Annotated in this window: 43 protein-coding genes; 20 read left to right on the top strand and 23 right to left on the bottom strand. The window is 45.5% G+C overall.

What is annotated here, in order from left to right; translation table 11 throughout:
- Positions 1–123: 123 nt before the first annotated feature.
- Positions 124–1410, bottom strand: coding sequence for an aspartate kinase (locus Q0N89_RS05055; protein WP_078253125.1), 1287 nt, complete (start codon positions 1408–1410; stop codon positions 124–126).
- A gap of 217 nt (positions 1411–1627) precedes the next feature.
- Positions 1628–4279, bottom strand: a complete 2652-nt coding sequence (gene alaS / locus Q0N89_RS05050; protein WP_294034045.1) for an alanine--tRNA ligase — start codon at positions 4277–4279, stop codon at positions 1628–1630.
- 268 nt (positions 4280–4547) lie between these two features.
- Between alaS and Q0N89_RS05045 the strand changes: the two genes are divergently transcribed.
- On the top strand, positions 4548–4748 hold the full coding sequence (locus Q0N89_RS05045) for a hypothetical protein (RefSeq protein ID WP_294034043.1): 201 nt from the start codon (positions 4548–4550) through the stop codon (positions 4746–4748).
- Positions 4749–4903: 155 nt separating this feature from the next.
- On the opposite strand, the gene purB is transcribed toward Q0N89_RS05045, so the two are convergent.
- Complete coding sequence (purB, locus tag Q0N89_RS05040) at positions 4904–6292, bottom strand: adenylosuccinate lyase (RefSeq protein ID WP_078253128.1); 1389 nt, start codon at positions 6290–6292, stop codon at positions 4904–4906.
- Between the two features lie 209 nt (positions 6293–6501).
- Here purB and Q0N89_RS05035 point away from each other — a divergent pair, with 209 nt between their 5' ends.
- Complete coding sequence (locus Q0N89_RS05035; protein ID WP_294034040.1) at positions 6502–6942, top strand: hypothetical protein; 441 nt, start codon at positions 6502–6504, stop codon at positions 6940–6942.
- 81 nt (positions 6943–7023) lie between these two features.
- On the opposite strand, the gene mnmA is transcribed toward Q0N89_RS05035, so the two are convergent.
- Genes mnmA through Q0N89_RS05020 form a run of 3 tightly spaced genes read right to left on the bottom strand, consistent with a single transcriptional unit; the run spans position 7024 to position 8793 of the window.
- Positions 7024–8169, bottom strand: coding sequence for a tRNA 2-thiouridine(34) synthase MnmA (gene mnmA / locus Q0N89_RS05030; RefSeq protein ID WP_294034039.1), 1146 nt, complete (start codon positions 8167–8169; stop codon positions 7024–7026).
- Between the two features lie 13 nt (positions 8170–8182).
- On the bottom strand, positions 8183–8584 hold the full coding sequence (locus Q0N89_RS05025) for a PIN domain nuclease (protein ID WP_294034038.1): 402 nt from the start codon (positions 8582–8584) through the stop codon (positions 8183–8185).
- On the bottom strand, positions 8581–8793 hold the full coding sequence (locus Q0N89_RS05020; RefSeq protein ID WP_078253132.1) for a type II toxin-antitoxin system VapB family antitoxin: 213 nt from the start codon (positions 8791–8793) through the stop codon (positions 8581–8583). Before Q0N89_RS05020 ends, Q0N89_RS05025 begins: the two co-directional genes overlap by 4 nt.
- Positions 8794–8882: 89 nt before the next feature.
- Between Q0N89_RS05020 and ispF the strand changes: the two genes are divergently transcribed.
- The 5 genes from ispF (at position 8883) to Q0N89_RS04995 (ending at position 11462) form a co-directional block, all read left to right on the top strand.
- Positions 8883–9365 (top strand): 2-C-methyl-D-erythritol 2,4-cyclodiphosphate synthase, encoded by a 483-nt coding sequence (gene ispF / locus Q0N89_RS05015; RefSeq protein ID WP_294034037.1) that lies wholly within the window; start codon positions 8883–8885, stop codon positions 9363–9365.
- 11 nt (positions 9366–9376) lie between these two features.
- Positions 9377–9943: a cysteine hydrolase family protein gene (locus tag Q0N89_RS05010; protein ID WP_294034036.1), complete on the top strand. Its 567-nt coding sequence runs from the start codon at positions 9377–9379 to the stop codon at positions 9941–9943.
- A gap of 100 nt (positions 9944–10043) precedes the next feature.
- The gene (locus Q0N89_RS05005; protein ID WP_294034035.1) at positions 10044–10616 is read left to right on the top strand and encodes a hypothetical protein; all 573 of its coding nucleotides are present in this window, start codon (positions 10044–10046) and stop codon (positions 10614–10616) included.
- 38 nt (positions 10617–10654) lie between these two features.
- Positions 10655–10990, top strand: coding sequence for a Grx4 family monothiol glutaredoxin (grxD, locus tag Q0N89_RS05000; protein ID WP_078253135.1), 336 nt, complete (start codon positions 10655–10657; stop codon positions 10988–10990).
- A 121-nt stretch (positions 10991–11111) separates the two neighbouring features.
- The gene (locus Q0N89_RS04995) at positions 11112–11462 is read left to right on the top strand and encodes a hypothetical protein (RefSeq protein WP_294034034.1); all 351 of its coding nucleotides are present in this window, start codon (positions 11112–11114) and stop codon (positions 11460–11462) included.
- 119 nt (positions 11463–11581) lie between these two features.
- Here Q0N89_RS04995 and Q0N89_RS04990 read toward each other — a convergent pair whose 3' ends face one another.
- Together Q0N89_RS04990 and Q0N89_RS04985 are read right to left on the bottom strand one after the other, a co-directional pair.
- Positions 11582–13924 carry a YgiQ family radical SAM protein gene (locus Q0N89_RS04990; RefSeq protein ID WP_294034033.1) on the bottom strand — a complete coding sequence of 781 codons (2343 nt, stop codon included), beginning with the start codon at positions 13922–13924 and terminating at the stop codon, positions 11582–11584.
- Between the two features lie 167 nt (positions 13925–14091).
- Entirely contained in the window at positions 14092–14961 is an 870-nt protein-coding gene (locus tag Q0N89_RS04985; protein ID WP_294034031.1) for a pirin family protein, read from the bottom strand.
- Positions 14962–15212: 251 nt separating this feature from the next.
- On the opposite strand from Q0N89_RS04985, the gene Q0N89_RS04980 reads away from it, so the two are divergent.
- The gene (locus tag Q0N89_RS04980) at positions 15213–15584 is read left to right on the top strand and encodes a PH domain-containing protein (protein WP_294034030.1); all 372 of its coding nucleotides are present in this window, start codon (positions 15213–15215) and stop codon (positions 15582–15584) included.
- Between the two features lie 87 nt (positions 15585–15671).
- Here Q0N89_RS04980 and Q0N89_RS04975 read toward each other — a convergent pair whose 3' ends face one another.
- On the bottom strand, positions 15672–16586 hold the full coding sequence (locus Q0N89_RS04975; protein ID WP_294034029.1) for a pirin family protein: 915 nt from the start codon (positions 16584–16586) through the stop codon (positions 15672–15674).
- Positions 16587–16931: 345 nt separating this feature from the next.
- Here Q0N89_RS04975 and Q0N89_RS04970 point away from each other — a divergent pair, with 345 nt between their 5' ends.
- Positions 16932–17819 (top strand): LysR family transcriptional regulator, encoded by an 888-nt coding sequence (locus Q0N89_RS04970; protein WP_294034028.1) that lies wholly within the window; start codon positions 16932–16934, stop codon positions 17817–17819.
- Between the two features lie 3 nt (positions 17820–17822).
- On the opposite strand, the gene efeB is transcribed toward Q0N89_RS04970, so the two are convergent.
- The 3 genes from efeB to Q0N89_RS04955 form a co-directional block, all read right to left on the bottom strand.
- Positions 17823–19061 carry an iron uptake transporter deferrochelatase/peroxidase subunit gene (gene efeB / locus Q0N89_RS04965; RefSeq protein WP_294034026.1) on the bottom strand — a complete coding sequence of 413 codons (1239 nt, stop codon included), beginning with the start codon at positions 19059–19061 and terminating at the stop codon, positions 17823–17825.
- Between the two features lie 113 nt (positions 19062–19174).
- The gene (gene efeO, locus Q0N89_RS04960; protein WP_294034025.1) at positions 19175–20047 is read right to left on the bottom strand and encodes an iron uptake system protein EfeO; all 873 of its coding nucleotides are present in this window, start codon (positions 20045–20047) and stop codon (positions 19175–19177) included.
- A 390-nt stretch (positions 20048–20437) separates the two neighbouring features.
- Complete coding sequence (locus Q0N89_RS04955) at positions 20438–22471, bottom strand: hypothetical protein (protein ID WP_294034024.1); 2034 nt, start codon at positions 22469–22471, stop codon at positions 20438–20440.
- A 316-nt stretch (positions 22472–22787) separates the two neighbouring features.
- Between Q0N89_RS04955 and Q0N89_RS04950 the strand changes: the two genes are divergently transcribed.
- Together Q0N89_RS04950 and Q0N89_RS04945 are read left to right on the top strand one after the other, a co-directional pair.
- On the top strand, positions 22788–23234 hold the full coding sequence (locus tag Q0N89_RS04950; protein WP_294034023.1) for a NirD/YgiW/YdeI family stress tolerance protein: 447 nt from the start codon (positions 22788–22790) through the stop codon (positions 23232–23234).
- Positions 23235–23349: 115 nt separating this feature from the next.
- Positions 23350–24096, top strand: a complete 747-nt coding sequence (locus Q0N89_RS04945; protein ID WP_294034022.1) for a YoaK family protein — start codon at positions 23350–23352, stop codon at positions 24094–24096.
- Positions 24097–24187: 91 nt separating this feature from the next.
- Here Q0N89_RS04945 and folE read toward each other — a convergent pair whose 3' ends face one another.
- Positions 24188–24793: a GTP cyclohydrolase I FolE gene (folE, locus tag Q0N89_RS04940; protein ID WP_294034021.1), complete on the bottom strand. Its 606-nt coding sequence runs from the start codon at positions 24791–24793 to the stop codon at positions 24188–24190.
- 240 nt (positions 24794–25033) lie between these two features.
- Here folE and Q0N89_RS04935 point away from each other — a divergent pair, with 240 nt between their 5' ends.
- On the top strand, positions 25034–25855 hold the full coding sequence (locus Q0N89_RS04935) for an enoyl-ACP reductase (protein ID WP_294034020.1): 822 nt from the start codon (positions 25034–25036) through the stop codon (positions 25853–25855).
- A gap of 110 nt (positions 25856–25965) precedes the next feature.
- Here Q0N89_RS04935 and Q0N89_RS04930 read toward each other — a convergent pair whose 3' ends face one another.
- The 3 genes from Q0N89_RS04930 to hflX all read right to left on the bottom strand — a co-directional run bounded on the left by Q0N89_RS04930 (position 25966) and on the right by hflX (position 28602).
- On the bottom strand, positions 25966–26664 hold the full coding sequence (locus Q0N89_RS04930) for an LrgB family protein (protein ID WP_294034019.1): 699 nt from the start codon (positions 26662–26664) through the stop codon (positions 25966–25968).
- A 3-nt stretch (positions 26665–26667) separates the two neighbouring features.
- Entirely contained in the window at positions 26668–27069 is a 402-nt protein-coding gene (locus Q0N89_RS04925) for a CidA/LrgA family protein (RefSeq protein ID WP_294034018.1), read from the bottom strand.
- A gap of 108 nt (positions 27070–27177) precedes the next feature.
- Positions 27178–28602 (bottom strand): ribosome rescue GTPase HflX, encoded by a 1425-nt coding sequence (hflX, locus tag Q0N89_RS04920; protein WP_294034017.1) that lies wholly within the window; start codon positions 28600–28602, stop codon positions 27178–27180.
- Positions 28603–28773: 171 nt separating this feature from the next.
- Between hflX and folP the strand changes: the two genes are divergently transcribed.
- Entirely contained in the window at positions 28774–29655 is an 882-nt protein-coding gene (gene folP / locus Q0N89_RS04915; protein WP_294034015.1) for a dihydropteroate synthase, read from the top strand.
- Positions 29656–29731: 76 nt separating this feature from the next.
- Here folP and Q0N89_RS04910 read toward each other — a convergent pair whose 3' ends face one another.
- On the bottom strand, positions 29732–30460 hold the full coding sequence (locus Q0N89_RS04910) for a 16S rRNA (uracil(1498)-N(3))-methyltransferase (protein WP_294034014.1): 729 nt from the start codon (positions 30458–30460) through the stop codon (positions 29732–29734).
- 111 nt (positions 30461–30571) lie between these two features.
- On the bottom strand, positions 30572–31588 hold the full coding sequence (metF, locus tag Q0N89_RS04905; protein ID WP_294034012.1) for a methylenetetrahydrofolate reductase [NAD(P)H]: 1017 nt from the start codon (positions 31586–31588) through the stop codon (positions 30572–30574).
- 299 nt (positions 31589–31887) lie between these two features.
- On the opposite strand from metF, the gene Q0N89_RS04900 reads away from it, so the two are divergent.
- On the top strand, positions 31888–32901 hold the full coding sequence (locus tag Q0N89_RS04900; protein WP_294034011.1) for an MBL fold metallo-hydrolase: 1014 nt from the start codon (positions 31888–31890) through the stop codon (positions 32899–32901).
- A gap of 63 nt (positions 32902–32964) precedes the next feature.
- Here the strand turns inward: Q0N89_RS04900 and ahcY are convergent, their stop codons facing one another.
- Entirely contained in the window at positions 32965–34338 is a 1374-nt protein-coding gene (gene ahcY / locus Q0N89_RS04895) for an adenosylhomocysteinase (RefSeq protein ID WP_294034010.1), read from the bottom strand.
- Positions 34339–34600: 262 nt separating this feature from the next.
- Entirely contained in the window at positions 34601–36550 is a 1950-nt protein-coding gene (locus tag Q0N89_RS04890; RefSeq protein WP_294034008.1) for a TonB-dependent receptor, read from the bottom strand.
- Positions 36551–36785: 235 nt separating this feature from the next.
- Here Q0N89_RS04890 and Q0N89_RS04885 point away from each other — a divergent pair, with 235 nt between their 5' ends.
- The 3 genes from Q0N89_RS04885 (at position 36786) to dusA (ending at position 40422) form a co-directional block, all read left to right on the top strand.
- Positions 36786–38459, top strand: a complete 1674-nt coding sequence (locus tag Q0N89_RS04885; protein WP_294034007.1) for a mechanosensitive ion channel domain-containing protein — start codon at positions 36786–36788, stop codon at positions 38457–38459.
- 31 nt (positions 38460–38490) lie between these two features.
- Positions 38491–39297, top strand: a complete 807-nt coding sequence (locus tag Q0N89_RS04880) for a TatD family hydrolase (RefSeq protein ID WP_294034006.1) — start codon at positions 38491–38493, stop codon at positions 39295–39297.
- 162 nt (positions 39298–39459) lie between these two features.
- Entirely contained in the window at positions 39460–40422 is a 963-nt protein-coding gene (gene dusA / locus Q0N89_RS04875; RefSeq protein ID WP_294034004.1) for a tRNA dihydrouridine(20/20a) synthase DusA, read from the top strand.
- Here dusA and Q0N89_RS04870 read toward each other — a convergent pair.
- Both Q0N89_RS04870 and Q0N89_RS04865 read right to left on the bottom strand, forming a co-directional pair.
- Positions 40402–41166 carry a CPBP family intramembrane glutamic endopeptidase gene (locus Q0N89_RS04870; RefSeq protein WP_294034003.1) on the bottom strand — a complete coding sequence of 255 codons (765 nt, stop codon included), beginning with the start codon at positions 41164–41166 and terminating at the stop codon, positions 40402–40404. The two genes, dusA and Q0N89_RS04870, sit on opposite strands and share 21 nt — an antisense overlap.
- A 5-nt stretch (positions 41167–41171) precedes the next feature.
- Entirely contained in the window at positions 41172–42125 is a 954-nt protein-coding gene (locus Q0N89_RS04865) for an alpha/beta hydrolase (RefSeq protein ID WP_294034002.1), read from the bottom strand.
- A gap of 308 nt (positions 42126–42433) precedes the next feature.
- Between Q0N89_RS04865 and glmM the strand changes: the two genes are divergently transcribed.
- The gene (glmM, locus tag Q0N89_RS04860; protein WP_294034000.1) at positions 42434–43789 is read left to right on the top strand and encodes a phosphoglucosamine mutase; all 1356 of its coding nucleotides are present in this window, start codon (positions 42434–42436) and stop codon (positions 43787–43789) included.
- A 56-nt stretch (positions 43790–43845) separates the two neighbouring features.
- Here the strand turns inward: glmM and Q0N89_RS04855 are convergent, their stop codons facing one another.
- Positions 43846–44283: a hypothetical protein gene (locus Q0N89_RS04855; RefSeq protein WP_294033999.1), complete on the bottom strand. Its 438-nt coding sequence runs from the start codon at positions 44281–44283 to the stop codon at positions 43846–43848.
- 155 nt (positions 44284–44438) lie between these two features.
- Between Q0N89_RS04855 and pdxH the strand changes: the two genes are divergently transcribed.
- Both pdxH and Q0N89_RS04845 read left to right on the top strand, forming a co-directional pair.
- Positions 44439–45074, top strand: coding sequence for a pyridoxamine 5'-phosphate oxidase (gene pdxH / locus Q0N89_RS04850; protein ID WP_294033998.1), 636 nt, complete (start codon positions 44439–44441; stop codon positions 45072–45074).
- 809 nt (positions 45075–45883) lie between these two features.
- The coding region (locus tag Q0N89_RS04845) for an ESPR-type extended signal peptide-containing protein (RefSeq protein ID WP_294033997.1) at positions 45884–57671 on the top strand (11788 nt) is incomplete at its 3' end.

Below are 57671 nucleotides of genomic sequence, written 5' to 3'. Positions count from 1 at the left end.
AATGCCTAATGAGATATTATAATCTGCATTAGGCACATTGTCAGTAATTTTTCTGCCGATTTCGTTGTATTTTGTTTAACGAAATCTTTGAAAAACTCAATCAACAGTTACATTGATGGCTACTTATAGACCAGCTACTTTACTTTCGCCGTCTTCACGATCCAGACCAAAGGCGGTGTGTAGCTCTTTGACCGCTTTTTCGAGGTGCTGTTCTTGGATAAGTACAGACACTTTGATTTCACTGGTTGAGATCATTTGTAGGTTGATGTTGTTGCTTGCTAGAGTGTCAAACATTTTGCTTGCCACACCTGCGTGTGAACGCATACCGACACCGACGATTGAGACTTTGACCACATCGTTTGCACCAAAGACTTCGGTTGCGCCGATTTCGTCTTTGACACGCTCGTTTAGGATTTTTAGAGTCTTATCAAAGTCGCCACGCTGTACAGTAAAGCTAAAATCAGTATAGCCTTCTTGTGACGCATTTTGGATAATCATATCGATTTCGATATTGGCAGCACTGACTGGGCTTAGGATGGCTGATGCGATACCCGGACGGTCAGGCACGCCGCGTACCACGATTTTTGCTTCGTCTCGGTTGAATGCAATGCCAGAAATTACTGCACGTTCCATATCGTCTCCTTCATCAATCGTGATAAGTGTGCCTACATTTTGTTTAAAGTTATCATCATATACACCATCTGCATTGTCATCAAAGCTTGATAATACACGCAGTGGCACATGGTATTTGCCTGCAAATTCGACAGAGCGGATTTGTAGGACTTTTGAGCCTAGACTTGCCATCTCAATCATCTCTTCAAAGGTGATTTTTGAGAGTTTTTTGGCTTTTGATGTGACTCGTGGGTCAGTGGTATAGACGCCATCGACATCAGTGTAGATTTGACATTCGTCAGCTTTTAGGGCGGCAGCTAGGGCAACGCCTGTAGTGTCTGAACCACCACGACCTAGTGTGGTGACATCGCCATGCTCGTTGATACCCTGAAAGCCTGCAACGACCACGACACGACCTGCGTTTAGCTCATTCATGATGGCATCAGTATCGATACTTTGAATACGGGCTTTGGTGTGTGTCTCATCGGTGCGAATGGCAACTTGACCGCCAGTCATTGATTTGGCTTGTACACCGATTGACTGTAGCGCCATTGATAGTAGAGAAATCGAAACCTGTTCACCTGTGCAGACCATTTGATCATATTCACGGCCACTTGGTTCGGTGGTAATTTCACGAGCCAAACCAATCAGTCGGTTGGTTTCGCCACTCATTGCCGAGACGACAACGACGACTTGATGACCATTGTCGTGCCAACGCTTGACGCGCTGAGCGACATTTTTAATGCGGCTGATGTTACCCATCGAAGTGCCGCCGTATTTTTGTACGATTAGTGCCATTACATTTGCCTTGTAGTCTAACCCAAATACGGGTCGGGGTGGTGCATTATCATAAAATGCTACGACAATGCCAATAAATACAACAATTTAGGCAGAAATCCCAACTTCTGCCTAAGTTTCATCAATCTTGATGCAACACCTGCAATGTGCCAAATGGATAAAACCGACCTATTTTGGCACATTCGCAACAAATTGCATCGGATGATTTGGGATAAGCTTATGCCAAATCCGCAGTAAGCTTGGCAGTCAGTGCATCAAGCACGCTTGCCAGTTTATCCGATTTTGGTGCGCCGCCTTGAGCATAGTCAGGCTTGCCACCGCCTTTTCCACCAAGCTCACCTGCCAGATGACGGATGATGTCGCCTGCTTTGACCTTGTCTTGAGCGCCTTTGGCGACGCTTGCGGTGATGGCAAGATCATCGGTCTCGCCGACTAGGACGATGATGGCATTATTTAGGCGTGATTTGAGCGTATCGGTCAAGCCACGAATGCTCTTGCCATCAATGCCTGCGACTTTGGCGATGAGTAGCTGATAATCGCCAACGCTGATGGTGTTATCCACTAGGCTTACTGCTTGTACGCTGGCTAGTTTTTGGTTCAGCTGTTCGATTTGTTTTTCAAGTTCACGCTGTTTCTCGCTTTGGCTTGTGATGCGTGGCAAGATTTCGTTGCGTTTGGCTTTTAGGTTGTTTGCCAATGTGGTCAAGGTGCGTTCACCAGCTTGGATATAGCGTAGTGCACCCATACCGGTCAAGGCTTCGACACGGCGGATACCGGCAGCGATACCGCTTTCTGATGCAATCTTAAACATACCGATATCACCTGTGCGTAGAACATGGATACCACCGCACAGCTCGATAGAAAATGGCGTTTTGTCCGCTTTTTCGCCCATCGTCAGTACACGCACAGTCTCGCCGTATTTTTCGCCAAATAGTGCCATTGCGCCTTTTTTCATGGCGCTATCGATGTCCATGTGCTCGATGCTGACTGCGGTGTTCTTTTGGATTTGTTCATTGACCAAGCGTTCGACCTGTGCCAATTCATCCGCTGAGATGCTACCATCGTATGAGAAGTCAAATCGTAGCACTTCGCTTGAGACCAATGAGCCTTTTTGGGCGACGCCATCACCAAGCACAGTGCGTAAGGCAGCGTGCAGTAGGTGGGTGGCTGAATGGTTCTTGGCAGATGCAGCACGCACATCAAAGATCACTTGAGCGCTAGCCGCCTGCTTCGCCGTGATTTGACCCATTTTTACTGTGCCATGATGGATAATGGCTTGACCTGATTTTTTGGTATCTTCGACCGCAAATACCCCTGTCTCGGTGCTGATTTCGCCTGTTTCACCGACTTGGCCACCGCCTTCAGCATAAAATGGCGTCGCAGTCAGGACAATTACACCTGTATCACCTTCACCAAGCATTTCTACTTCTTTGCCGTCTTGGTATAGTCCTACGATATCAGTGTCAGCGGCTAGGCTGTCATAACCCAAGAACTGTGTCGGGGTGTCCACCTTGATAGCAGCTGAATAATCGACATCAAATTTACCCGCATCACGAGCACGCTCACGCTGTGCCTGCATATGCGTCTCAAAGCCTGCTTCGTCAATGCTGATATCACGCTCACGAGCGATGTCAGCGGTCAAATCGACAGGGAAACCATAAGTGTCATATAGCTTGAACACGGTTTCGCCATCAAGTGTATCGCCGTTATTGAGCTTCTCAAGCTCGCCTGAGAGTAGGCGCAGGCCTTGAGCTAGGGTTTTGGCGAATTGCTCTTCTTCTTTTTGGATGACGGCTTGGACTTCATTCAGTTTTTCGTTCAGCTGTGGGTAGGCTGCACCCATCTCGGCTGCCAAAGCAGGCACCATTTGATAAAAGAATGTACCGTCAGCGCCAAGCTTATTGCCATGACGCACAGCACGGCGGATGATACGGCGTAGCACATAGCCACGACCTTCGTTGCTTGGGCGTACGCCATCAGCGATTAGGAATGACACCGCGCGGATATGGTCGGCGATGACCTTAAGTGATGGCTGGTCTTGGTTTTCGATACCAAGTAGCTTGGCGGCGGCGTTCATCAGATTAACAAAGACATCCACTTCGTAGTTGCCATGTACGCCCTGCATGATGGCGCTGATACGCTCAAGCCCCATACCGGTATCGACAGATGGCTTTGGCAGAGCTTCCATCGTACCGTCTTTTTGGCGGTTGAACTGCATAAAGACACAGTTCCACACTTCGATATAGCGGTCGCCATCTTCTTCTGGTGTGCCTGGCAGACCGCCTTCGATGTGGTCGCCGTGGTCATAAAAAATCTCAGTACATGGACCGCATGGGCCAGTATCACCCATCATCCAAAAGTTGTCCGATTGATACGCACCACCTTTGTTATCACCAATGCGGATGATGCGTTCAGGCGCAAGTCCGATGTCTTTGTGCCAAATATCAAAAGCTTCATCATCGGTCTCATAGATGGTGACATATAGGCGGTCTTTTGGCAGGGCAAGCCAATCTTCTGAAGTCAAAAACTCCCACGCATAAGCGATGGCGTTCGCCTTAAAATAATCACCAAAAGAGAAGTTGCCGAGCATCTCAAAGAAAGTGTGATGGCGTGCTGTATAGCCGACATTATCAAGGTCATTGTGCTTACCACCTGCACGCACGCATTTTTGGGAAGTGACGGCACGCACATAATCACGCTTTTCTAGACCTAGAAAAGTATCTTTGAATTGGTTCATCCCTGCGTTGGTAAATAGCAAGGTTGGGTCATTGTGCGGAATTAGGCTGGATGATGGTACATGGGTGTGATTTTTGCTAACAAAAAAATCAATAAAAGCTTGACGAACTTCGTTCAATGTCATGGTTTTCATAAAAAAATCCTTTGCCGAATGTTGGCGAATTTAGATTTTGCAGTTTTTGCATCATAAAAGGGTGGTGGCTTAGCAAATTGCCAACCAAAAACGCTTAATTTTAGCATAAAAATTGGTAAATAACAGGCAATTCATTCAAAATTACTCAAATTTTTAACCATCTGATCATACCCATAAAATATTCATGGAATTTTTTGTAAAAGTACTTAACATTTGTGCAAAAAAGGTGTATAACTATAGTATTCCACACAATCAATGGGGTGTTAAGATGAATTTACCATTATTTAGTGCTATTTTTTCGATTGCGTTCACTGTGATTATTGGGATTTTGATGATTATCGCCTTTGTGACAGGCTTTGATAAAGCGATGCATATTGCCGGTGCAATTGTCGTCGGTGCAGTGATTAGCTTGCCTGTGGCGGTGGTTGTCACCAAAAAGATCAGCGCCTTGACTGGTGGCAAAAACTGATTAAGTTTGACACAAAAAATTAACCGCATTAGCCATTTAATGTTAATGCGGTTTTTTTATGTTAAAGCGATACCTAAGCGGTGTATTGTATATAGCAAAAAATAGCGACCGTTATCAGTCGCTATTTGTGTTATGCAAAGGATTATTTTAAATCATTATTTCAAATAATCTTTTAACGCACGGGCTTGCGCTTCAGCATTACCTGTATAAGTCGCAGGGGTCATGACAGCCAAGCGTTCACGGTCGGCTGCCGGTACGGTTGCCAATTCATCACCATTGACGAAGTTTACCATCATTTCACGAGTCATCGCCTGACCACGAGTTAGGGCTTTGAGTTTTTCGTATGGTTTTTCGACATTATAACGACGCATCACGGTTTGGATTGGCTCGGCAAGTACTTCTTGAGCATTATCAAGGTCTTCTGCCAAGCGGTCGGCATTTAACTCAAGCTTACCAATGCCTTTTAAACACGCATCAAAAGCAATCAAGCTTTGGGCAAAGCCAACACCCATATTACGCAGAACCGTTGAGTCGGTCAAATCACGCTGCCAGCGAGAGATTGGTAGTTTTTCGCCCAAATGAGCCAATACCGCATTGGCAATCCCTAAGTTACCTTCTGAATTTTCAAAATCAATCGGATTGACTTTGTGTGGCATGGTTGAAGAACCTACTTCGCCTTCTTTTAATTTTTGTTTGAAATAACCAAGTGAAATATAACCCCAAACATCACGGTTAAAGTCAATCAAAATGGTGTTAAAACGACGCAAGGCATCAAACATCTCTGCCATGTAGTCGTGCGGCTCAATCTGTGTGGTATATGGGTTAAAGGTCAAACCTAGGCTTTCTACAAATGCTTTTGAGTGCTTTGGCCAATCAATGGTAGGATAAGCAGATAGATGGGCATTGTAGTTACCGACTGCACCGTTAATTTTACCTAATAATTCAACCGCCTTGAACTGCTGAACTTGGCGATGCAGACGATAAGCGACATTCGCCATTTCTTTACCCAAAGTGGTTGGGCTGGCGGTTTGACCATGTGTGCGAGACAGCATCGGTTGACCTGCGTGTTTGTCGGCAAGAGCAGCGATTTCATCGACGATTTTTTGCATACTTGCCACTAGCACATCACGACCAGATTTGAGCATCAAGGCGTGAGATAGGTTGTTGATGTCTTCTGATGTGCAGGCAAAATGGATAAATTCACCGGCATTGGCAAGCTCTGCGATATCGGCGATTTGTTCTTTTAGGAAATATTCAACCGCTTTGACATCGTGGTTGGTGGTGCGTTCGATTTCTTTGATGCGCTCGGCGTCGCTTTCAGAAAAATTCGCTACAATCGCATCAAGGCGAGCATTGGTCTCTGCCGAAAACGGGGCGATTTCACCAATCTCTGGGTGATTGGCTAGGGCTTGTAGCCAGCGAACTTCCACAGTGACGCGAGCGTGAATCAGACCAAATTCAGACAAAAAAGGGCGCAGTGCATCGACTTTTGATGCATAGCGACCGTCAAGTGGTGATAGGGCGGTAAGGGTAGATAGGGTCATGGATAATCCTTAAAATCATCAAGAAAAAGGGCTTGGCGTATTATAACAAAAGTTTACACAGTTTTGGGGATTTGTGGTCAAAAAGTGGCTGTGTTGCACAAATTTTATGAATTGTTAGCAGGTTTGACTTGGCTTGTGGATATTTGATAAGGTGGTGGCTAAGTGCTTTTAAATTAAAATAAGATAAAACAAATCAAAGGAGATGTGCAATGAAGCTACATTATCATTTGACAATCAAAGAGCTGAACCGATATTTTATTTATAAATTTGATTGGCTTGCGATGCTGATTGTCGCTTATGCAGCTGTCTTTGGCGTGCAGTCTATCAATCAAGGTTCGGGTTTTCCTTGGGTTGGGGTGGTGGTATTAATTGCGTCCATCGTATTGGTCTATGCATTGATTATTGGCTTGCTGTCGTTTTGGTGTAAGCCTGCGGTGATTGAAATCACCGATACGGGCATCCGTGAGACGATGAGTGGCAAGACTAAAGAGTGGGCGTGGCACAAGGTGGGTGATTTTGCACTCGATGCACGCTATTTGACCATCAAACTTGGCGCATCCACTGCCATCATTCCGATTGAGCAAGTCGGCGTGACGGCGGCGATGGATTTTTATCAAAGTATTTATCAGCAAAAACGCTTACAATTCTAGTGAAATACTTCAAAAATACTAAAAAAAATATGAAAAAAAGACGGCTAACTACCGTCTTTTTGGCTTGAGAATTAATCTATTTTAGTCAATTTTCACATTACAACCATCAATCACACCACCGCCAAGGCACACATCACCATCATAAAAAACAACAGATTGCCCTAAGGTCACGGCTCGTTGTGGCTCATCAAACACCACTTTGACTTTATCGCCGTCATGGTACACGGTGCAAGTTTGGTCAGGTTGGCGATAGCGAGTTTTGGCGGTAAGTCTCACTCCATCAGCAGGCGGTGCAACCACCCAATCTAGCTTATAGGCGGTGAGTTCGGTGGACATTAAATAAGGGTGCTCATGTCCTTGACCGACGATTAGACGGTTGTTTTCAAGGTCTTTATGTAGGACAAACCATGGTTCTTCAGGGCGACCCGACACCCCGCCGATACCAATCCCGCCACGCTGACCGATGGTATAGTACATAAGACCATCGTGCTTGCCGATGCATACGCCATCATCGGTGTAGATGTCGCCTTGTTTGGCAGGCAGATAAGTTTGTAAAAAGTCTTTGAACTTGCGCTCACCAATAAAGCAAATGCCTGTGCTGTCTTTTTTCTTGGCGGTGGCAAGATTCCACTTTTCGGCAATGGCACGCACGGCAGGCTTTTCAAGTTCGCCTACAGGAAACAGCGTACGAGCGATTTTATCCCCACTGACCGCGTGCAAAAAATAGCTTTGGTCTTTGTTGCCATCAAGTCCACGAAGTAGCTCTGCCTTGCCATCTACCGCAAAGCTACGACGAGCATAATGCCCTGTGGCGATAAAGTCTGCGCCCAATGTCAAAGCATAATCCAAAAAGGCTTTGAATTTGACTTCTTTATTGCACAAAATATCAGGGTTTGGCGTGCGACCTGCGCCATATTCTGCCAAAAAATGCTCAAACACTCTGTCCCAATATTCCATCGCAAAATTGGCGGTGTGTAGATGAATACCAATGCTGTCGGCAACGGCTTGGGCGTCTGCTAGGTCTTCAAGGGCGGTGCAGTATTCGGTGCCGTCGTCTTCTTCCCAATTTTTCATAAACAAGCCTTCAACGGCAAAGCCTGCTTCTTTTAAAAGTACGGCAGAAACAGAGCTATCAACACCGCCAGACATACCGACGATGACTTTGATGTCTTTGGGTGCTTTGCCAAGTGTGCTTGCGACATCAGCTAGGGTAAAGGGTGTGGTCATAGTTTTTCTTAAATTAATGATGATAAAAAGCGGATGTTAAATTCAAATGCTCAACAAAAGGTTGAAAATCTCTATCGCAAAAAAGCAAGGGTAAATTATGTAAAATACAAAAGCCCGCAATCATAACATCATTGCTTTTGCGGATGGTGATACCTTTTGTGCGAAGTGTGCGATAAAACTGTGCGTAGCTTAAGGCATTTTGTTTGCCCAAAATCTCAAAACAGGGCAATAATTCTAGATATGTTTTGGCTTGTTCATATTCTTTTGGATTGCGGAAACCTTGTAGTATTTCCATTAAAATCACATCAAAAATCGCTACTTGTGAAAATTGCAAGTGATTGTCCAAAGTTTCTGTCTGTGGTGTTTGGCGACCATTAAAATAGTCAATCCAAACACTGGTATCAACGACAATCATACGCTTGTCCCATGAGAATTATCACGCAGTTGAGCCAAATCCCCATCCCAAGACAGCTTGCCACGCAATGCACGCAAGTTTTGCTGGGCGTGATGAGCAATCAACAGCCTTAAGCCTTGCTCAATCACATCGCTTTGACTATCTAGTCCAGTGCTTTTCATGGCTTGCTCAATCAAGCCATCATCAATCATAACAGAACCAATTTGCATAAGCTATCCTTAGGGTGTTTTGGTCATTATATCAAATTCCCACTTATTTTGTGCTATAATCCATCATTTCAAGAGATAAAAGGTGGATTATGCTAAGAATTGGTCAGGGCTTGGATGTGCACGCATTTACCGATGGCGACTTTGTGACGCTTGGCGGTATCCAAATTCCCCATACGCACGGCATCAAGGCACATTCTGATGGTGATGTGCTACTTCATGCCTTGTGCGATGCACTGCTTGGGGCGTTGGCACTCGGTGACATTGGTCAGCATTTTCCTGATACTGATGATGCTTATAAAGGGGCGGATAGCAAAGTCTTGCTTAATCATGTGTATGATTTGGTCAAATCAAAAGGTTACGAACTTATTAATGCAGACATGACCGTGATTTGCGAAGCGCCAAAGCTATCACCGCATAATCTTGCTATGCGTGAGTGTATCGCAGGCGTGTTAAATGTAAGTGTGGATTGTATCAGTATCAAAGCCACTACCAACGAAAAAATGGGCTATCTAGGACGAAAAGAAGGCATTTTTGCCAGTAGTGTGGTATTACTTCAAAAGATGAATGATTAAAAGGATTTGATATGAGCCATCAAAACCCTGCGTTATTGTTGATAGATTTGCAACAAGGCTTTGCCGATGAAGCGCATTGGGGTGGTAATCGCAACAATCCTGATGCCGAGCAAGTCTGCCTAACGCTATTAACCCATTGGCGGACGCACAAACTGCCAATTTTTCATATTCGCCATAATTCCACCGAGTCCAATTCACCGCTAAATCCAAAGCACGCAGGCTTTGCCTTTATGTCAGCGACTGCACCGATGGCGGATGAATGTGTGATTGATAAGACGGTGAACAGTGCATTTATCGGTACAAATTTGCAAAGCTTGTTAAATCATGCAGGTATTGATACGCTTGTCTTGGCGGGGCTGACAACCAATCACTGCGTATCTACCACCGCACGCATGGCGGGCAATTTGGGCTTTACCACCTTTGTGGTATCGGACGCTACGGCGACTTTTGATAGAATGAGTGCGATGGGCGAGCGCTTTGACAGTCAGCTTGTGCATGACATCAGTCTTGCGAATTTGCACGGTGAATTTGCGACAGTGTTAACAAGTGATGGGATTTTGGCGATGGTTGTAAGTTGATAAGTTGAGCGTCAAATTATTTATCAGTAACCAAAATTCATTGCGAATTTTATTTAAATATGCTATAAATCATCCCATAATTGTTTTATTGGAGTCTATTATGAAGCTCAAAGTAATGATGCCGTTATTACTTGGTTCGGTAATGATTACATCTACTGCAAATGCTAGTTTTTGGGATAAGCTTAATGGCGTGTTAGATGGTGCCGGTAAAGTGCTAGGTACTGTGGGCGCTGTTACTGGTGCAAGTGCTGCAACGGCACCAATGGCTAAAATTACCGATGAACAAAAACAAATCATTCGAGATAACATTCAAGCAAATACTGATGATCGTTTTTTAAATGAGCACATTTTGGCTGCCAAAGATAATATTGCAACTTTTCTTGAAGTCATGGGTTGTCAAACTGACAACGAAAAAATCTATGCGGGAAAAGTGTTATCTTCGGGTTTTTATAGCACGGGTCGTGTTACCACCATCCCAAGTACTAAATACCATCCCTTGGATCAGTGCATGACAGTTACTTCAATTGGTAGATGGTCTGTTCCTGTCCGTGATAAGTTAGAATTTGAAGTTATGTTTGCTTCGGATGTTTCTGGTGAATCCGCAAAGCGTTTAGTTACCATGGAAAAAGAAAATGGTAAATGGCTTGCTGACCATGTACTATCAGGTTATTAATTTAAATAATTGAACATATACTATATAAGGAAAAACTCATGACCGATATCAACCCACAAATCAAAGAATTGATTGAAAACCAAATCAAAGACCATGCCGTGCTACTATATATGAAAGGCACGCCGCAGTTCCCACAATGTGGCTTTTCTGCTCGTGCGGTAGAAGTGCTGACGCAAATCGGTCGTCCGTTTGCGTTTGTGAATATCCTAGAAAATCCTGATATTCGTAGCACCTTGCCACTGATTGCCAACTGGCCAACTTTCCCACAACTATGGGTGAATGGCGAGCTGATTGGCGGTAGCGACATCATGCTGCAAATGTACCAATCAGGCGAGCTTAAGCCATTGATTGAAGAGCATACGCAAGCGGTGTAATTGATGCAGCTTGATGAATGACAAAACGACTGCTTTGGCGGTCGTTTTTTATGGATAGTCATTGCTTGATTTTATGAATTTTAGCCTTATTAACAAGCCATCAATCCCACAAGGCAACACCATGAACCCAATCAAACAAATCTCAGAACAAATCCTAACCCTGTGTGAGTCGCCAAACACAGCCCTACGAGCCATTCATCTGATTATACAGCATGGTGGGGCAGGCGAGCTTGCATGGCAGGTGGTGTATAATCGTGTGATGGCGGATAAGGATGTCGATGGGGCGTATTATTTGGCGAATTTTGCTATGCAGGTGCAGGACTTGCCGTTTGATGGCTTACCACTCATTGAGCTTGTGCTCAAACAAGGCGATGACAATATGCGTCTAGCATTGCTTGATAAGCTGCCTGATGATGCCAAGGCAAACCTAGTAGCGATGGGGATTTTGACGCCAAATGAGAATGATGATTGATTTGAAAAGTGGCGTATGATATTGACGCCATCAAAGAATGGGTATTTAGCCAGTCTAAATAATTGACAGTGAAATATAAAAGCCAATCATCAATGATTGGCTTTTTGTTGGTAGGGTGTTTATTTACCCTTACGAGCTTTATTAGCACCTGTTTTACGCGGTGGCAATCCTGTATGCTGTGTCAATACTCGCCCTTTGGGTGGGTGATTGGCTGATTGGCGGTTTTTGGATGTGCCTGTGCCTTTTTGGGTACGTTTGACGCTATCGCCATCGACAGTTGAGTTCTTTTTGCGTGCCGATTGATAACTGCCCGTACCTGCAGGCTGATAAGTTGGAATTAAATGTTGTTTACTATTGCCAATTAAATCACTTCTACCCATTTCTTTTAAGGCTGCTCGTAACAATTCCCAATTATTGGGGTCATGATAACGTAAAAAGGCTTTGTGCAGGCGGCGACGTTTCTCACCTTTGACAATATCCACATCTTCACTGGTGCGAGAGACTTTCGCTAGCGGATTTTTCCCAGAATAATACATGGTCGTTGCGGTTGCCATTGGGCTTGGATAAAAGGTTTGCACTTGGTCAGCACGGAAACCATTTTTCTTCAGCCAAATCGCCAAATTCATCATATCATAATCACTGGTTCCGGGGTGGGCAGCGATAAAATAAGGAATCAAATATTGCTCTTTACCTGCTTCTTTACTAAAACGGTCAAACATCTGTTTAAAGCGGTCATAAGTACCAATGCCTGGTTTCATCATTTTAGATAAAGGGTTTGCTTCCGTATGCTCTGGTGCAATTTTCAGATATCCGCCTACATGATGCGTAACCAATTCTTTGACATATTCAGGATTTAAAACTGCCAAATCATAACGCAATCCTGAACCAATCAAAATCTTTTTAATGCCGCGGATTTCACGAGCTTTACGATAAAGTTGGGTGAGTGGAGCATGGTCAGTATGTAGATTTTGACACACCCCTGGGTAAACACATGACGGTTTACGGCAATTCTTCTCAATTTCAGGGTCTTTACAATGCAAGCGATACATATTCGCCGTTGGCCCCCCAAGGTCAGAAATAATGCCGGTAAAATTTGGTGCGGTATCACGGATTTTTTCCACTTCTCTTAAAATGGACTCTTCCGAACGATTTTGGATAATTCGCCCTTCATGTTCGGTAATTGAGCAGAAGGTACAGCCCCCAAAACAGCCCCGCATAATATTGACCGAAAACTTAATCATATCAAAGGCAGGAAAACGAGCATTGCCATAACTTGGGTGTGGTAAGCGAGCATAAGGCAAATCAAAAATATAATCCATCTCTTCGGTGGTCAGCGGAATCGGTGGTGGATTGAGCCAAACATCTCTATCGCCATGACGTTGCACCAAGGCTCGGGCATTGCCGGGGTTGGTTTCTAGGTGCAAAATACGATTGGCATGGGCATACATCACACGGTCATTTGCCACTTGCTCAAAACTTGGCATACGAATGACTGCCAATTCTCGTGGCGGTAATTTGTGTTTAATTGCTTTTGATGGTTTAAGATTCACAATTTGCGTATTGCTTGGCAGTTCATCACCTGCTTTAACGATTGGATTTTCAACCACATCTTTATTAAAATTTTGATATTGCTTAGGTTTATTTTGCTCAATTTTACAATCGGCAACGTCTTCCATCATGACATAAGGGTTGATAATAGGGTCAACTCGCCCAACGGTATCCACATCATTACTAGCAATTTCGATAAAATCCTTTTTCAGATGGCGATTAGATTTATTTAAAATAAATGCCGTACCACGCACATCGACAATGGTTTTGATAGATTCACCACGAGCCAAACGGTGCATAATTTCAATTAATGCTCGCTCGCCATTGCCATAAACCAAAATATCAGGTTTTGCGTCCATCAAAATCGAGCGACGTACTTTATCTGACCAATAATCATAATGGGCAATACGGCGTAAACTGCCTTCAATTCCACCTAAAATAATTGGGACATCGCCAAAGGCTTCACGGCAACGCTGACAATACACCGTTGCCGCACGGTCAGGGCGTTTATTCGGCACATTATCAGGGGAATAGGCATCATCAGAACGGATTTTGCGGTCAGCCGTATAGCGGTTAATCATGGAATCCATATTGCCTGCGGTTACGCCAAACGCAATATTAGGTTTGCCTAGCACTTTAAACGCATCGGCTGATGTCCAATCGGGCTGTGCAATAATACCAACACGAAAGCCTTGAGCTTCCAACGTTCGCCCAATGACCCCTGAACAAAACGATGGGTGGTCAATATAGGCATCACCGCACACTAAAATAAAATCGCAACTGTCCCAACCGAGCATATCCATCTCTTCACGAGACATCGGTAAAAATGGTGCAGGTTCAAAACAACTTGCCCAATATTTATCATAATCTAAAATATTTTTGGCAGTTTGGCGGTGTTTATAAGCGGTGGACATGGATGAGATTACCAAATAAAAAGCAATATTGAAAACTTCTCATTTTAGCATGAATTTTATTCAAATTGGCGAAATGTTGTGGGCTTTTGGTAACTTGGGTGGATGGTCTTGGGAAAAAAATTACGCCATACCGAATGGATATGGCGTAATTCATTGCAAGGTCGGGATTAATGAGCAATCTGACCAAATTTACCACTTTGGACATCTTGCATGGCTTGGACAATCTCTTCACGAGTATTCATCACAAATGGACCATAGCCGACGATTGGCTCATTGAGCGGTTCACCGCTTAGAATCAGCACTTTGGCATCATTATTGGCTTCGATACGCACGCTATCGCCACCACGCTCAAAGGTCACAAGTTCTGCACGGCGTACGATGTCATCACCGTTGATTTGTACCGTACCATCAAGTACTAGGATGATAAGGTTGTGACTGATTGGGATGGCAAACTCATAGCCACCGCCTGCATTTAGGCGTACATCCCACATATTGACAGGGCTAAAGGTCGATGCTGAACCTGTCGTGCCGTTTAGCTCACCTGCGATGATGCGCGCGATGCCTGCACCGTCCAAATCCACCACAGGGATGTCATCACTGACGATGGCTTGGTATTTTGGTGGTGTCATTTTGTCTTTGGCAGGTAGATTGACCCACAGTTGCACCATCTCAAACAGACCGCCTTCAAGAGAGAATTTCTCGGAATGAAATTCTTCATGCATTAGTCCTGAGCCTGCGGTCATCCACTGTACATCACCTGTGCCGATGATGCCACCGCCGCCTGCTGAATCTTTGTGCGCCACTTCACCTTGATAAGCGATGGTCACAGTCTCAAAGCCACGATGTGGATGCTCGCCGACGCCACGAAAATCACTTTTGCGATTGCCATCAAAATGCTGTGGCGATGCATAATCCATCATCAAAAACGGATCAAGGTTTTTGTGCGTTTCTTGGTAATTGAACATACCATGCACATGAAAGCCATTGCCGACCCAGTGTTTGTGTGGTGCTGGATATACTTGTTTTACTTGTTTCATCTTAAAATCCTTAGCCATCAGGCTGTCATTGGTTGATGGGTGTATTATACGCCTTTTAAAAATAGAATAAAGCGCATCTGGTGCAATATCATGTTCCATATTTGCAACGATAATTGTGCAAATCTTGGTCAGTGTGATGGATGGTGATAAGCTTGATTTTAAGAATATTTGATGATAAATTATCAATGATAAATGTAAGTTATTTGATTAACGAGCCTTTGACAGTGTAATCGACAACGTAAGGAGTGATGATGAGTACAGCAGATATTTTGGCATGGACTTTGATCGAAGAATGTCCAATCCCAAGCGATGTGAATGAGATTTTGACCGATGGCGAGCAGGCGATTTGTGCGTACAAGACATTTCGTGATAGTGCGATTTTTACCACCAAGCGACTGATTGTCCGTGATGCACAAGGGCTGACCGGCAAAAAGGTCGAGATCTATTCGCTACCGTATAGCAGTATCAATATGTGGTCAAGCGAGAATGCCGGTAGCTTTTTTGATTTTAATTCTGAGATTGAGCTGTGGACTCGTGTGGGTAAGATTAAGGTTAATCTCGATCGTAAAATCGATGTACGCAAGCTCGATCGGCTGATTGCCAGCTGTGTACTAGGCGGCTAGGTATAATAAAATCCACAATCCATCGTTTGCCAATCAATCAAGACTGGCGGATGATGGTTGTGGATTTTTTTGATGAATTTTTCTAAATTATCTCACTAAAAGATTGTCAGGCACTTCTGGGGCGATTAAGCGCTTAAGCTGCGTGCCACCAAGTGAAATATCACCAAAGCGTTCGTGGTGATTGTTCCAATCGCTCACCGCTTGCTTGAGATCATCAATACTGCGACCCACGAAGTTCCACCAAATCACTGTCGGATGTGCCAGTGGCTCACCGCCAAGTAGCATCACATGAGTGCCTGCTGCCGCCCATAGCTCAAGCTCGCCTTGGGCATTTTTGCAGTCTGATAGTACGGCAAGTTCGTCTTGGGCGTAGGTCTGACCGTTGATACGCAGTTCGCCTTTGATGACCAAAAATCCGTATTCAAAGCCATTGACTTCATCAATGCCAAATGCACCATCTTGTGTAAACTGCATATCCACACCCAGTAGCGGACTGTACTGTGTGGTCGGGGCGGTATGCCCGTGATAACTGCCTGTTGTTAAGATATAGTTAATACCATCACGACTCCAAGTCGGTAGCTCTGGGTAGTGCTCGAAGTTTGGCTGGATGTCTTGATCCATCGGTAGGGCGATCCATAGCTGAATCGCGTGCAAATCCTTGATACCATCAGGGGTTTGTTCGGTATGACTAATCCCTGCTTGATTGCCCGTACCGGCGGTCATCAGATTGACTTGCTTTGGGCGAATCAGTTGGCGGTTGCCCAGACTGTCTTGGTGCCACACTTCGCCTTGCAGCATCCAAGTAAAGGTCTGTAGGTTGATGTGTGGATGCAGTCCGACTTGCAGGCCGTCTGAGTCATCGGCGAACTTGAGCTCGTCTGAGCCTGCATGATCCAAAAAGCACCATGCACCCACTGTCTTGCGACGAGCTTGCGGTAGCAGGCGGGCAACAGGAATGCCACCGACATCTTTGGTGGCAGCGGTATATTTATCAACGCTCATGAATTTCTCCTAAATAATTGTTCATTGATAAAAATTTGTTTGTGTTTGTGATTTGCTTGGCATTATCCATCAAAATGACACAGAATGCAAAAAAAGCTACATCAATGCCAATGGTGTGGAATGTTATAGATAATCAGCTGTATTGGTTTGATGTTCAATGATGGTATAAGACGATGCCATCATAAAAATTCCTACCTATTGTTAAGGTTTGACAAAAAATCAGGACTGTGATTTGCTCTGTTTTGTGCGTTTTGGTCAGCCAATCGCGTGTTATTATAATAATTGCCAAATTAAGAATATATACTTATAATTGTAACTATACATTCCATTTTTGGAACACTATTAATGCCAAAAAATTTACACAAAATTAATCTTAATGATATGAGCCTGTTCGTCTCGGTCGTCCAAGCAGGCAGCCTAACTCGAGCATCTGAACTGCTTGATATCCCAAAATCGCACATCAGTCGCCATCTGACCGAGCTTGAAAATAGTCTTGGCACGACGCTGATGGATCGGGGTCGGCGTGGTATTGTGCTCAATGAATTGGGGTTGCGGTTTTTGCACAATGCCCAAGAGATGCTACGACTTGCCCAAATCGCCATTGATGATGTTCAGGATAACTTACAAAAGCCCAGTGGATTACTGCGATTATCGGTCTCGACAGAAGTGGGTCGTGGCTTTTTGATGCATCATCTGCCCGAGTATTTTCGCCGTTATCCCGATGTAAATTTGCAAGTTCAGATTGATAATCGTAAAGTCAATATGATCCAAGATGGCATTGATATCGCTTTGAGAATCGGTAGTGCCGATAGTGATAATGTGGTGGCGCGTAAGCTGTTTGATATTGAGCTAGGCTTGTTCGCATCCAAGTTGTATATCGATGCACATGGTATGCCAAGCAGTCCGCATGAGCTGTATGGGCATACGCTACTGCATAAATATGATGGGCCAGATTGGGCGTTTTGGTGCGACCATCATTTGGTGCGTATCGATGGGCAATATCGCCTAAGCTGTAATGACTTTAATCTTGTGGGGCAAATGGTGTCCGATGGGCTTGGTATTGGGCTGCTGCCTTGTTTTGACAATATGATTCGTGCTGACTGGGTGCGATTGTTACCACAGTGGCAGATTGATAGCGTGCCACTGTATGTGGTGTATTACAAAAATCGTGGCGCAGTGCCGACGGTGCGTAGCATGGTGGAGTTTTTGGTGTCTGTGGCAAAAGCTGTGTAAGTATCAGGACTTGGCAAGCTCAAATAACGCCTGACCCAAATATTCGCCTTCACGCACACCGCCAAAACAAGCAAACAGCCCACTGCCAATATGGGTGGTGTACTCGGTCATTTTATCCATCGTGCCAAGTGCATTTTGGATGTCGATAAATTGCTTGGGTGATTGTTGAAAACTAATAAACAATAAGCCTGCGTCAAATTGACCCGTCTTTGGATCAATCCCATCGGCATATGAATAGGAACGACGTAGTATCTGCTGATTGCTACCTTTGGCGAGTGCTGAGTGTGCCACCTGTGGGATAATAGGTTTGCCTTGATGGGTGGCGTGAATATCCAAAGGGGCAAATTCATCTGTCTGTCCAAGTGGAGCGCCTGTATCACGATGGCGAGCAAAGGTTTCTTCTTGCCCGGTGAGACTTGTGCGATCCCAAGTTTCTAGATGCATGGCGATGGTGCGTACGACCATATAGCTACCATGCGCAAGCCAGTTAGGGTGTTGCACCCAAATGTGCTGATCGGCATTACTTAGTACTTCTTGGTTGGCAGTGCCATCTTTGAAGCCGAATAGATTTCGTGGAGTTTGACCATCTTCATCACTGCTGGTAAATCCCATGCGACTATAGCGTAGCGTAATCAATGAGCGAGCTTGACGAACCAGCTGACGCACCGCATGGAACGCAACCTGTGGATCATCACTACAAGCTTGGATACAGATATCACCACCACTAAGATGATCTTTGAGTTGGTCTTTGGCAAAGTGGGGTAAATCCACAAATTCAGGCGGTGCAAATTGAGATAATCCAAGTTTGGATAAAAAACTTGGTGAGATGCCAAATGTCAGTGTCAAACCCCAAGCGGATAAACTGTCTGCTTCTCCTGTATCGGCAGGTGGGATGTGCGGATTGTCGCCATAGGCTTGATGGTTGTTGCCTTGACATAGACTTGCGGCAGAGCGTGTCCAGTTTTTGAACATGGTTGCGATATCGTTAATGTTCAAACTGTGCAAATCTGCTACCAGCAGATAAATATGACGCTGGCTTGGCGTGATGATGCCTGCCTGATGTTGTCCATAAAATGCATATTGCTTGGATGCTGATGCGTGTCGTTGGCAGGTGGCGTTATTGGGTGGTTGTTTTGGTGATGTACAAGCCCCAAGACCCAGTCCTGCCAAGCCTATACTTGTCATGCCAAGCCCCGTCAGACTAACACCGCCCAAAAATCTACGTCTGCTGAGTTGAGTCATATTTATCATCCATCTAGTATGATGTTACAAAGTGCCTGCTAAGATGGTATGATGCATTAGCCCATGATGGCTGTGGTCTTGGCTATGCATCATACCATGCTGATGGTGTGTGGTTATTTTAGGATGATGCCCATTTGTGCCAATGGCTCACCCAGCTGATTGATGGCATCAGCAAGTGCTTTGGTATCAGCTTCACTTAATTCTTGATAAGATTTAAAGTCTTTATCACCAATTTTATGTTGATTGAGTAGTTTATAGACGGCATCAAATTTTTCACGTATTGTTTTGACAAGTGTTGGGTCTTTTTCGGCGATTTTTGGACTAAGAATTTCAAAAATCTTGTCCGCACCTTCGATATTTGCCCAAAAATCATACAAATCCGTATGTGAAAAGACTTCTTCTTCACCAGTGATTTTGCTTGTAGAGATTTCATTGAGCAAATCCACAGAGCCTTGAACCATCAAATCGCCAGTGACATCAGCGGTTGGGGTTTTGGCTTGCAATTCTTTGACATCTGCCAGCAATTTTTCGCCCAATGCTTGAGTGCCATCGGTGGTGTTTTTGGTCCATAGGATTTTTTCGATGGCGTGATAGCCTGTCCAAGTTTCACCTGCTTGCAAGTCAGCTTCTCGGTTATCGATGCGTGGGTCAAGGTCGCCAAACAGCTCGGCAACAGGCTCGCTACGCTCAAAGTACATACGTGCGTGCGGATATAGCGCTTTAGCTTCTTCAACTTTGCCATCATTTAGCAAGGCGACAAACTTTTCGGTCTCGCTGACCAGTCCATCCATTTGAGTGCTTACCCACGCTTTATAGGCTTCGGTTTCTTTGCTTAAGTCGGTGGTGGTGTTTGGGGTCGTGGTGGTTTGACCTTGAGTGCTTTGAGTGGTTTGCTCGGCAGGTTTGGCGCTTGACTGCTCTTGATTGCAGGCACTTAGCGTCATAATGGAGCATAAACTCAACCCAAGTACTGTGAATTTATTCATAAAAAATTTCCTTTTTGCTAACAAATAAAAACAAGAATAATAACGATAATTGTTATCATTTATAATTATTATAATGGAATTTTCTTGGGTTGGCAATGATTTGTTATATCATATTGAAAATAAAATTCGCCAATAAACAGCGCACAGTGCGAATATTGTGAATGTTGTTATGGGTGCAGACAGCATAAAAAACGCTTGGCAAATAACCAAGCGTATGCGATGCCAGCTAGTGTGCCAAAGATGACATCCGCCGTAGCATCAAAAATCCTATATTGCCATGCATGGCTACGCTCGTGTGTGCCTAATCTTAGGCTAACTCAAAAAGTGCAGATAGTCAAAAACGCTCCAGTAGTACTGAAGCGTTTTTTTGTGTTGACAAGCTAAGACGGATTAGGCGTCGGTCTTTTTACGACGAGTGGTGGTTTTCTTTGGCTTGTCGGTAGCTGTCTTGGTTGCCGTGCTTTTGGTTGCTTTTTTGGCAGGGGCTTTTTTGACAGCTTTATCATCTGCTGATTTTTTTGCCGCAGGTTTTTTGGCGGCTTTGGTCGCAGGGGCATCATCGAGCAGACCTTTTTCGGCGACTTTTGCCAATAGTACTTCGCCCATTGGTTTTGGATTACCGGTAAATAGCGTTGATAGACCGTTATTTTCGATGATATGACGGCGTAGTGCCAGACGCTCTTCGTGGTTTTCGGCTAGGCGGATGGCACGCTCAACATACTCATCAGCGGTATTGGCGATGAGCCATTCAGGTAGTCCCAGACGACCAAATAGACCTTCGTCGATGTGCTCATGCACTTCAGGGCCGGTCTTGCAGACGCCCACCAAGCCAAGTGTTACCATATCAATGATACCGTTGGTATTGCCAAATGGGAATGGGTTCACCATCATATCACACTGATGTAGAATGCCTAGATATTGATGATATGGGGTGTGTGGATGTGCTGTTGCGCTATCACCTAGGTATGACTTGATAAAACGCTCGACATACGGATGGGTGATACCTGATGACTGACCTAGGGCAAAGTGGAAGTGTACTTTGACTTTGGCACGGTCACGGATGGTTTGTAGTGCTTTTAGGAAATATGGGTTTAGCTTCATTGTGGTTGAAGCGATACCGATATTTACCACTTCTGGATTTTCACGCAGGCGATACTCGACTGAGTTTGGCGCTAGTGCTGATGGCACATACGGTAGCGCATCTTTTGGTAGGCGAAGTAGTGTTTCGCTAAAGCAGTCTTCTGAGCCGACATAATCATCTTCGACGATGACATAGTCAATAAACGGCGAGTGCGTCGTGCCCGGATGACCCAGTGCGACACTTTGGATTGGTGCGATTTGGGTATTACTTAGGAAAATCGTGGTCAAATCCATACCGATGCTTGGCATATACAGCACAGCAGGCTCAAGTTTATCAGCATAGTCTTTGACAGCATTTAGCTTATCAAAAATGCTGTTTTGGTCAAGCAGATGGAACTCATCAAAGACATCACGGCCTGCTTGATCCACAGCTTCACCACCAAAGCCGACAATGTGGAATAGCTCACGAGCAGCAATCATCGAAGTTGAATGCGTGCGATAGATTGAGTGCGCAGAATGGAAGTGCTCAAGCACGACGAACATCACAGGCTTGCCATTGACACGGCCGATTTTGCTGACATCACGATCTGTCCAGCCGCTGGCTAGTAGGTGCTTACGAATCACGGCATTGAGCGATTCTTTGACACGGTGCTTGTCGGCATCGACATCATAGCTACAGTGCATATAGACATCATGACTGATGGCTGATGGTAGTGTATTTAGGTTTTCGAATGTTTTTAGTTTTTCTGGGAACCATTTTAGGACAGCGGCACGCTTGGTGAATGATGATTCAGTACCGATAAAGCGTGGTGACTGTAGGGCAAAGCATAGCGATGCGCACAGTGATGGGTTCAGATTCCACAGCACATCAAGGTTGAGCGGAACATTGGATTCCATCGTGTATAGGATACAAAAACGCTTGATGGCTTCGATGTTGTTCGGTAGGTGAATCTCAAGCGGACGCTCTGGGTTTGGATTTGGGTTGGCGTCATAAGTCTTTAGGATATGGTCAGCATTGACATAAGGCGAGCTGGCAAAAATCAGACCCAACCAGCGGTGCAAGGTCATAAAGCGATTAAAACCGCCTTCGGTGATGCTAAAGTTATTTTTGGCATCAAATAGCTCGGTGACGGCTGATGCCACACGAGTTGCAAAATGCACCACGCGTTCTTGTTCTGAGAAATTTAGCTGTTGTGGGTAGTTGCATTCGATTTGGTGGATGCCACCGAACTGATTATCCAGACTGCCTAGGATATCAAGCAATTCATTGCAAGACGCTTCAAAATCTTTTTTTGCGACCGCTTGTTCAAAGCGGATAACACTGGCTTGTTTGTTTTGAGACATGGTCATACTCGATTAGTAAAAATAAAAACTATCCATCAACCTAGATGGATATTCGGTCAAAAATTAGACATATTATAATCATTTTTTTATTCAAAAACAGATGTTTCTACACAATAACAAAATAAAAAACAAAAACACAACAGATGCTAGAAATGATATTTTAATCTTGCCAAAAAAGTGAGCATATATATTTGTTGCCGATTTAAGGTTAATTTAAGTTTGCTGTGATTTAATAGTCGCCATCGCAAGTAGTGTGCTAAAATGACAGATAGATGCTTGCGAGCATGATATTTTGTGATATTTTATAGGTGAATTTATGATGAAAAAAACCGCTTTATGCGCAATCTTGGCAAGTACAGCATTGGTGACCGCGTGCCAAAATACGACTGACAAACCACAAGAAATTAAGATGTCAGCAGCCAATGCCCAACCAATTCCATCGCAGCAGTCATCGACGAACGCAGCACAAACAGGCGTGATCAATACTTCTGCTATCAATAGTCAAGTGACTGTATCGCAGCTTGCAACTTTAAAAGATGACAGTCAGGTACGCCTAACGGGCAAAGTCACAAAATCACTTGGTGATGAAAAATATGAATTTGCTGATGCAACAGGTGTGGTTGTCGTAGAGATTGACGATGAAGCATGGCAAGGGCGTGCTGTGACAGCCAACGATACTTTGACCATCGATGGTGAGCTAGACATTAGCCATCTCCCAACCAAGCGCACCAAAGTCGATGTTGATACCGTGACATTTCATTAATTTTAATCAATAAAAACATTAACTATAAAAAGCACACGACTCATTTGGGTTTTGTGCTTTTAATTTTGAAATGATAAAATAAGATTTTTGTTATCACAAAATCAAGGGGCTAGGCATGAAAATCATGGGCGATACCATTCCTGCATGGGTGCTGTGGGGTGCGGTCGTGCTGGCATTTTGTGCAGGATTGCTAAACACCATCGCCTTGATGGGCTTTACCCATGTCTCTGCATCTCATGTGACTGGCAATGTCAGTCAGTTTGCCTTATCCTTGCTTGATGGCGACTGGGTGAATATGCGCCTGTTTTTGATTTCGATTGCATCGTTTTGGTTCGGTTCGGTGTTATCAGGCATGATTATTGGCTCAAGTGAGCTTAATATCAACCGTCATTATGGCTATGCGATGTACCTAGAAGCACTGCTACTGTGTTTAAGCCTAGCTCTGTATATCAATGATAATTATTTTGGGCAGATGATGATTGCGATGGCGTGCGGATTGCAGAACTCGATGGTCGCCACCTATGGCGGTGCGGTCGTGCGTACCACGCATTTGACAGGGACGACATCTGACCTTGGGGCGACGGTGGGGAATTGGCTTGTCGGCCGTAAGGTGGATATCAGTAAGGTGGTGCTACACAGTGGATTGTGGTGGGCGTTTTTTATCGGTGGCTTTGTGGCGGTATGGCTATACCGTGAAGTGGGCTATTGGGCGATGCTGCTGCCGATTGTGATTATTTTGCTTGCGGCAACGAGCTATTCACAGATGGAGCGTTGGTTTCCTAGCATTGTACGGGTGGCACGACTAAAACAGCTAAAAAAACTGCGTAAATTTGAGCAGTTGAAAAAAAACCAACACGATTAATCGTCAGCCAAATTTCATCTTTCATCAGGCAATAAAAATAGGCAAAGTACAATACAGCACTTTGCCTATTTTTTATATTTTTTATAATCACTTAACCAAACGCAGGCGAGCGTCTAGGCACAGCGTCCAAAAACTCACGGCGAGCATCATGATTGCTGACAAATTCACCGAGCATACTCGTCGTACGGGTGGTGGATTGTTGCTTGCTGACACCACGCATCATCATGCACATATGGCTGGCATCCATCACCACAGCGACACCACGACAGCCGGTCAACTCTTCGATGGCGGTGGCGACTTGTTTGGTGAGATTTTCTTGGATTTGTAGGCGGCGAGCATACATATCGACGATGCGCGCGACTTTGGACAGTCCTAGCACCTTACCATTTGGCAGATAGCCGACATGAGCCACGCCATAGAATGGCAGTAGGTGATGTTCGCACAGCGAATAAAATTCGATATTTTGCACCAAGACCAATTCAGGATTGTCCGAGTCAAACACCGCATCATTGGCCACAGTCGCAAGATCTTGATGATAACCACGAGTCAAGTAGCCAAACGCCTTAGCAGCGCGCATCGGCGTATCTAGCAAACCATCACGGCTCAAATCTTCGCCTGATGCACTGATGATCTTGGCATAATGTTCAGATAGGACTTCAAAATCGGGTGTAAAGTTTACGGTATCAGAATTTGACATGGTCTTTGATGAATAATGAATGAAAACAACATAGCTTAACGCAAAACGGCAATTTTTTAAAGCTTTTATTGGGATTTATTGTGATTTTTGGGGAAATTTATCACGGCTTGGGCGTGCAGGCGGGGTAGGCGTGCGATTGTTTATTAAGTTTACATCTGTACTAATTTTTCTGCACAATTTCAAAAACCATGCTATAATGAGCCAAATTTTCCCTAATTTCACCTACAAAGGATCAAACCCATGCTACTAAAAGGTCAGCGTTTTGTTGTCACTGGTATCGCCAGTAAACTGTCTATCGCTTGGGCGATTGCAGAGAGCCTACACCGTGAAGGTGCGGAGCTGATTTTGACTTATCCAAATGACAAAATCAAAAAGCGTGTCGATATGGCAGCCGAAGCATTCAACGCCACAGCCGTGATTGAGTGCGATGTCGCATCAGATGCATCTATCGCTGCTTGCTTTGAAGAAGTGGCGAAGCACTGGGGCAATGGCGATGATCGTGGTGTCAATGGTATCGTGCACGCCATTGGCTTTGCGCCAGCAGATCAGCTTGATGGCGACTTTACCAGTGCGACCACTCGTGAAGGTAGCCAAATTGCTCACGACATCTCAAGCTACAGCTTTGTGGCGCTTGCCAAAGCAGGTCGTGAACTGCTTGCCGCTCGTCAAGGCTCGCTATTAACCCTAACTTACGAAGGCAGTATCTCTGTACTACCGAACTATAATGTCATGGGCATGGCAAAAGCCAGCCTAGAAGCATCGGTACGCTACCTAGCATCATCACTGGGCGGTGAGGGCATCCGTGTCAACGCCATCAGCGCAGGCCCAATCCGCACATTGGCAGCGAGCGGTATCAAGTCATTCCGCCGTATGCTCGATGTCAGCGAAAAAATCGCACCGCTACAACGCAATGTCAGCCAAGAAGAAGTGGGCAACGCCGCCTTATTCCTACTATCGCCGTGGGCGAGTGGTGTGACTGGTGAGATTTTGTTCGTCGATGCAGGCTTTAATACTGTTGCCATCAGTGAGCAAATCATGGCAATGGCATCGGATGACGAATAAGTCTTAATTAAACGAAAATAACCACGATGCTGATATCGTGGTTATTTTTTTTGTCAAATGGTAAAACTGAAATTGATGTCAAGTTCAGTTATAAGTGTGTTGAGCGTCATCTAGCCAAGCCACCACAGCACCGCCATCGGTAGCCAAACAGCAGTCACCAGTCCATTGATGGCAAGTCCAAAGGCGGCATAGCGTCCTGCGGTCGGACTGATGGTCCACGCTTCGACTGTGCCGATGGCGTGCGCCACCAAGCCAAGCGCCAAGCCATGTGCGCGTTCATCTTTGATATTGCGAAACAAAATACGACACATACCTGCGCCTAGGATGCCCGAGACGATGATGATGAGATTTGCCATGACAAGCGGTGCTTCGATGATTTGGGCGACTGACAGACCCACAGGCGTCGTCACCGAGCGAGTGGCAAATGCCAAGATGGTATCCATATTTAGCGCAAACAAGTAGCTTAATGACATGGGCACGATAGCGCCGACGAGACTTGCTAGCACGACGATGATGGAGAGTTTTTTGACAGGCAAGCCCTTAAAATCCATCCCTGCTAGTGGCACAGCAAGTAGCACGGTGCTATAACCAAGCAAGCGGTCAAATACAGGCTTGGCATTGGCATAATAGGTGGCATAATCTAGCTGAATAATCAGTAGCAAAATCAGCGTAATCACAATGGCGATGATAATCATCGGCACGCCACGGATATAGCGATTGAGATAGCGGAGCACATATTTGGCACTGATATGCGCAATCAGCGTCACGATAAAGGCGATAATGATGGTCGTGCTGTCAATCTGTGGCATGGCTTACCCCTTATCCTGTTCAGAGCCTTTGAGCCACGCTGCTGACAGCTTAGCAAATGCCCAAAGCGGAATGAGTGTACTAATGATAATCACAGCCGAGACAGGCAACAAATCCGCACCAAGCCCAAATAACAAAATCCCAGCCCCAGCCGATACAGGCAAAAATGCAAAACCGCTATCCACAAGTAGTACGCTCGATGAATAGCTGAGCCATTCAGGTAGCCCAATCGTCATACGCACGCTAATCAGCACGATAAATAAGCTGACCAAGCCCACGATGTTTGCCGCTGTCGGCATCCCAAAATAAGTGCAGACCACCAAGGCAAGCTCACGCACCGCCACGACGATGATGATGGTTGCGAGCATACCAAGCCAAAACTTAGCTGAGTGCACGGGTATTTTCATACTTCATCCTTGTTGGGAGCTTGTGACAAAACTTTGTCAAATTAATCCGGCTTACACCTGTAAACTCTAATAAATACAAGTAATTAGCGTATTTTGACAGTTTACCCACTATCGACAAAATGGGTCAAGTTCTTCATCAAAATGTTCGCTATTTTGATTTGTGATGTTATTTTGTATTGCGATTTCAAAAGGCTCTAGCACAGGTTTTAGGCTGTCGGCTTGCTCGCTCGGTAGGACTTCATCAGCATTAAGTGCATATTGCCCAAGTAGCTGTTTTAGCTTGGCAGGGGCAAGTAGCACTTCTAGGACTTCTTTGCCCATGTCATCATAACTGCTGTCAGTGATGACACCAAGTCCGTGCAGGGTATTTTTTAGCCCACCTGCATGATAGGGCAGGGTAAGGGTAAATCGCTTAAGCTCACCTGAGAGCAGCTCTTGCACGGCAATCATCAGCTGATCGATGCCCAGATTATCACGAGCGGACACATAGACACGGTGCGGTACGCCATGATCTTGATAATAGATGGCAGGCGGCTCACCGCTTTTATCGATTTTGTTATGCACAAGCAAAATCGGCGCGTCGGCTTTGATTTGTGCCAGTACATCATTGACGGCGGCGATTTGTTCGTGACGATCTTCGCTGGCGGTATCGATGACGTGTAGCAGTAGATCCGCTTCAAGCGTCTCTTCAAGTGTCGCATGGAAGCTTTCGACGAGCTCATGGGGCAGATGTCGCACAAAGCCCACAGTATCCGCAAGCACGACATTGCCGACACCCGGCCATTTGACACGGCGTAGCGTCGGATCGAGCGTGGCAAATAGCTGATCGGCAGCATAGATATTGTCATCAGCTAGGCGGTTAAAGAGCGTGGATTTACCGGCGTTGGTATAGCCAACTAGTGATACGGTGGGGATTTCAGACTTTTGGCGTTTGGCACGACCTTGTGCACGAGTTTGCTTGACTTTATCAAGCTTGGCTTTGAGCTGTGTGACACGGATCTGTAGCAATCGGCGGTCGGTTTCTAGCTGAGTTTCACCCGGTCCACGCAGACCGATACCGCCTTTTTGGCGTTCAAGGTGTGTCCAACCACGCACAAGCCGAGTGGCTAGATGGTTTAATTGTGCTAATTCTACTTGTAGCTTACCTTCATAAGTGCGAGCACGCTGAGCAAAAATATCGAGAATTAGACCCGTTCTATCTAGCACACGACATTTTAGAATTTGTTCAAGATTTCGCTCTTGGCTCGGGGTGAGTGTGTGATTAAAAATCACCACTACATCACCTTTTTCGCCATCGGTGCTATCGCGAAAACGACGCACGGCATCGGCGATTTCATCGGCTTTACCTGTGCCGACGAAGTATTTGGCGTGTGGCTTACTGCGGCTGCCTGTGATGATTTCGATTTCGTTCGCCCCAGCTGAATGTACAAGCAGGCGAAACTCTTCTAAATCATCAGGATCGATGATTTGATGGATATCAAGATGAACCAAGATGGCATTGTCGCCACCTTCATGTCTGTCAAAATATTGCAAATTTTATCCTTATGATAAATATTATTATAAATAAATTTTAACCAATTAATCAGCAAGCGACCGCATGGGATGGTGATGGGGAATTTTGGTGTGCCACTTACCATCGAATGTGTCACTTGGACTACATCTTATGCTATTATAAGGCATTTTTTGGGATGAGGTGAGTTTTTTATGTCACAGCGAGCAATCAGACAGCTACACGCACATGGCAAGACATTGGATTTATCCACGCCAAAGGTGATGGGAATCTTAAATGTCACACCAGATTCGTTCTCCGATGGTGGTCGCTATCATGGCGTGGATCGGGCGCTTGCCCATGTCGAATCGATGATCGCCGATGGCGTGCATATCATCGATATCGGTGGCGAATCGACAGGCCCCAATGCGACCGCAGTCGGCACGGATGAAGAGCTGCGCCGTGTCGTCCCTGTGGTGCAGGCGATTCGCTCGGCGTTCGGCGATGAGATTTGGCTGTCGCTTGATACCAGTAATCCTGCGGTGATGCAAGCAGGTATCGAATCGGGCGCAGACATCATCAATGATGTGCGTGCACTTCGCCGTGATGGGGCGGTAGAGATGGCGGCTAAGCTTGGTGTGCCTGTGGTACTGATGCACAGCCGTGGCGAGCCTGATACGATGGATAATTTAGCAGTGTATGATGATGTCGTCGCCGAAGTCATCGATGAGCTGACACACAGCATTGAACGGGCGGTGATGGCGGGGGTGGCTCGTGAGCAATTGGTGATTGATATTGGTATGGGTTTTGCCAAGACTTATGAGCATCATCAGGTGCTGATGACGCAGTTGAGCACTTTTATTCGGCAGTTTGATTTACCGATGCTGTTTGGTGTGTCTCGCAAGCGGTTTTTGGGTGAGATTTTGCAGCGTACAGGTCTAGATAATCTACAAAATCATCAGCCAAGCGACCGTGATGTCATCGGCGCAGGGATGTCGCTACTGGCGGTACAACAAGGCGCAAGTATCGTGCGTGTGCATGATGTCGCCAAAAGTGTGCAGATGCTGTCAATGTGGCAGCAGATTTATGGTGAGTGAGTGAAAATTGGATAACTTTTATTAATTTTATATTAAAAAAAATTTCAAATTATTACTCAATTAACTTATCACCCAATCAACCCAAATCATTAATAATCTGCAACGCCGTTAAAGCCACCACAGGGGCGGTCTCGGTACGTAGCACTCGCTCGCCAATCGTCCAAGGTACAAAGCCATGCTCGGTGGCAAAGTCAATCTCGGTCGGGGATAGACCGCCTTCAGCGCCGATGAGTAGGGCGATGGTGTCAGGTAGGGGGCTGGTAAAGCTTGGCTTGCCATCTGATAGTGCTAATACCAGTTTTAGATGATCTGTACAATCCGTCACCCAAGTTTCGAGAGCGACAGGCGGGATAATCTTTGGAATGATGTTCAATCCGCATTGTTCACAAGCGGCGATTGCCACGCCTTGCCAGTGCTCAATTTTCTTAAAATCACGCTCATATTTAAGATGGGCTTGACAGCGTTCACTTGTGAGTAGCTGAATCTGATGTACGCCCATTTCGCACGCTTTTTGGATGGCATAATCCATGCGATCGCCACGACTCATCACAAGCCCAATACTGACCGCAAAGGGCGGTGTGCGATTGATGGGGTCGTAGGCATGAATGATTGCTTGTGCTGATTTTTTATCAATACTTATCAATTTGACAGCGTATTCACCCCCTGCACCATCAAATAAGGTGGCGGTATCATGCATCTTGGCACGCAAAACTTTGCACCAATGATGATAGATGGTGTCGCTAAGCGTGATAGTCTGACCGACAAGCTCGGTGGATAACGGCGTATCAATAAAAAATCTAGGCATAATTGACCAGTGATAAAAAAATCAAAAACCGCTCAAATTTGATAAGACTATCTAAATACCATCATCTAAATAACGCTATCAAATCATCACGGCTTTATTGGGTAAATCTGATTAAATCAATCCCAAACTTTCGACCAACGCTTTATTTGGTTCGGTTTGGTTCATGCTATAAAAATGCAAGCTTGGCACGCCTTCGCTAATTAGGCGTTCGCACAGCTGATGCACGATATCAAAGCCAAATTGACGGATGGATTTTTTGTCATCGCCATAGTCGGCAAGCTGTTTACGGATATAGCGTGGGACATCAGCACCGCAGCCATCAGCAAAGCGGATCAGGTTTGATGCGTTGGTGATTGGCATGATGCCTGCGATGATGGGGAAATCGTCTTGATGCACGCCTTTTTTTGCCAAGCGATCACGCAAGAACAGATAGCTGTCAGGATTGTAGAAAAATTGGGTGATGGCTTCGTTCGCACCGGCATGATATTTGGCGACCAGATTATCAATATCTGCTTCAAAATTCTTCGCTTGCGGGTGCATTTCAGGATAAGCGGCGACCTTGATGGCAAAATGCTCACCACTATGCTCACGGATGTATTTGACCAAGTCAAGCGCATACGGTAGCTCGCCATAGCCGACCTGACCTGATGGCAGATCGCCACGCAACGCCACGACACGATCGACGCCCAATGCCTTATAAAAATCAAGCAATTCGCCAATCTGCGCCTTAGTATCACCGATGCATGACATATGGGGTGCAATCGGGGTGTCGCCTTTTTTGATTAATGCTTCGACGATACCAAGCGTGCGTTCACGAGTCGAACCACCTGCGCCATAGGTCACTGAGAAATATTTTGGATTGAGTGCATTAAGCTCATCAAAGACGCTAAGTAGCTTATCTTGCCCTTCGTCAGTCTTGGCAGGGAAAAATTCAAACGAAAATGGCACTGTGGCGGCGCTTGGTGTTTTTGGTGTAGGTTTTTTTACTTCGGTGTTGATTTGGGTGGCTACTTCGGCAGACTTGGCGGCTGTCGTGGCTTGTACAGGCTGTTGATTTTTAATATCAGATTTTAGTTCATTTAATAATTGTTCAATCGCTGCAAGGCGATTTAGAGTGTCTTGGCTCATGATGGCTCTCTAAAATTATCATGATAAATCAAATGACTATAGGATTTATCAATTTTGTTAAAATTATTCAATTATAGCAGATTTTTGGCAGTTTGTTAATGCCAAATAGATGTTAGTAAATTCCATGTTGGATTGGTTTATAGGGCGATAATCTTGCCTTATGGCATGGGAGTGACTGATCGGTAAATTAAAAATCAATGTCCGGCAGAGTGTGATTTGTTATGATGGCATTCCGATCAATATTAATGATTTGTGATATTATTTAATTTTAATCAAAACAAATAATAGGAATAATAAATATGTCAATCTCAAGACGATCTCTATTAAAATCAGCAATGCTAACAGCAATGACTGCAGGTGTGATGAAAGGCGCTGCTGCTCAAGAATTTGCCAACCCCCAATTTTCAGAACCCGTACCCGTTGGCAATGATGAATGGCGAGTTGGCACCAAGCTTGTATTGTTTGGCACGCAAGGCGGCCCTATTATGAATGTCGCTCGTATGATGACATCGCAGGCGATTATGATTGATGGTCGGATGCACTTGGTGGATTTTGGGTATGGTGCATTGCAGCGAATGGCTGAAATGGGGATTCCAGTTGAGACGATTAAAAATATGTATCTAACCCATCATCATTCTGATCACATGATGGATTTGCCTGCAATTATGAATGTTACTTGGGCATCTGGCGTCAAAGGACCGATAGGTGTCTATGGCCCTGCACCAATTGTGCAAAGTTTGGTTGCTGCCAAGCAGCTTTTTGCCGAAGATTATCGCATTCGTGGTCGTGGCGGTCGTTTTTTGCCAATTGAATCAGTGTTTGAAGCACGCACAATTGATATGAGCAAGCAAATCGCCCAAAAGCCTGTTTTGATTCATCAAGATGACACGGTGAAAGTCACTGCTATCAAAGTGCCGCACAGTGAGTTTGAGTTAGCATTGGCATTGCGATTTGATACCGCAAACCGCTCAATTGTAGTGTCTGGTGATACAGGTTTTTCTGAAAACTTGATCGAACTTGCCAAAGGGGCTGATGTGTTATTGCATGAAGTGATGTACTGGCCTGGTATCGAAAAAATGCTACTTGCTCGTGGTAATGGCGTGATACCAGAAGCACAGCGTCAGTATTTTTTGAGTGAACATACGACTGCTGAAGATGCAGGTAAGATTGCAGCTGCAGCAGGGGTAAAAACTTTGGTGCTTAATCATCTAATCAGCGGACCTGAGCCCGTTACTGACGCACAGTGGATCGCATCTGCCAAGACACATTATCAAGGGCAGGTAATTGTAGGGCGTGATCGTATGATCATTTGATAATACCAATTACAAAACAGCCTTGGTGAGCAAACCAAGGCTGTTTATTGTCAGTATGTCTAATCAGTATTTGTATTCATCTGATTTAAACGGGCCATCCACTGACACGCCGATATAGTCGGCTTGTTTTTCGGTGAGCCTCGTGATCACGCCATTAAAGCCTGCAACCATCGCAGCTGCCACTTCTTCGTCCAGTTTCTTTGGTAGTACCTTGACATAGACTTTGCCTGGTTTTTCGGCAGCAGGCAAATCAGCAAATTTTTCTTGATACAGATGAATCTGTGCTAGTACTTGGTTGGCAAATGAGCCGTCCATGATGCGTGATGGATGACCTGTAGCGTTGCCAAGATTCACCAAGCGACCTTCTGATAGTAGAATCAGATAGTCATCATCGCTGTCTGAGCGATAGACTTGATGCACTTGTGGCTTGACTTCCACCCATTTCCAGTTGTCACGCATAAATTGAGTGTCAATCTCGGTATCAAAGTGACCGATGTTGCACACGACAGCGGCTGATTTTAGGGCTTTTAGCATTTCGCTGTTACAGACATGATAGTTGCCTGTGGTGGTCACGATCAAATCAGTGTCTTGTAGTAGGGCGGTATTCACGCCTTGAGCTTGATCGCCACCGATGAATGGTGAGACCACTTCATAGCCGTCCATGCACGCTTGCATCGCACAGATTGGGTCGATTTCAGAGATACGCACGATCATACCTTCTTGGCGTAGTGATTGTGCTGAGCCTTTGCCCACATCGCCATAGCCGATGACTAGTGCGCGGCGACCCGACAGCAGCATATCTGTACCACGCTTGATGGCGTCGTTCAGCGAGTGGCGGCAGCCGTATTTGTTGTCATTTTTTGATTTGGTGACAGCGTCATTGACATTGATGGCAGGGACTTTGAGTGTGCCATTGCCCAGCATCTCGATTAGGCGGTGCACACCTGTGGTAGTTTCTTCTGAGATACCGTGGATGCTGTCTAGCATTTGTGGGTATTTGTTGTGAATGAGAGCGGTCAAATCGCCACCGTCATCTAGGATGATGTTGGCATCCCATAGTTTGCCATCTTGGTGGATTTGTTGTTCTAGACACCATTCGTATTCTTCTTCGGTTTCGCCTTTCCAAGCAAAGACAGGGATACCAGCAGCGGCGATGGCAGCAGCGGCGTGGTCTTGGGTAGAAAAGATGTTGCAAGAAGTCCAGCGAACTTCAGCGCCTAACGCCACCAAAGTCTCAATCAGCACCGCAGTCTGAATGGTCATGTGGATACAGCCGACGATTTTGGCACCTGCCAAAGGCTGGGCGGCGGCATAGCGTTTACGCAGACCCATTAGGGCAGGCATTTCGGTTTCGGCAAGGCGGATTTCTTTGCGGCCAAATTCGGCAAGGCTGATGTCAGCCACTTTATAATCGGTAAATGTAGACACTGCGTCCACTCCTTTTAAAAATTAACGATCAGATTATTGGTAATAATCATAAAAAAGAAAACGCAGATGTCGTTGATTATTTTAAATTCACCCTATGATAAATCTAAAAAGCAAGCCTGACCGCTGTAAGGTTGTTAAAACCAACAGCGGTTGCAACATCTCTTGCAAACTCATTATTATAACAAATTTTTGCAATGATTACAGTGCTTACTTAAATTTAGACAATAAAAAACGGCTGATACAATCAACCGTTTTCAATCCTAGTGATGGATTAGTATTTGAAAGTCACACCAAGATTGGCTTGGCGACCGCCATTGACATACCATTGGTCTTGGTAGTAGTTGGCAGTTTTGTACTCAACATTGCTGATGTTTTGGATGTTGGTGAATAGTTTGACATATGGATTGATGTTCCAATAAGCATCCACATCCACAGTGGCATAGCCAGGTACTTTGATGGTGTTGGCTCTATCTGCAAAGGCATCTGAGCGCGCGATGATTGAGGTGCTGACACCAGCGACGCCATCATCATAACCCAAGGTTAATGTACCAGTATGTTTTGGACGATAGGCGATTTCACGATTGTTGTCTTTATTTTCGGTTTCTATGTATGCATAACCGGCTTTTGCGTAGTAATTATCACGAACATATGTAGCACTGATTTCACCACCAATAAACGAGGCTTTAGAAATATTTGAATAAGTGCCAGTATTGAATCTCTGAATTGTGCCTGGGTTGGTTGTATCTAAAATATCAGTGGTTGAGTTTTGAATATTGATTAGGTTTCTAACATGGGTGTGAAACGCAGTAACATCCAAAGTCAAGTTATCACTAAATTGATGCGAAGCACCTAGCTCATAGCTAATACTTTTCTCGGGTTCTAGGTTTTCATTACCAATTGTGGCATATGTTTCAAGTATGTCTGGATTCTCCCAGTTTGGATATGGTCCATCAATACTTTCGTAATACAATTCAGACAATGCAGGTGCACGGAACGCTGAGCCAACATTGGCATAGACGCTGGTAGCAGGCGTAATATGATAACGCACCGCACCTTGACCAACGGTGTGATTGCCAAAGCGTTCATTGTCTTCTAGACGCACACCAACTTGGGTGTTTAGCTTGTCGCTATTGTATTGATGCTGTGCATAATAGCCAATAGTATCAATGCTTTGGACGCCATCTTTGACGGTATTGCTGGTGTATTCAGACTGATTGCCTGTGGCACCCACTAGGATGTTTTGATTGTTTGTAAATGACCACTTAGCGTTGATATCCGCTTCATCAACTTGGGTGTTATAAAATGAACTGTAAGCGACGACATCTTGTTCATTTTTGATATTGCTATAACGAGCATTCAAGCTAAGATTGTCAATTGGCTTATAAGCGATTTTGGCATTGGTGATTTGGTTTTCAAATTCACGCACAGCAGTGTTTGGTGATGTGCTGACGCCCGAACTATTAAACTCATTGATGCCTTCGTTGTGCTCAAAGCTGATACTTGCATCAAGGTTTTGTTTGTTATCAAAACCAAGTTTGGCGGCGTAGCCTTTTTGCTCATAGCCTGCTTTGTTGTCACGGCTTTGGGTGTTAAAGATGCGTGTACCATCAGATTCTAGACGCTGACCTGACAGGCTAGCATAAAAGCCGTTATGTACCACATCACCGCTGACAATGGCTTTATAGGTGTTGTTTTCACCGATGATACCAGTGATTTCACCGCCTGTGCGTGCAGGTGTTTTGCTGACCATTTGGATGACACCGCCGATGGCATCCGAGCCATATTGTACAGATGCAGGACCTTTGGCGATTTCAACACGGCTTAGGTTAGTGGTATCAATAAAGCCGGTATAAATAGAACCAAGGTGATTTTGGTTATTTAGGCGAGCACCATCTTTTAGCACTAGGGTGTGCACAGGGTATGTGCCGCGAATCGATACTTCAGGTACTTGACCCATGCCGCCGTACTGTTTGACATAGATGCCTGCGTCTGACTGGATGACATCCGATAGGTTGCGTGCAGGATTTTTCTCAATTTCGCCTGCGCTGATGACAGTCACTGATGCTGGCGTGTCACTGAGTGGCGTGGCTGTGCGTGACACAGTAATCACATCCGGATCAAGCACAACAGTTGGCTCGATGGTCTGTGCATAAGCAGTGGTGATAAGACTCGTTGGGGCTAATGCCAAGATAATGGCACGGCGTAGAGCGGTCGATGACATAACTAACCTTAATATTGCTAATGGTTTGGGTTTTGTAAATTTAACTGTCTTATTATAACATGAAAAATTTTTTAACAACTTAGGATTTGATGAAAAATTTTAATCATAGCATGAAATTTATTCAATGATACCAATTTTTCATACAATATTTAGCCATTGGCATATTATGCAGGTGGTTGCAAGCACTGCTTATCAGTTATACAATGGCTTAATTTTTAGTGAATTGGGGAGCGTCATGTCCAATCAATCGCCCGTGATGGCATTTCTTGCCAAGCTTCATCAGCGAGTGCCGATGCTGTGTCGGTGGCTTGTGATGATGCTGTGTAGCTGTGTTTTATTTAGTGTGCCGAGCTATGCCACCACTGCCAAGCTTGGGCTAAAAACCACACAAAGCGAACAGCCTGCCGAAGTGTGGTCGGACAGCTACGGGCGAGATACGCCACGCAGTACGGTGCAGGGCTTGATGTCGGCGTTATCTGGTGAAGATACCGAGCTTGCCAGTCGCTATTTGGATTCGGCGTTTTTGAACAAATCCAAAGTATCCAATGCTGACATCGTGGCGCAGTTCAAGCAAGCGCTGGATACGGGCGGCCGCCTTGAGCCACTGTTACAATTATCCGATGCCAAAGAAGGGGATGTGGGCGATTTGTTACCCCATGACCAAGAAAAAGTCGGCAGCATCCGCATCGCTGATAAGTCGGTGGATGTACTGCTTGTGCGTAAGGTGGACAAAGATGGCAACCGCTATTGGCAGTTTGCCGGTGAGACTTTGGCAAATTTGCCCGATGTGCACAGCACAGGGCGGACTTGGGCGAGTTATTTTGAGATTGAGCAGTTAAAGGGCGTTAAGCTGTTTGATTTTGAGCTCTCAAAAATAGTCGCACTTGCGGTGATGGTGCTACTTAGCCTTGCGGTGGCGTATGCGCTGGTGTGGCTGATTTTTGTCATCAGTCGATGGGCGTTCCCCCGATTGACGGGCAAGCGTTTTGCCATCTCGCCAAATGTCATCATGCCAATCGCCATCATTGTTGTGGCAATGCTATTATCCGAAATCATGCTACGAGCAGGCGTGCCTGTGACCATCCGCACCCCTGTGGCTCGCCTAAAAGAAGTGGTGGCGTGGATTGCGACCACTTGGCTTGCGTTTCGCTTGATTGACGGTGTCTTTCGCCGTGCCGAAGCCAACTCGCTCAAACGCAATCGCCCCGAGCAGGTGTCGCTTTTGGGCTTGTCTCGTAAGCTTGCCAAAGTGTTTATTCTGATTTTGGCGATTATCATCATCTTTGGTAACTTGGGCTTTGATTTGACCACAGGGATTGCGGCGCTTGGGGTGGGTGGTTTGGCATTGGCGTTCGGTGCGCAAAAAACCATCGAAAATCTCATCGGCTCGGTGGTCGTCGTCGCTGACCGTCCTGTTCATGTCGGGGATTATTGTAAATTTGGCACTTATGAAGGCGTGGTGATTGATATTGGCATCCGCTCGACTCGTATCCGCACGCTCAATCGCACCGTCGTCACTGTGCCAAATGGCGAATTTTCTGCCTTGCAGATTGAGAACTTTACCGCAAGAGATATGTTTTATTTTCTGCATAATTTATTTATCAAACGCACCGCAGATTTGGCAGAAGTGGAGCGGATGATTGCAGATTTGCAGGTATTTTTGGCATCGCATAGCCTGACCAATAATGAGTGGAATCAGGTATGGATAAAAGAGCTACGCCAAGACTGCTATGTCATCGAGATGCGTGCTTATATCAATGCAAGTGGGGCGCAGGATTTTTATGCCAAGCAGACCCAGCTTGCGTTAGCGGTGCTCAAATTTTTAGAAAATTATCAAGTGGAGCACGCCTTACCAAGTCAAACTGTGGTGCTAGACGACAAAAACCGCCTAAATCAGGCAGATTCATGATAAAATACGGCATTTTATTAAGAGAACGACTATGTATACCGATTCGCACTGCCACTTAACTTATCTGAAGCTTGATAATCACGACCAGTCGCCACGCCAGCTACTCACTGCCATGCGTGAAGCGAGCGTCAGCCGTGCGATGGCGATTATGTGTAAGTTTGACGAAAACGATGCCATCCGTGCATGGTTGGATTTGGCGATGAGTGATGAGAGCCTGCCTGATATTGGCATGAGTGTGGGGATTCACCCTTGCCAAGATGAAGCGATGCTAAATAATGTGCAGGTGGATGATTTATTGGTGCTTGATACGGATAAGGTGTGGGCATTTGGCGAAACGGGGCTGGATTATTATTGGGATGAAAATAAAAAATCTGCCCAAAAACACAGCTTTGCCACACATATCGCCGCAAGTAAAATAGCCAAAAAACCCATCATCGTGCATACTCGCAGCGCCTATCATGATACTTTAGATGTGCTACACAGTGAGAGCTGTGAGCATGGTATCATTCACTGCTTTACCGAAGATTATGCCTTTGCCAAGCGAGCACTGGATATGGGGCTGTATATCTCACTATCAGGGATAGTAAGTTTTAATAAATCCGAAGCACTGCGTGAAGTCGCCAAACAGCTCCCCTTAGACCGCTTATTGATTGAGACGGACAGCCCGTATCTAGCACCTGTGCCCAAGCGTGGGCGTGATAATGAGCCGACCTATGTGCCGTATGTGGCAGATGCACTCGCCAAAGTCTATGGCATCGATAGCCAAGAGATTGGGCGGATAACCAGTCAGAATTTTGTGAATTTGGTGAATCAATATAAAGTGGTTATTGGTGAGTGATAGGGTATTTGTACTATCAAAAAAATGACCAAAAAATAGTGCAAATATAGTACAACACATATGCACAAAAACACAAGTAACCACAAACAAACACAAGTAAACGCAAGATAGGATTTTTAAATAAGTAGCTGATTTTAATAGAAAAATATGTAAATGACTGATATGATTAAAAATAAGAGAATTAGCCTTGCACCGATGATCGACTGGACGACATCCGATTTTCGTGCGTTTGCCAGATTGTTCAATCCCAATATTCATCTTTATACCGAGATGATCAGCACCAGCGCCACCCTAAAGGGTGATGCTGATCGTGTGCTACGCTTTGATGATACCGAGCATCCTGTGGTGCTACAGCTTGGCGGTTCGGATGCTGATGAGATGGCGCAGGCGGTGCAGATTGCTGATACTAAGGGTTATGATGAATTTAACATCAATGTCGGCTGCCCGTCCGATCGTGTTCAGCACAATAAGATTGGCGCGTGCTTGATGGCAGAGCCACAGACGGTTGCCAAGATGGTGACGGCGATGCAGGCAGTTACCGATAAGGCTGTCACGGTCAAGCATCGCATTGGCATTGATCATCATGACAGCTATGAGTTTATGAAAGACTTCGTTGAGACGGTGGCGGATGCAGGCTGTACACATTTTATTGCTCATGCTCGCATTGCGTGGCTACAGGGTTTATCACCTAAGCAAAACCGTGAAATCCCGCCCCTACGCTATGATGATATCTATCGGCTCAAGCAAGATTTTCCGTCACTAACCATTGAGATTAATGGCGGGATTGATCAGATGGATGCCATTCGTGAGCATCTACAGTATGTCGATGGTGTGATGATTGGGCGTGCGTTTTATCACAATCCTTATCTGATGGCAGAGTGTAATGAGTTGTGGGGATTGCCGATGCCGAGCCGTCGAGAGATTTTTGAAGGGTTGATGGCGTATCTTGCCAAGCGAGCTGACGAAGGCGCAAATCTTGCCACCTTGACACGGCATTATTTGGGCTTATTTCAAGGGCTGACAGGTGCACGAGCATGGCGACAGGCATTGAGCGGTAAGCCATCTTTGATACCGGATGACATCCGCCGTGCAGGTGAGCAGGTGCTAAGCCAAAATCACGAGTAATAACACCAAGCTATTATTGATACTATGAAGTAGCATCGGTGCAAACACCGAGCCTGTACGCACCCGAGCATAGCACAGCCCTAGAGCGATGGCGAACATCATGCCCGTGTCAATCAGATTATACTGAAAATGTAGCAGAGCAAATATCAAGCTACTCATCACACTTGTTAGTATCGTGATATATCGAGCGTTATCAGTGATGACGCCAAAGACATCTTGTCCCAACCGCCAAAACAGCCCACGACAAATCAGCTCTTCATAAATCGGCGCACACACCATCACCATCAAAGCAAATAACCACATCGGCGTGTCATGCCCCATCAAAGCCGTGCTATCGGCTGATGGCGTTGGCGATAGGATATGGCTAAGTAGATTGGCGATAAGGCTTGAGCTTGCAACAATCGCCAAAAATACCCATAAGCACCGCCAAAACTGCCGTCCATCCATCGGCAGTAGTGCCAGATAATCTTGCCACAGTCGCTGTGCCGTCTTGGCATCATTAGTATGTCTTTTTAGGCGAAAATACTGCCAAAAGACAATCAGCCACACCAAGCACACCGCCGTCAGCACCACCGACATGACAAGCAAGGTATTATCCGTCACCCGATGATAAGGCGTAGCATCCGCCAAAGTGCGTAGAATAAGTAGCCAGCCATTTTGTAGGGCGAACATGGTCGCCACCACCATCGCCATCAAGCTTGTGGCGATAGCAGGGCGATAGCGTGGTAAGGTGCTTGCCTGCATGATGGCTATAATTGGCGTAGGATGGTGGCTAAAATTTCATCACTGATGGCATCGGGCCGCTCAAGCGGGAACATATGCTCGCCATCGACATAGCGTACGGTCAGCCCAAATTTGTGCTCGGCATCTTTATACGAGCCGATACGGGTAAAATGACTGTCCTTGCCTGCGATGATGGTCAAGGGACGCTTTGGGCTAATCGACTTATACCAATACAGTGATGGAATGGTACGAAAGATGGCGACTTCGATTGCTTTTGGTATGGCGAGTGTTACTTTGCCATCAGCCGTCGGCACAAAGCCGTGCTGAATATATAGCCTAAAACAACGCTCATCAAACGGGCGAAACAAAGGCTTATCCCGCAGGGCTTGATAGGCATCATCATAGCTATTAAAGGTGTCCTTGCGGTACTTGGATTTGCCAGCAGGCGAGAGCTTATCAATCATACGATTGGCAAGGGCTGGTATTCGATTAAGCTTGCTATCGGCAGTTTTGGCAAGATGCCACATCAGGCTGTTTTTACCCGTCAAGAGTGATGGGTCAAGTAAGATGGCTTGGCTAATCGGCTTGGGATTGGCGAGCAAAGTCTGCATCGTCGTCATCGCCCCGACCGAATGCCCAACCGCCACCACCGTTGGCACACCATGCTTATAACAAGCATCATCAATGCTATCACCGACTTGGCGAGTCAGGCTCTGCCAATGATTATCCACCGGATAATTGGGATGTGTGCCAAGCTTATCAATGCGCTCAATGGTGAAGTATTTTTCTAGTCGCTCAAGTATCGGTAGATAAGTTGGTGATGGCACGCCATTGGCATGGACAAAGTGCAGCACAGGCTTGCCGGTGAGCTTGGATTTGGGCAAGGTGTCCAGCTGTGCCAGTTGTTCGGCGCTGAATTGGATATTGGGTTGCGTGTTGGGTTGGGCGTTGGCTTGGATATTGGGCTGTGCGGTTGTCATTAGGGCGTCCATTTTTTTATTTGATAAATGCCTTAGCATACCCAATTATCACCGATTTTACCAGTAAAAAAATCATGACCTATGAGTGTTGATAAATGTGCAAAATTTATACCAAATTTACACAGCAGCAACTCATCAAATCGGATGGGGTGTGCTATAATTTGTCAAATTTTTCAGCTGTACAAATATTGTACAAACCATAGCCAAGCAGATGCCAAAATGACGCATCAAAGCGACGGCGGTGAGTTTGAAATTATATTAATTGATATCACTAATTAGCCACTTAAGAATAAGTGTAAGGAATGACGATGAGCTATTTTGGTACTGATGGGATTCGTGGGCAGTTTGGGACATTTCCGATTACCCCTGATTTTTTACTGCGTTTGGGCTTTGGGGCAGGTCGTGTGTTGGTCGCCCAAAATCCAAGCAAACGCCCAAGCGTCTTGATTGGCAAGGATACACGCTTGTCAGGCTATGTGATCGAAGCGGCACTACAGGCAGGCTTTAACGCGGCAGGTGTCGATGTCTATATGCTTGGCCCATTGCCGACGCCTGCGATTGCGCATTTGGTCAAAAGCTTCCATGCCGACATGGGTGTGGTGATTTCGGCAAGTCACAACCCGTATCAGGATAATGGCGTCAAATTCTTCTCACACGAAGGCAAAAAAATCTCCGATGAGATCCAAGACGCCATCAATGTCGAGCTGGATGCACTGGTCGGTGATACCGATGCACGCTTGGCACGCCTAGCAGGCATCAAGGCAGACAGCATCGGCAAAAACCACCGTGTCGATGATGCCAAGGGTCGCTATATCGAATACTGCAAAGGCAGCTTCCCGTATCATTATAGCCTATCAAACTTAACCATCGTCGTGGACTGTGCCAATGGCGCAGGGCATAGCGTCGCCCCACGAGTACTAAAAGAGCTCGGTGCCAAAGTCATCGCCATCCACAATACACCAGATGGCATCAATATCAATGACAACTGCGGTTCAACGCACCCAGAAGTGCTACAAGCTGCCGTGCGTGAACATGGTGCTGATGTCGGTATCGCCCTAGATGGTGATGGCGACCGCATTATCATGACGGATGAATATGGCAATATCGTCGATGGTGATAGCATCCTGTATGTGCTTGCCAAGCACCTACAGCCTGCAGGCGTGGTCGGCACACTGATGAGTAATGTGGCGCTTGAGTTGGCTTTAGCAGAGCGTGGCATCGAGTTTCACCGTGCTAAGGTCGGCGATCGCTATGTGATGCAAGACCTAGAAACTCGTGGCTGGACAATCGGCGGTGAGCCATCAGGCCATATCCTATGCTTAGATAAGAGCCGTACGGGGGATGCCATCGTTGCAGGCTTACAAGTGTTGTCATGCATGGCAGAGACGGGCAAAAAGCTGTCAGAGCTAACACAAGGCTACACACCATTTCCACAGACCTTGATCAATGTTCGCCTATCGCAGATGAGCGATCCGTATGCCAATGATGAGCTATCGGCTATCTTTGCTCAAGCCGAGAGCGAGCTGACGGGCAAGGGTCGCCTATTGATTCGCAAATCAGGCACTGAACCTGTCATCCGTGTGATGGTCGAGCACCAAGACGCTGAGACTTGCCAAGCGATGGCGCAGAATCTTGCGGATCATGTCAAGCGAGTGCTGGCGTGATTACTGACAAATCAGCGATGTCCATACCCGATGCCAAATCTTAGGATTTGGCATTTTTATTTGGCTGATTGTGTTAATGCAGGTAGTTCGAATCGCTGTTCTTTGAGCACAGCATCAATTTGTGCACTGCTAATACCTGCTTGTTGCATGGTGATTTTTAGTTGCTCAAGACGAGCCAAAAATGCTTGCTTGGCATGATAGACACCATCAGCGATAAACTGTGCATCCAAATCGCTCTCTATGCGATAAAATTTGATGTTTGAGACACAGCCATAGAACCAATCAAGTTTTGCTGTCAGCTCTTGGACAGCAATCGTCCCATGTGCTTCACTGACACCGTCAGCACCCAGATATACACTACCTTGAATATTGGCAAAGCCGTGTTTGGCTAAGATGGCTTTGATGTCTGCATAGGCATTTTGCCAACTTTTGCTTGGATAATTATCCTTTAGGCAGTTGGTATCCATATCAAAGGTGATTAGATAACGGCTCATAGTATGCGTGGGAGTTGTGAGTGATATGCTATTTTACTACAGCTTGACAGAATTTACATCATACAATGGTTGATAAATTCCCCACCATTTATAAGGGAATCGGTGTATAATAAACCATCTTGTAACCCAATCATCATCAGAACAAGGGGAATCCCATGGATCTAACCGACCACAGACAATCGTACGAAAAACACACGCTGCCCGATACAGGTCTGCCGACGACGCCGTTTGAGCTATTTCGCACATGGTTTGATGAAGCGGTGGCGGCAGAACTGCCCGAGCCTTATGCAATGAGCCTTGCCACTTGTGGTGCAGACGGTCGCCCAAGCGTACGCATCGTGCTGATGCGTGAGCTCACCGAGCGTGGCGTGGTGTTCTACACCAATTACGACAGTGCAAAAGGTCAGGATATCGCTGACAATCCCAATGCCGAAGTGCTGTTTTTTTGGCAGGGACTAGAGCGTCAGGTGCGCCTATCGGGTCGCATTGAGAAGGTAAGTGCCGAAAAATCCGCCGCCTATTTCGCCAAGCGTCCCCGTGAAAGCCAGCTTGGTGCATGGGTGAGCGAGCCCCAAAGCGGTGTCGTGGCAAATCGTGCCATCATCGAAGAAAAATTCGCCATCTTGGATGCGACGCATAGTGACACCGTGCCATATCCGAGCTTTTGGGGTGGGTATGAGCTGATTGTGGACTGCGCAGAGTTTTGGCAGGGGCGTGTCGGTCGGATGCATGACCGTATGCGCTATACCGCTGATGGCGATGCGTGGCGTGTGGAGCGGTTGTTGCCTTGATGGTGGACTACTGACTCTTTATCCCTACTGAATAATTCGGTGGGGATTTTTTTGTGTCTAGCGAGTGTCCATCAGCAGGCTTCAGACGATATTTTTGCCAATTAAATTATCAAAATGGATAAAAAACAAGCAATTGGTTAATATTTGTACAAACAATCCGTTATAGCCAAATTTTTTTTAAATACTCATATTTAGCTATTGTTTCTATGTACCAACTTGCAACACAGCTTAATAATATATCGTTTAAAAGTATGTGCTTAATGAATTATTTACATGCTAAAATATAAAAAAAATTCATCATTATTAAAAATATTTAAAGTTATTAAGTAATGTATTTATAATAGATAACCTATAACAATAAAAAATTACTTATAAAACAATATCTTGCTAATTTACACATATTTTAATCAATATTTCCAATTATTAAATAATCTACTACATTAAATTACAATAAATTACATATTGTTTATAAGGATAATAATATTTTATATTTTATATAATTTAGTAAAGTTAACTAATAATGAAATATAATTTCTGTGAACTATATTTGTAACTCATTGATATATATGATTATTATAAAATTGGAAAAACTGGTATGATGGAGTGATTTTTGGATTTTGGCAGGGGGGGGGTATGGATTTATGAGGCTTTTATTGCTACAATGTCAAAGTTTATGGTATTTATGCACAAACTATTTGTAACAAAAGTTGCTGTGGTTGGTGTATAAAATTGATAAACTGCCAGCTGATTGTAGTGGCTAAAACTTAACTATTTTGTTGTATTGTTCATTTATCATTAAAAGGTAAGATATGAATAAGGTTTATAAGGTTATTTGGAACCATGCAACCCAAACATGGGTGGCTGTGTCTGAAATTGCTCAAGCTAGGGGCAAAACGTCGTCTAAAACAGACAAGCGTGCAAAATTATCAAAGGCCGCTGCCGTAGTATCATTGGCAGTCGCAGGGAGTGCAGTGATTGGTGGGCAGGCATTAGCTGCGGAAGTTGCATATACGCCAGTATACGGCACAATTGATAATAAGTGGTCTATTAAAGGAACTGCTATTGGTTCAGGCTCTAAATCTATAGGTGAAAGTACGGTTGCTTATGGTACGAACGCACAGACGCTAAAATTGTCAGCTGTTGGTACTAGTCCAGTTGCGGCAGAGTTGGTACCGGGTGGTGCAACAAGTATTCAAAGTGAAGACAGTATTGAAAAAAGCTCTTCTGTCTTAGGTGCAGAAGCTAGAACATATGGACAGCAAGCAACAGCAGTAGGTAATTCAGCTGAGGCGGTGATTTTCTCAACTGCTGTAGGTCAAAATGCTAAAGCAATGCAGCATGCTTCGGTTGCGACAGGTCAGGACGCTAAAGCAACGGGAAAATGGTCAACCGCTACTGGTGTGCAAGCTAAAGCCTTAGCCGAATACTCAAATGCTATCGGTGGTAAGGCTGAGGCGAGAAGTTGGGGTTCAACAGCGGTTGGTAAAGAAACCATCGTTACAGGCGATGAAGGTACGGCAGTTGGTTATCATGCCGATGTCACAGGTCGTGACGGTACGGCTTCGGGTGCTCAATCTTTGGCAGGTGAAAAAGCCACAGCAACAGGTGCACAAGCCAAAGCAGAAGGTAATCGTGCGACCGCATCAGGTTTTAAATCAAATGCATCAGGTGCCAACTCAGTCGCATCTGGTGTCAACTCAACAGCTAATGCATCAGGTGCTATCGCTATCGGTGATAGCTCAGGTGCTGTCGCAGAAGATGCGATTGCTATCGGTCACGGTGCAGCATCAGGTGGCGTAAGCTCAACGGCTATCGGTGATGGCACTCAGATTCTACCAGGTGCGGTCAATTCTACCGCTATCGGTACAGCATCTAGCATCCAAGGCACATCAACCAATGCGTATTCACTCGGTACGAAAAACTCTATCGGTGCGTCTAATGTTGCGGTCGTGGGTAACAACAACACCATCACTCCAAGTGCAAGCAACACAATGGTGCTAGGTAACAACGTTACCGCAACCAAGCCAAATAGCGTCATCTTGGGCGAAGGCAGTACTGACCGAGATTATACGCAAGTCACATGTGTTACCATTCCAAATATCGCTGATGGCACGTCTATCGTTTATGATGGATTCAATGGTACAGCGACAGGTATTGTGAGTATCGGTAGCAAGGGCAAAGAGCGTCAGCTGACCAATGTCGCCCCTGGTGAGATCTCTGCGACATCGACCGATACTATCAACGGTTCACAGCTATATGCAGTGGCGTATAAGCTTGGTGAGCAAGTACAAAATATCTATTTCCATACCAATATCAATGAAACCAACCAAGGCGCTGGCGACCCTGCGACCAACAAAGGTCGTATCATGGACAAAGCAGGTGCGACGGGTGCGTTTTCTATCACTGCGGGTGTAGAAGCCAAAGCCATTTCTCAATACGGTATTGCAATTGGTAAAAACTCAAACTCAACGGGTTCTGCCGTTGTGATTGGTGCAAATGCCGCTGCAACAGGTTTGGCAGATGATGCCAATACACCAAATAGAGAAGATGCTCAGCAAGGTGCAAATGGTGCAGTGGCAATTGGTGAGAATGCTCGCGCAAGTGCAGCTAGTGGATCTCAACCAGCCTCTATCGCTATTGGTCAAAACGCAACAGCGGCAGGTGTGAGAGTTTCTAACACTACCATGCGTAATGGCGAAGAAGTTGATCTTGGTACAGCGATTGCAATCGGTGCGAAGGCAACAGCCAAAGATGCGAGTGTGGCAATCGGTCAAGCAGCAGATGCAGGTCTGTCGCAATTTGCTACGGCAGTGGGTGTGAATAGCCGTGCATTAGGCGATCGTTCTAGCGCCTATGGTGTGAGTTCAATTGCTAATGGACAAAAGAGTGTTGCTTTAGGTTTTGAAGCCAAGGCTAGTAAGGATAATGACCTTGCCGTTGGTGGTGATGCTAAAGCATCAGGCGGTAATTCAGCGGCCATCGGCCCAAATGCGAGCGCGAGTGGAGATACATCGCTTGCGGTTGGCTATACTGCCAATGCAACGGGCAAAAATGCTGTAGCTCTTGGTCGTGAATCGGGAGCAACGGGTATTCAAGCGGCGGCATTAACAACTTTTGCCAAAGCACATGGTAAGGATTCTATCGCTGCAGGCGTGAGTGCAACCACGTCAGCAGATGCACTTCGAGGTGTTGCGATTGCACGTCAATCGAGCGTTACGGCAGAGGATGGTATTGCTGTGGGCTATACTGCCAAAGTGTCTGGCACTGAATCTATCGCCATCGGTAAAAGCTCAAATGTCACAGGTAATCAGTCTATCGCAGTCGGTGTTGGCCACACCGTCGAAGCCGATAACGCTGGTGCGTTCGGTGACCCATCACATCTAACCGCAGAAGCGATTGGCTCTTATGCTGTCGGTAATAACAATACCATTACATCGGCTAATACCTTTGTACTAGGTAGCGGTATCGGACGTAGCTCGACCGATTTGGCGGCTGAGTCTGGCGAAGGCACGGTAGCCAACTCTGTCTATCTGGGTAATGAATCAGAAGTTACTCGTGGTGTAGGTCTTGTCGATGGCAACGGCGTTGGTTCGCTTAAGACATGGAATAAAGACCAGCGAAGTGGCACCACCGCGACAACCGCAGGTGCTAGTGGCACTGTCTCGACAGCAAAAGTTGGCGGTATAACCTATGGCTCTACTGAAGTGGGCGGTCAAGCCTTTGCAGGTGCGACATCTACTGGTGCAGTCTCTGTCGGCTCATCAGGTGAAGAACGTCGTATCCAAAACGTCGCCGCTGGTGAAATCTCAAAAACATCAACAGATGCTATCAACGGCTCACAGCTGTATGCTGTCGCACACCAAGCATCTAAGCCGATCACCTTTAAGGCCAATAGCAACAGAGATACCCTAAATACCACTATGAACTTCCCTAGTGATAATGGCTTAGAGCGTATCTTGGGCGATGAGATTGTTATCAAGGGTGCGAATGGAAACATACAAAACTTGTCTCGTAACTCTGATGCAGCAACCGCTGGTGCCTACAGTGCGCGTAACGTCCAAACGGTAGTCGATAATCAAGGCGTACAAATCCAAATCGCCACTAACCCAATCTTTGATAGCGTACAGTTTGTTAGCAGTAGCGGACCGAAAATCACTAATGATGGAGGTACTAACATCAAAGTCGCAAAAGCGGATGGATCAGCGACAAGAATTACCAATGTTGCTAACGGCACCGAACCAAATGATGCAGTGAATCTATCACAGCTGAATGCAACGCGTGTATCTGTCGTGGCTGGTAATAACACCTATGTCACTGAAAAACCATCGGCTGATGGCAAGACCTATAAGATTGACGCAGAAAAAACTGTCGTCACCACTGGTACAGGTCTAACTGTTAGTACATCAGGGGGAGATAGTGCAAACAACGTCACCACTTACAATGTTGAGCTAGATCAAGCAACCAAAGATCAACTTGCTAAAGAAGAGACGGTTATCGCAGGTGACTCAGGTCTTGTGACTGTTGACAACACCGCACAAAACACCTCGGGCGGTAAAGAGTTTAAGGTTGATATTGCCAAAGGCACATTCAATGGTGTAACAACAGCAGGTAAACTAAACGCAGACGGTACCACAGCAGGTGTGGCAACTGTTGGTGATGTAATCACAGCAGTTAATTCAGGCTTCTTCACTGTCAATGCTAATGGCTCAAAAGCAGCTGACATTAAGTTTGGTGATACGCTTAACTTTGCCAACGGCACAGGCACAACCGCTGTAGTTAAAGACGGTGGTGTGGCTTATAACACCAATGTTGATGGCACAACCATTGTTGTTGATGGTGCAACCAACAGCCTAAAAGTTAATACTGATGCTTTGCCAAAAACTGTGGTCGCTCAAGGCAACAACACAGTTGTTTCAAGTAATACTATTGGCACAACCACCACTTATACAGTAGATGCAGAAAAAACCACTGTATCAAAAGCAGCGACTTCACCAATCACAGTCACCGAAGGTGCTAAATCAGCAACAGGCGTGACGAATTATGAAGTCGGTCTAAGCATTGATGACACAACACTTGAAGTGGTTGATGGCAAGCTAAAAGCTAAAGCAGTCGAAAAAGTCGTCCTAGATGACACAGTTGCTGACAACATTGCAACCGTGAACACCCAGTCAGGTAAAGTTGCTGGTGAAGCAGGCGAAACCTATAAAGTCGGTGTATCTAAAGCAGCAGTCAAGACAGCTGCCAAAGAAGCAATCAATGTCACAGGTACAGCTCCAATTGCTGTAACTAAGACAGATGAGAATGGTGTAGATACCTATAATGTCACCTTTGATGGCACAAAAGCAGCAGAATCTATTCCATTAACTTATAAAGCTAATGGTGGAAATGCACAAACCGTTAACCTAAACAAAGGCCTAAACTTCACCAATGGTGACAAAACTGTCGCAACCGTTGGTACAGATGGTAAAGTTGTCTTTGATCTAAGCGATGATGCAAAAGCAGAACTTGCCAAAGTCGAAACCGTTGTTGCTGGTGACTCAGGTCTTGTGACTGTTGACAACACCGCACAAAACACCTCGGGCGGTAAAGAGTTTAAGGTTGATATTGCCAAAGGCACATTCAACAACCCAAGCACAACAGGTGAATTAGCAGCAGGTAACACTGGTGTTGCAACTGTCGCTGATGTTGTTGAAGCAGTGAATAAAGGCTTCTTGACCACAAAAGTTGGTGGCAACCAAGTTGAACAAGTCGGCTTTGGTGACGACATCAACTTCGTTAACGGTACAGGCACAACAGCAAGAATCGTTGACGGAGCAAATGGTGACAAAGGCATCACCTTTGATGTCAAAACTGATGGCACAACCATCAAGATTGATGACAACGGTAACCTAACTGTAAACACTGATAACCTACCAAAAACCAAACTGGTTGATGGTAAAAACACTACAGTACAAGGCGATGGTACGGAAGCAAATCCATACAAAGTGGATGCAACCAAAACCACAGTGACCGCAGCTACTGGTGGTAAAGTGGAAATCACTGGTGGTACTGAAGACCAAAACGGTGTGATTAACTACACAGTTGGCTTGGATGCAGCAACGAAGAATATCATCGACAATGCTGTAGTAGATGTTGTTGATACCGATACCGTTGATTTGACCAAAACAGCGGATAACAAAATCCAAGCAGATGTGAAAACAACGACGTTGACAGCTGTAGCAGCAGGTCTAGACAAAGCAGGTCAAGTGAATGCACCATCAGCAGATGATGCGAAAAAACTGGTGAATGCACAAGACTTGGCAACAGTGATCAATAACTCAGGCTGGAATGTCAAAGGTGATGTGGTTGATGGTGGTGTAGCCAAAGGTACACACGCAACTACCTTGATCAACCCAGGTGAAACTGTCACCTTGCGTGCAGGTAAGAACTTGGCACTAGATCAAGCAACCGATGTATTCACCTATTCATTGCAAGATGATATTTCACTCAACAGTGTCACTACCGTTGATCTGACCGCAACTGGCGCAACCACAGTCAATGACTTTACTGTTGCTCCAAATTCAGCAGTGGATATGGGTAACAATACCCTGACAAATGTAGGCTCAGGCGGTGATACAGATAGCAACGGTGCAAACATTGGTGACATCAAGCGTATCGCAGCTCAATCAGTCGAAAAAGTCGTCCTAGATGACACAGTTGCTGACAACATTGCAACCGTGAACACCCAGTCAGGTAAAGTTGCTGGTGAAGCAGGCGAAACCTATAAAGTCGGTGTATCTAAAGCAGCAGTCAAAACAGCTGCTCAAGAAGCAATTGATGTTGTTGGTGATGGCAAAGCAATTACCGTAACCAATGCAACTGCGAACGGTGTAGAAACCTTCACAGTAAACTACAATGGTGCAGAAGCAGCAAAAACTACACCATTAACTTACAAAGCCAATGGTGCAAATGCACAAACCGTTAACCTAAGCGAAGGCTTAAACTTCACCAATGGTGACAAAACTGTCGCAACCGTTGGTGCAGATGGCAAAGTTGTCTTTGATCTAAGCGATGATGCTAAAGCAGAGCTTGCCAAAGTTGAAACCGTTGTTGCTGGTGACTCAGGTCTTGTGACTGTTGACAACACCGCACAAAACACCTCAGGCGGTAAAGAGTTTAAGGTTGATATTACCAAAGGCACATTCAATGCACAAACCAATAACGGTGCATTGGGCGATGTTACAAATACCAATGGTGTAGCAACCGTTGCTGATGTCGTCTCTGCGGTCAATACAGGCTACTGGACAGCGAACGTAGATGGTTCAACCAAAGTTGCTGATGTGAACTTTGGGGATAGTCTCAACTTCGTAGACGGTACAGCGACAGACGCGGTACTTAAAGACGGTGGTGTAAGCTTCAACGTCAAAACTGACGGCACAACCATTAAAGTTGTAGATGGCAACTTGACAGTGAATACTGATGGTCTTGCTAGCACAGAAGTGGTATCAGGTAAAAACACCACAGTGACCCCAACTAAAGATGGTAACAAAACCACTTATAAGGTTGATGCAACCAAAACAACAGTGACCGCAGCTACTGATGGTAAAGTGGAAATCACTGGTGGTACAGAAGATGCTAATGGTGTGATTAACTATACCGTTGGTTTGGATGATGCAACCAAGACAGTAATTAATAATGCTGTGACTGAAGTTCAAGATAGTGATAGCATTGACTTCACCAAAACAGGCAATACCATCACCGCAACAGTAAATACGGGTACTTCAACCGTGGTTGCAGGTCAAGCAGTTACTACTGAAGGCAATAAAGTCGCCACTGTTGGTGACATTGTTAAGACAATTAATAATGTCTCATGGAAAGTTGCTTCTATCGCTGATGGTGGTGAGAATAGCTATACAACAGCGGATTCATCGAACATCACTGCTGGCGATACGCTAAACATCGATGCAGGTAAAAACATCAAGATCTCTGGTAGTGGCAATAAGCTAAATATCGCCACAAAAGACGATGTGACCTTTAACAACATCACCACAAGCAACCTAACAGCTACAGGTGATACAGTTGTGAAGAACTTCACTATCAAGCCAAATTCAGCAGTGGATATGGGTGGCAATACCCTGACAAATGTAGGCTCAGGCGGTGATACAGATAGCAACGGTGCAAACATCGGTGACATCAAGCGTATCGCAGCCAAATCAGTCGAAAAAGTCGTCCTAGATGACGCAGTGGCTGACAACATTGCAACCGTTAGCACTGAGTCGGGTGCTGCTGCAGGCAATGCAGGTGAAACTTATAAAGTTGGTGTATCTAAAGCAGCAGTCAAAACAGCTGCCAAAGAAGCAATCAATGTCACAGGTACAGCTCCAATTGCTGTAACTAAGACAGATGAGAATGGTGTAGATACCTATAACGTCACCTTTGATGGCACTAAGGCTGCAGAATCTATTCCATTAACTTACAAAGCTAATGGTGGAAATGCACAAACCGTTAACCTAAACAAAGGTCTAGACTTCACTAATGGTGACAAAACTGTCGCAACCGTTGGTGCTGATGGCAAAGTCGTCTTTGATCTAAGCGATGCAGCCAAAGAACAGCTTGCTAAAGAAGAGTCTGTATCTACTGGTACCCCAGACTTGCTAACGGTCACTAAAGATAAGTTGAATGACACCAAAGGTCAAAACTACAATGTTGATGTGAAAAAAGGCACATTCAATGCACAAACCAATAACGGTGCATTGGGCGATGTTACAAATACCAATGGTGTAGCAACCGTTGCTGATGTCGTCTCTGCGGTCAATACAGGCTACTGGACAGCGAACGTAGATGGTTCAACCAAAGTTGCTGATGTGAACTTTGGGGATAGTCTCAACTTCGTAGACGGTACAGCGACAGACGCGGTACTTAAAGACGGTGGTGTAAGCTTCAACGTCAAAACTGACGGCACAACCATTAAAGTTGTAGATGGCAACTTGACAGTGAATACTGATGGCTTACCGAAGACTGTTGTGGCTGAAGGTAGCAATGTTAAAGTCAAAGCTGATACACAAGGCACAACCACAACGTATACCGTACACGCGGATAAATCAGTCGTTGCTCCAGCAACAGGTACAACAAGTGTGACTGTGACGCCATCAGAACAGGTAGATCAAACAACAGGCTCTAAGACAACAACTTATAACGTTGATTTAAGTGCAGAAACCAAAGCACAAATCGCTAAAGTGGAAACTGTTGTTGCAGGTGACTCAGGACTAGTGACTGTTGACAACACCGCACAAAACAAATCAGGTGGTACAGAGTTTAAGGTTGATATTGCTAAAGGCACATTCAACAACCCAAGCGCAACAGGTGAATTGGCAGCAGGTAACACTGGTGTTGCAACTGTCGCTGATGTCGTTGAAGCAGTGAATAAAGGCTTCTTAACCACAAAAGTTAATGGTACTCAAGTTGAGCAAGTCGGCTTTGGTGACGACATCAACTTTGTTGATGGCAAAGGCACAACGGCACGAATTTCAGGTCAAGACATTACTTATGATGTAAACCTGATCTCAAGCGATAACTCTATCAGTATCACAGATGGTGCAAAAGGTGCAAAAGACTTAACAGTCAACACAGGCACATCAACAGTGGGTGGTGATGGCAAAGCAATCACAACTGATACGGATGAGGTAGCAAACCTAGGCGATGTGGTTAATACTATTAACAATGTGTCTTGGTCTGTAAACTCAGTGGCTGCAGGTGGTGAAAATACTTACAAAGCAACTGATGCTTCTAAGATCAGTGCTGGTGATAAGTTAAACATCAACGCAGGTAAAAACATTGCAATCAGTGGTGAGGGCGATACCCTAAATATCGCGACGGCTGAAAACGTCACCTTTAACAACATCACTGCAAACAACCTAACTGTAGGTCCTGTCACCATCAACAAAGATGGCATCAATGCAGGTAATACGAAGATTACCAACGTCGCTAACGGCACCAACGCAAATGATGCTGTTAACCTAAGCCAGCTAAATGCTTCTACAGCAGCCAATGCTTGGAAAATCACTGGCAATAATGACAATACCAATGCAACTACAGTGGGCAACCAAACGGTCAGCTTCAACAATGGTACAGGTACAACTGCAGTAGTTGATGGTACTAATGTGACTTACAACATCAACACCGACGGCACAACTGTTAAAGTCGGCACTGATGGTAACTTGACTGTCGTGACTGGTGGCTTAACCACCACTGACGGTGCAGTCTCACTACCAACAGGTGATGCAGGTACAAGCCTAGTGAACCAAACCACTGTGATGAATGCTGTCAACCAATCAGGTTGGAAATTAGCAGCAGATGGCACAGCAGGTACTGAGCTAATCAACCCAAGCGAAACAGTGACTTTCATCGCAGGTACTAACCTAGAAGTGACTCGTGACGGTGCAAATATCACCTATAAGACCGCTGATAATGTATCGTTCAACAACATCACTGCATCAAACCTAACTGTAGGTCCTGTCACCATCACGAACGATGGCATCGATGCAGGTAACACCACCATCACCAATGTTGCTCCAGGCACCAATGGTACAGATGCAGTGAACCTAAGCCAGCTGAATGCTTCTACAGCAGCCAATGCTTGGAAAATCACTGGCAACAACAATGCAGCTACTGCAACCACAGTGGGCAACCAAACTGTCAGCTTCAACAATGGTGCAGGTACCACAGCAGTGGTTAATGGCACCAATGTCACTTACAACATCAACACAGATGGCACAACGGTTAAAGTGGGTGATAATGGCAATCTAACTGTAGTCACTGGCAATACTACCGTCACTGATGGTAAAGCAGGTGTAGCGACTGACAGCAAAGTCTCTGATGTTGCGACGATTGGTGATATTGTCAATACGATCAACAATGTTTCTTGGAATGTATTCCAAGATAGCACTGCACAGACCGATCCGACCAAGCGTGATGCGGTGACTGCAGGGGATAATATTGTCTTTAAAGCAGGCACGAACACGACTGTGAATGTCAGCTCAAATGGCAAAACAACCGACATCACCTATGATGTTGATTTCTCAAAAATCCCAACCACTGAGCTGGTCGTAGATGCAGGTAAGGTACAGTTGCCAAATACTGTCGAAGGTGCGAAGTTTGTCAATGCGACAAACATCACCAATGCCATCAACAACTCTGGTTGGAAAACTGTCCTGACTAATGGCAATACAGAAATCATCAATCCAGGTGATACAGTAAACTATGTCAATGGCACAGGCACCGCAGCAAATGTGACCAAAGTTGGTGATGTGGTGAATGTCGCTTATGATGTCAAAGTTGATGGCACAACCATCAAAGTTGGTCAAGATGGTAACTTGACAGTAGATGTCAATTCACTGCCAAGCACCAAGCTTGCAAACAGCACTACCACTGTCGTGACAGGTGCAGGTACTACCGCTGATCCATATAAAGTGAATGTGGTAACCGGTGGTACGACTGTGAACTCAAATGGTACAGTGGCAATCGCAGGTGGCGCAAACACGACTGATGTAGCGACTATCGGTGACATCACAAGCACCATCAACAAAGGCTTCTGGACGACCAAGGTCAATGGTACGAATGTCGATCAAGTGAACTTCGGTGACGCAGTGAACTTCGTCAATGGCACAGGTACAGTGGCTCGTGCAAACGGTACGAACATCACCTTTGATGTGAATCTGAAGTCTGATGATGGCAGTGTGGTGATTACCAACAATACTGATGGCTCGCTAAACCTAGCGGTGAATGTCAGCAGCTTGCCAACGACGAAGTTGGTGAATGGTAATAACACCGTTGTGACAGGCACAGGTACTACAGCAGACCCATATAAGGTGAATGTGGAAGGTGATCTGACCAATATCACTTCGATTGCTAATGGCGACACCAAGATCACACTGGGTGATAATGTGGTCAATGTGGGCGGTGCTCAGATCACTGGCGTTGCCAATGGCACCAAACCAACTGACGCAGTGAATCTACAACAGCTAAATGCCGCCAAGACTGAAGTCAAAGCTGGTAATAATGTCAATGTCACTTCAGCAACAGGCTCAGCAGGTCAGACGATCTACACGGTCAATGCTGAGAAGAGCACAGTGACTGCTGCTGATGGCTCACCAATCACCGTAGCATCAACCACTAATGCAACAACTGGCGTGACTGACTACAAAGTCGGCGTGGCTGTTGATGGTGATACGATTACTATCAAAGATGGTAAGCTAGTATCTGTTGCAGGTGAAGCGAACAAGGTTCGTGAAACTGTTGTCGCAGGCAGCACCAATGTCGTCGTCAAAGATGACAAGACCAATGCCACAGGTGGCAAAGAGTTCACCGTTGATCTTGCCAAAGACATCACTGTAGATTCTGTCACTGCCAACACCGTGAATGTCGGCCCTGTAACCATGACTGGCAACACTGCCGAAGATGGCGTGAGCGAGCTAAGCGTCGGTAGCCCGACAGCACCAAGCCGCATCACCAATGTCGCACCAGGTGTCAAAGGCACAGATGCAGTGAATGTGAATCAGCTTCAAGGTGCTGTGACCAACATCAACAACCGCATTAATGGTCTAGAAGACGATATGGAAG

Origin of the sequence: uncultured Moraxella sp., assembly GCF_945873075.1 — a bacterium.
Classification (GTDB): Bacteria; Pseudomonadota; Gammaproteobacteria; order Pseudomonadales; family Moraxellaceae; genus Moraxella.
Note: the sequence above shows the minus strand (reverse complement) of the source record. Positions and strands in the feature narration are given on the sequence as shown.

Excerpts from the sequence above, each read along its gene's own strand:
- Q0N89_RS04945 (WP_294034022.1), top strand. The coding sequence starts at position 23,350 with ATGAAAATCATGGGCGATACCATTCCTGCATGGGTGCTGTGGGGTGCG.
- Q0N89_RS04855 (WP_294033999.1), bottom strand. The coding sequence starts at position 44,283 with ATGAGCCGTTATCTAATCACCTTTGATATGGATACCAACTGCCTAAAG.
- Q0N89_RS04955 (WP_294034024.1), bottom strand. The coding sequence starts at position 22,471 with ATGTCTCAAAACAAACAAGCCAGTGTTATCCGCTTTGAACAAGCGGTC.
- Q0N89_RS05045 (WP_294034043.1), top strand. The coding sequence starts at position 4,548 with ATGAATTTACCATTATTTAGTGCTATTTTTTCGATTGCGTTCACTGTG.
- mnmA (WP_294034039.1), bottom strand. The coding sequence starts at position 8,169 with ATGACCACACCCTTTACCCTAGCTGATGTCGCAAGCACACTTGGCAAA.
- Q0N89_RS04910 (WP_294034014.1), bottom strand. The coding sequence starts at position 30,460 with ATGCCTAGATTTTTTATTGATACGCCGTTATCCACCGAGCTTGTCGGT.
- Q0N89_RS04950 (WP_294034023.1), top strand. The coding sequence starts at position 22,788 with ATGATGAAAAAAACCGCTTTATGCGCAATCTTGGCAAGTACAGCATTG.
- grxD (WP_078253135.1), top strand. The coding sequence starts at position 10,655 with ATGACCGATATCAACCCACAAATCAAAGAATTGATTGAAAACCAAATC.
- Q0N89_RS04985 (WP_294034031.1), bottom strand. The coding sequence starts at position 14,961 with ATGAAACAAGTAAAACAAGTATATCCAGCACCACACAAACACTGGGTC.
- Q0N89_RS04970 (WP_294034028.1), top strand. The coding sequence starts at position 16,932 with ATGCCAAAAAATTTACACAAAATTAATCTTAATGATATGAGCCTGTTC.
- dusA (WP_294034004.1), top strand. The coding sequence starts at position 39,460 with ATGATTAAAAATAAGAGAATTAGCCTTGCACCGATGATCGACTGGACG.
- Q0N89_RS04865 (WP_294034002.1), bottom strand. The coding sequence starts at position 42,125 with ATGACAACCGCACAGCCCAATATCCAAGCCAACGCCCAACCCAACACG.
- Q0N89_RS05020 (WP_078253132.1), bottom strand. The coding sequence starts at position 8,793 with ATGCAAATTGGTTCTGTTATGATTGATGATGGCTTGATTGAGCAAGCC.
- purB (WP_078253128.1), bottom strand. The coding sequence starts at position 6,292 with ATGACCCTATCTACCCTTACCGCCCTATCACCACTTGACGGTCGCTAT.
- Q0N89_RS05055 (WP_078253125.1), bottom strand. The coding sequence starts at position 1,410 with ATGGCACTAATCGTACAAAAATACGGCGGCACTTCGATGGGTAACATC.
- Q0N89_RS04890 (WP_294034008.1), bottom strand. The coding sequence starts at position 36,550 with ATGTCATCGACCGCTCTACGCCGTGCCATTATCTTGGCATTAGCCCCA.
- Q0N89_RS04995 (WP_294034034.1), top strand. The coding sequence starts at position 11,112 with ATGAACCCAATCAAACAAATCTCAGAACAAATCCTAACCCTGTGTGAG.
- Q0N89_RS04885 (WP_294034007.1), top strand. The coding sequence starts at position 36,786 with ATGTCCAATCAATCGCCCGTGATGGCATTTCTTGCCAAGCTTCATCAG.
- efeB (WP_294034026.1), bottom strand. The coding sequence starts at position 19,061 with ATGACTCAACTCAGCAGACGTAGATTTTTGGGCGGTGTTAGTCTGACG.
- Q0N89_RS04935 (WP_294034020.1), top strand. The coding sequence starts at position 25,034 with ATGCTACTAAAAGGTCAGCGTTTTGTTGTCACTGGTATCGCCAGTAAA.
- alaS (WP_294034045.1), bottom strand. The coding sequence starts at position 4,279 with ATGAAAACCATGACATTGAACGAAGTTCGTCAAGCTTTTATTGATTTT.
- Q0N89_RS04930 (WP_294034019.1), bottom strand. The coding sequence starts at position 26,664 with ATGCCACAGATTGACAGCACGACCATCATTATCGCCTTTATCGTGACG.
- pdxH (WP_294033998.1), top strand. The coding sequence starts at position 44,439 with ATGGATCTAACCGACCACAGACAATCGTACGAAAAACACACGCTGCCC.
- ispF (WP_294034037.1), top strand. The coding sequence starts at position 8,883 with ATGCTAAGAATTGGTCAGGGCTTGGATGTGCACGCATTTACCGATGGC.
- metF (WP_294034012.1), bottom strand. The coding sequence starts at position 31,588 with ATGAGCCAAGACACTCTAAATCGCCTTGCAGCGATTGAACAATTATTA.
- Q0N89_RS05010 (WP_294034036.1), top strand. The coding sequence starts at position 9,377 with ATGAGCCATCAAAACCCTGCGTTATTGTTGATAGATTTGCAACAAGGC.
- Q0N89_RS05025 (WP_294034038.1), bottom strand. The coding sequence starts at position 8,584 with ATGATTGTCGTTGATACCAGTGTTTGGATTGACTATTTTAATGGTCGC.
- Q0N89_RS04990 (WP_294034033.1), bottom strand. The coding sequence starts at position 13,924 with ATGTCCACCGCTTATAAACACCGCCAAACTGCCAAAAATATTTTAGAT.
- Q0N89_RS05005 (WP_294034035.1), top strand. The coding sequence starts at position 10,044 with ATGAAGCTCAAAGTAATGATGCCGTTATTACTTGGTTCGGTAATGATT.
- Q0N89_RS04870 (WP_294034003.1), bottom strand. The coding sequence starts at position 41,166 with ATGCAGGCAAGCACCTTACCACGCTATCGCCCTGCTATCGCCACAAGC.
- efeO (WP_294034025.1), bottom strand. The coding sequence starts at position 20,047 with ATGAATAAATTCACAGTACTTGGGTTGAGTTTATGCTCCATTATGACG.
- Q0N89_RS05035 (WP_294034040.1), top strand. The coding sequence starts at position 6,502 with ATGAAGCTACATTATCATTTGACAATCAAAGAGCTGAACCGATATTTT.
- Q0N89_RS04900 (WP_294034011.1), top strand. The coding sequence starts at position 31,888 with ATGTCAATCTCAAGACGATCTCTATTAAAATCAGCAATGCTAACAGCA.
- folP (WP_294034015.1), top strand. The coding sequence starts at position 28,774 with ATGTCACAGCGAGCAATCAGACAGCTACACGCACATGGCAAGACATTG.
- Q0N89_RS04880 (WP_294034006.1), top strand. The coding sequence starts at position 38,491 with ATGTATACCGATTCGCACTGCCACTTAACTTATCTGAAGCTTGATAAT.
- glmM (WP_294034000.1), top strand. The coding sequence starts at position 42,434 with ATGAGCTATTTTGGTACTGATGGGATTCGTGGGCAGTTTGGGACATTT.
- Q0N89_RS04975 (WP_294034029.1), bottom strand. The coding sequence starts at position 16,586 with ATGAGCGTTGATAAATATACCGCTGCCACCAAAGATGTCGGTGGCATT.
- Q0N89_RS04925 (WP_294034018.1), bottom strand. The coding sequence starts at position 27,069 with ATGAAAATACCCGTGCACTCAGCTAAGTTTTGGCTTGGTATGCTCGCA.
- Q0N89_RS04980 (WP_294034030.1), top strand. The coding sequence starts at position 15,213 with ATGAGTACAGCAGATATTTTGGCATGGACTTTGATCGAAGAATGTCCA.
- folE (WP_294034021.1), bottom strand. The coding sequence starts at position 24,793 with ATGTCAAATTCTGATACCGTAAACTTTACACCCGATTTTGAAGTCCTA.